The organism is Paraburkholderia oxyphila NBRC 105797 (genome assembly GCF_000685075.1).
In the GTDB taxonomy this organism is placed as follows: domain Bacteria; phylum Pseudomonadota; class Gammaproteobacteria; order Burkholderiales; family Burkholderiaceae; genus Paraburkholderia; species Paraburkholderia oxyphila.
In genome coordinates this window covers 1-57405 of sequence record NZ_BAYD01000049.1, presented here as the reverse complement: position 1 = coordinate 57405, position 57405 = coordinate 1, and the positions used below count along the sequence as shown (strand labels likewise).

The window sequence follows — 57405 nt, the reverse complement described above, 5'->3', positions numbered from 1 at the left end:
GATTCTCTCCTTGGGATGGATTCGTTCATCATAATTCATTTTTTGTGAACGGTTGCGGCGACTAATATGCTAAGGGTGGCGTTGTGCAGGGCGCTTCCGCTCATCGCCCACGTAGTTTCTCCTTGGCTTCTCATTTGGCCGCCGCCGACCATGACCGACATCGCTTCCCGCGCCGACGCCCCCCGCGCGCTTCCCGCTCATCCGGCCCATCTTCCGCACGCCGCGCGGCGTGCCGCGCTCGCCTGCATGGCGGTGCTGGCGGCGGCGCTCGGCATCGGGCGCTTCGCGTTCACGCCGCTCCTGCCGCTGATGCTGCACGGCGGCGCCCTGGATTTGCGTCATGGCGGCTGGCTGGCGTCGCTCAACTACGCGGGCTATTTCGTCGGCGCGGTGGGGTGCGTGGCGCTGCGTTTTGCGCCCGCGCGCATCGTGCGCGCCGGGCTCGCGGCGACCGCGCTGCTGACCGTGGCGATGGGGCTGACGCACGCGTTCTGGATCTGGGCCGTCGTGCGCTTCGTGGCGGGCGCGGTGAGCGCGGCGACCTTCGTGTTCGCGTCGCAGTGGGGCCTGCGGCGCCTCGCGCAACTGGGCGCCAACGAGTGGGGCGGCGTGATCTACACGGGGCCGGGAGTGGGCATCGTCGCGACGGGGCTGCTGGTGAGCGCGGCGGGCGGCCTTGGCGCGCAGGCGGGGTGGATTGGCTTCGGGCTGATTTGCGTGTTCATCGCGGCGCTCGTGTGGCCGGTATTCGGCGACGATGCGCGTGAAGCGGCGTCTCGCACGGAAGGGGCGGCACGGCAGGCGGCAGCCGCGGCGCAACCCGCGGTCACAACGATGGCCGCGTCGTCACCTGCAGCGCCGTCCGCGCCGAATACGCGCAATGCGCCATCTGCGCCGCCCGCTCAAATCACCGCGCCAGCATCGCCATCCCATGGCGCGCGCGCCGACGCCTTCTGGCTCGTCCTGCTCTATGGCGTGCCCGGCTTCGGCTACATCATCACGGCAACCTTCTTGCCGGTGATTGCGCGCCATGCGCTGCCGGGCTCCGTGTGGCCCGACCTGTTCTGGCCGATGTTCGGCATCGCGCTGATCGTGGGCGCGCTCTCGGCGGCACGCCTGCCGCTGCACTGGGACAACCGGCTCATGCTCGCCGCGTGCTACGTGCTGCAGGCGCTCGGGATCGCGCTCGGCATCGTCTGGCCGAACGCCGCGGGCTTCTCGCTGGGCAGCGTGCTGATCGGCCTGCCGTTCACGGCAATCACGCTCTTCGCCATGCGCGAGGCGCGCCTGCTGCGAGGCGAGCACGCCGCTGCGCTGATGGGCTATGCGACCGGCGCCTATGGCATCGGCCAGATCGCCGGGCCGCTCGTGGCCGCGCCGCTCGCGGCCTCGACAGGCTCGTTCTCGCCCTCGCTCTGGCTCGCCGCGCTGGCCTTGCTCGCGGGCGCGGCGGGGCTCGTGTGGCGCGCCGTGCGCTCGCGCGCTTAAGCAAGCCGTTTCTCGCCGTGGCGGCGCGTGCCCAGGACGCTCTGCACGCCTTTTGCGATGGCACACTAAAATAGCCCTTTCGTGCTGTTTTTTGCCATTGCACGCCGTTTGACGGACGACCCGCCGAACGGCAAGCCGCGCATCCTGCGACTCCTACCGACTCATGAGCGAATACCAGTTTTGTCCGCGTTGCGCCTCGCGCCTCGCCGAACGCGCCGATCCCGCGCACGAGGGTGGCCGCGTGCGCCTCGCGTGTCCCGACATCGCCTGCGGCTATGTCCATTGGAACAATCCGTTGCCCGTCGTGGCGGCGATCGTCGAGTATGAGGGCCGCATCCTGCTCGCTCGCAACGCGGCCTGGCCCGAAGGCATGTTCGCGCTCATCACCGGCTTCCTCGAAAACGGCGAAACGCCGGAGCAGGGCATCGCCCGCGAAGTGCACGAAGAGACCGGGTTGCACTCGCAGAGCGTCGAACTCGTGGGCGTCTACGAATTCATCCGCAAGAACGAACTCATCATCGCGTATCACGTGAAGGCGGCGGGCACGATTGCGCTCTCGCCGGAGCTGCTCGAATATCGGCTCGTCGAGCCCGCGGAGCTGCGTCCATGGCGCGCGGGCACGGGGCCGGCGCTCGGCGAATGGATGCGCCGGCGCGGCCTGCCGTTCGAATATGTCGAGCGGCCCGGGCAGTGAGCGTCTCGCTGGCGCTTCGCGCATCCTGAATGCGGTCGGTTCCTGACCGCCACCCTGAGTCTCGCCCCGAGGCTCGCCTATTCGATGAATCGACCCGCCCGATGAACCGACCCGTCGCCATTGCGCGCTCCGACTATCGCCATTTCCTGTCCATTACCACGCGCTGGATGGACAACGACGTCTACGGCCACGTCAACAACGTCGTCTACTACAGCTACTTCGACACCGTCGTGAACGAGTATCTGATTCGCGCCCAGGCCCTCGATATCGAGCACGGCGCAACCATCGGGCTCGTGGTCGAGACGCAGTGCAACTACTTCGCGCCGCTCGTGTTTCCCGAGCGCGTCGAGGCGGGGCTGCGCGTGGCAAGGCTCGGTGCGTCGAGCGTGCGCTACGAGGTCGGCCTCTTTCGCGAAGGCGAGTCCGCGCCCGCCGCGCAGGGGCACTTCGTGCACGTCTACGTCGAGCGCGCGACGCGCCGCCCCGTGAGCGCGCTGCCCGAGGCCTTGCGCGCCGCGCTCGCGCCGCTCGTGGTCGAGGGCGCCGGCGCGCCGCCGGTCTGAACGAGCGCGTTCCGCTTTCGCGCGCTCACCCGCTGCAACCCCCTAGGCGCCCACCGTGCAGGCTTTCGTGATCGACACGCTCAACGGCGCAAGCTACGGCCTGCTGCTGTTCATGCTGTCCGCCGGGCTCACGCTGATCTTCAGCATGCTCGGCGTGCTGAACTTCGCGCACGCGAGCTTCTACATGCTCGGCGCGTATCTGGGCGTCACGCTGGGCGGCACGCTCGGCTTCGGCTGGGCGCTCGTGCTCGCGCCGCTTGCCGCCGGCTTTGCGGGCGCGGCGTTCGAAGCCAAGCTCTTGCGTCGCACGCATGCGGCTCTCGCAGGCCGGCTCGGCAGCTCGGGCAATCCGCTCAATGCGCTGCTGCTGACGTTCGGCGCGGCCTGGGCGATCGGCGAGCTGGTCAAGCTCGTATGGGGACTCCAGCCGCTCGCGGCGCCCGTGCCCGCGTGGCTCGACGGCGCGCTGTTCCGGTTCGGCGGCGCGGCGTTCTCGCGCTATCGCGCCTTTGCGATGCTCGTGGCGTTGGCGATGCTCGGTGCGATCCACGTGGCGCTGCGCGTCTCGCAGACGGGCCTCGTGGTGCGCGCGGCGCTCACGCATCGAGGGGCGGTGGAGGCGCTCGGCCACGACGTGCCGCGCGTGCAGACGATGGTGTTTGCGCTCGGCACCGCGCTCGCCGTGCTGGCGGGCGTGGTCGCCGCGCCGCTCTTCGTGGTGGAGCCGGCGATGGCCGAATCGGTCGGTTCGATCGTATTCGTGGTGGTCGTGACGGGCGGCCTCGGGTCGCTTTCGGGCGCCTTCGTTGCCTCGCTCGCGGTGGGCCTGCTGCAGACCTTCGCGGTGTCGAGCGATGTGTCGCTGGGCGGCCTGGCCACCAGTCTTGGCGTGACGCTCGCGCCCGCGTGGCGTGCGCTCACGCTCGCGCAGATTGCGCCGCTGCTGCCGTATCTGCTGCTGGTCGCGATGCTCGCGGTGCGCCCGCAAGGGCTCTTCGGCCAACGCGGCGAGGACGCCTGACGCGCCATGAAAGCCGATAAATCTCGCGCACCGATCGACGCGGCTGGCCGTCAGCTTGAACCTCATGCGCCTCAGTCACGCGAGCTGATGCGTTGGTGCCGTTGGGCGGCATCGCGCTGGGCGCCCTGGCTCGGGCTGGTGGCGTTCCTCGGCCTGCCGCCGCTCGTTTCGGCGTGGCTCTCGCCCGCGGGCGTGCCGCAGGGCTGGCTGCTTGCGTGCCTGGCCCAGGCGGCCACGATGATCGTCTTCGCGCTCTCGTACAACCTCCTGCTCGGCGAGACCGGCCTGCTGTCGTTTGGCCACGCGGCGCCGGCCGGGCTGGGAGCTCTCGCGGCCGCGCAGCTCTTCAATCACTACGCGATCCCGCTGCCGCTTCTGCCGTTCGTGGGCGGCATGGCGGGGGCGGCGGTCGGCGGGCTCATTGCGCTCGTCGCCGCGCGCCGCGCGGGCACTGCGTTCGCCATGATCACGCTCGGGCTCGGCGAGCTCGTCGCCGCGGCCGCGTGGGCGTTGCCCGACTGGTTCGGCGGCGAGGCGGGCGTCGCCATCGACCGCACGAGCGGGCCGGCCATCGTGCCTGGGGCCGCCTGGACCTTCGGGCCGGATCGTCAGGCGTACTGGGTCATCGCCGCGTGGTGTCTCGTCGCGAGCGCCGCGATCTACGTGCTTGCGCGCGCGCCGTTCGTGCGCCTCGCCAACGCCGTGCGCGACAACCCGGTGCGCGCCGCGGCGCTGGGCGCATCGCCTGCGCGCGTGCGGGCCACGATGATCGTCCTTGCCGCGGGCTTTGCCGGCGTCGCGGGCACGCTCACGCTCATCAACGTGGAGCTGGCCGCGGCCGAAAGCGTCGGCATGATGCGCTCGGCCGCCGTGCTCATCGCGACCGTCACGGGCGGGACTGCGTCGTTCTTCGGGCCGGTGCTCGGCGCGCTGGTGTGGGTGGCGTTCAGCGTGGGCGTGGCGAGCGTCTCGCGTGCCTGGATGCTCTATGTGGGGCTCTTTTTCATCGCCGTGGTGCTGGCGGCGCCCGATGGGCTCGCGGGCCTGATGGCGCGTCAGCGCGCGGCGCTCGCGCGGCACGGCTGGCGGTGCTGCGGCACGTATTGGACGATGGCGGCGCTGGCGGCCTCGTGTGGCGCGTTCGCGCTCGTGCTCGCGGTCCAATGGGCCTACGCGCTGCGCTTCGGCGACGACGATCCCGGCGCATGGCTTGGCACGCTGTCGACTCGTGCGGCGGCGGGGCTCGCCGTGGCGATCATCGCGTTGTCGGCCCTGGCGGCCTGGACAGGACGGCGCGCGCGCCGAGCGGCGCGCGCGCTCGAGCGGCTGGATCGGCTGGAGCGCCTCGACCCGCGCAAGGAGGCAGCATGACGTCCGCGCTGCGGCTCATCGGCGTCGAGAAGCGCTTTGGCGCGACGGCCGTGCTGCGCGGCGTCGATCTCGACGTGCGCCCCGGTGAGCGCCATGCGTTGATCGGCCCCAACGGCGCGGGCAAGTCCACGCTGTTCAGCCTGATCGCGGGCGAGCGCCGCGCGAGCGCGGGCCGCATCGTGCTGCACGGCGAGGACGTCACGCGTCTCGCGAGCCCCGTGCTCGCAAGACGCGGCCTCGCGCGCAGCTTCCAGACCACGAGCGTGTTCGCGCGCCTCACGGTGCGCGAGAACTTGCGCTGCGCGGTGCTGGCTTCGCTAAGCGGCGGCGCGGGGCTGGCGGCGCGCTGGTTCGGCTCGGCGCGCGCCGACGCACGCGTGGGCGAATTGCTCGATGCCCTCGGCCTCGCGCACGCCGCAGCGCGCGAGGCGGCGGCGCTGAGCTACGCCGAGCAGCGCGCGCTCGACCTTGGCCTCGCGCTCGCGGGCGGCGCGCAAACGCTGCTGCTCGACGAGCCCACGGCCGGCATGAACCGCGCCGAAGCCGCGCGCGCCGTCGATCTGATTCGCGCGACCACCTCGGGCAAGACGGTGCTGCTGATCGAGCACGACATGGATGCGGTGTTCGGCCTTGCCGACCGCGTCTCGGTGCTGGTGCAGGGGCGCGTGATCGCCACCGGCACGCCAGAGGCGATACGCACCGATCCCGCCGTGCGCGACGCGTATCTAGGCGCGCATTTCGATGCGCGTTTCAACGCCCCAGGGCATATGAGGCGCTCGCCATGAGCGTGCTCCTCGAAATCGAAAATCTGCGCGCCTGGTATGGCGCGAGCCAGGTGCTGCATGGCGTCGATCTGCGTGTCGGTGCGGGGGAGGTTGTCGCGCTCGCGGGCCGCAACGGCTCGGGTCGCTCGACGCTCGCGAAGGCGCTGATGTCGATGGTGGAAGCCGACGGCGTACGCCGTTTCGCGGGTGCGGATCTCACGCCGCTGCGCACCTTCGAGATCGCGCGGCTGGGCTTGGGCTACGTGGCGGAGCAGCGCGACGTGTTCCCGACGTTGAGCGTCGACGAGAATTTGCGTCTCGGTCTCACAAAGCGCGGTTCAAGTGCACGAGCGGGCGCGCTGCGGGCTTCGCTGCGAGGTGCACTGCGCCGCGCCCCGCGCTTCACCATCGACGACGCCCACGCGCTTTTCCCGATCCTGCTCGAGCGCCGCAGCGCACGCGCGGGCGTGCTCTCGGGCGGCGAGCAGCAGATGCTCGCGCTGGCCCGCGCGCTCGTGGGCGATCCCGATCTGCTCTTCGTCGACGAGCCCGCTGAAGGGCTGTCCGCGCAGATGGCCGCGCGCGTGGGCGCGTGCCTGCGCGCGCTGCGCGAGCGTGGTGTCGCGCTGCTGCTCATCGAGCAGCGGCTCGAGCTGGCGCCGGGACTGGCGGACCGCGTCGCGGTGATGGGGCATGGGCGCATCGTGTTCGAGGGCACGCCGCAGGCGCTCGTGCAACGCGAAGACGTCGTGCGCGACTGGCTAGGCGTGGGCTGAGGCCTTCGGCGCGAGCGGTTTGGCGGCGCGCGAGAGCGCTGTCATCGGCCCGATGCGCGCGAGCGTCTCCCGTTGCGCAGCGTCGCGCACGAAGAGCGAGCCCGCGAAGCCGAGCGCGTTCACGGAGATGCCCTCGACGCGCTCTGCCTCGCGCGGCACCACCAGCATCCAGCGGCGCGTGACGAGCAGGTTGTAGGGCGCTGCTTGATGCGGCACGCCTTCGACTTCGACGGTTCCGATGCCGGCCGCGTGCAGCAGTGCCCGGTAGGTGTCGAGTGCGCGTTGGGCGTCGGGTTGTGCGTTGGTCAGTGCGTCCCGGTCTGCACTTTCGCCATCCGCGGTCCCAACCAGATCGAGCCACGCGAAGGCGTGCGCGAAAGGCAGCCCCGGCACGCGCACGGTAGCGACCGCCGCGGCAGCGGGCGCCGTGGTATCGGCAGCCACGGCATCGGCCGGCGCGGTATCGGCCGCGATGGTATCGGTAGCTGCGCCATCGGCTCCCGCGACATCGGCCCCCACGGCACCGGCCGGCGCTGCATCGGCAGCTGCGACATCGGCCCTCACGGCATCGGCTGGCGCCGCATCGAGCAGCGTCTCGACGGGCACCGCCGCCCCCGCCGCATCGAGCGGCAGCGGCACGGCCTGCAGATGCTTGTGCGGCTGGCTCGCGCCCGCTTCTGTCCCACCGTTGTAAAACCCCAGCGCGTCGAAGCCGTGCAGCACGACGAGCAGCGCCGCGAAGTCGGCATGATCGAGCAGCGCCTCCTGCGGCACGAAGCGGCGCGTGACGATCAGCAGGTGCTCGTCGAGCACGTTGTACTTGTTGAGCAGCGCGACATGCGTCGAAGAGAGTTCGCCCACGCACAGCTCGTCGTCGTAAGGCAGGAAGGGATTGCGCCGCGGCGTCTGCGACCCGCTGTGCGCTGGCGCATCCGTGCGCCGCGCCGCCTCCTTGCGCACGAGACTCGATACCTCGCGAACGGCAAAGCGCACACCGCCATCGTCGATGTGCGTGAGCGCGGTTTCGATCGGCTGCAGCGCGCCGCACTGCAAGGCCTCGCGCGTGCGCTGCGCGATCGCGTCGCGCAGCGTGCGGGCCGTGAGCACGGTCGCGGCCATCGGCTCAGGCCTTGTAGCCGATCGCGCGCAGCAGGTCGTGGCGCCAGCGCACGTCGTCTTCGGTCTCGATGCCGAGCGGCGGCTCGCCATCCACCACGCCAATAATGCCGCGCCCCTTGTCCGTTTCGGCAATCAGCACTTCGGTTGGATTGGCGGTCGCGCAAAAAATGCGGCACACCTCGGGCACGGCCTTCACGATGTTGAGCACGTTGATGGGGAAGAAGCCATCGCCGAGAAAGACGATGAAGCTGTGGCCCGCCGCGATGCGCAGCGCGTTGCTCGTGGCCATTTCGACGAGTGCGTCGTTCGTGCCCGAGCGGCGCACGAGACGCTTGCCCGAGGCCTCGCAGAACGCGAGGCCGAACTGGATGCCTGGCACCGCGCCGTAGAGCGCCTCGTGCAGGTCTTCGACCGATTTGATGAAATGGGTTTGCCCGAGTATGAAGTTGGTGGCTTCGGGCTTGACGATCTCTACCGTGGACAGTTGCATGGCGGACCTCGCGCGGGGCGTCTCGATGGCCGCCGCTCGACGACGAGGAGCGCGCGGCGTGGTTCAAGAAGACTAGTACGAAGTCGCGGCGCGTCCAAGGCGAGGCCCGCCGCGCGGGCCGCCGCAATGGAAAACGGCCGGCGCCACGCTGGGCAACCGGCCGTTGTTCATGCAAGGCGCACTATTGCGCGCTAGGTCAGGCGTGCCTCACCCGCTCAGGCTGTCTTTGCCGCGCGCTTGCCCTCGACGTCGGGCAGGAGCACGGTGAGGATGCCGATCAGCGGCAGGAACGAGCAGACCTTGTAGACGAAGGCGATGCTGGTAGCGTCCGCCAGTTGGCCGAGCACCGCCGCGCCGATGCCACCGAGGCCGAACGCGAAGCCGAAGAACAGGCCCGCCACCATACCTACCTTGCCGGGGATCAGCTCCTGCGCGTAGACGAGGATGGCCGAGAACGCCGAGGCGAGCACCACGCCGATGATCACGGTCAGCACGCTGGTCCAGAACAGATTGGCATAGGGCAGCAGCAGCGTGAACGGCGCGACGCCCAGAATCGATCCCCAGATCACGTACTTGCGGCCGATGCGGTCGCCCACTGGGCCGCCGATGATCGTGCCCGCCGCCACGGCCGCGAGGAACACGAACAGGTGCACCTGGGCGGCCTGCACGGGCAGGTGGAAGCGGTCGATCAGATAGAACGTGAAGTAGCTGTTGATGCTCGCGAGGTAGAAGTACTTCGAGAACACGAGCAGCACGAGAATGCCGATGGCGGTGGCCACGCGGCCGCGCGAGAGCGTGACGTGCGGGGCCTCGGCGCGCTTTTTCTTCATTGCCGGATGGGCCTTGTACCAGCGGCCGATCTGCGTGAGCACGAACATCGCGACGAGCGCCGCCACCGAGAACCACGCGATGCTGCGCTGGCCGTGCGGAATGACGATCACGGCGGCGAGCAGCGGCCCAAGCGAAGAGCCCGCGTTGCCGCCCACCTGGAACAGCGATTGCGCGAGGCCGTGGCGGCCGCCCGAGGCCATGCGCGCGACGCGCGAGGACTCCGGATGGAACACGGAGGAGCCGCAACCGACGAGCGCCGCCGCGACGAGCAGCACGGCGAAGCTCGGCGCCACCGACATCAGCAACAGGCCGCAGAGCGTGAAGCCCATGCCGACGGGCAGCGAGTACGGCAACGGACGCTTGTCGGTATAGACGCCGACGAGCGGCTGCAGCATCGAAGCCGTGATCTGGTAGGTGAGCGTAATGAGGCCGATCTGCGTGAACGACAGCGAGAAGTTGTCCTTGAGCATCGGATAGATGGCCAGGATCAACGACTGGATCATGTCGTTGAGCAGATGCGAAAAGCTGATCGCGCCGAGCACGGAGTACACGGTGCGCTGCACACCGGTGGAGGCCGGGGAGGCGGCGGACACAGACGGGGCGCCAGGCGCGGCGCGCTTGTCGAAGCTGGTTTCCATATTGTCGATAAGCAAAAAGGCTTCACGCGGGCGCCGCGACGAATGTTGGGTCCTTGAAAGCATCAAGAACCCGTTGCGGCGATGGCATGAAAAGGTCATGTATAGGAGTTATGAAGCGCAGTGTAATGTGTCTCGACTGAACAGTCCGGACATATTTTGTCGAGAATCTGCCAAGTGGGTGCCGTCGCGCGCGCCGAAGCTACGGGGCAGGACCACAACCAGCGCCCGCGCGCCGTTAAAGAATGCGCGGCGCCGTGCCGTTGACCGGGGTTGAGGCGTTGCGCATACGAGTCGATTGCGGGCGGATCGAGGGTGTATGCACACAGACACTGGAGACCGATAACGATGAGAGCAATGAAAGAGCCTGCCGGGCACACGAGTTTCGTGCAGGAGGAGTTTGGGGCGGTCGCCGGAGTAAACGGCGTGGTGGGCGGCGGGAAGCACAGCAAAGGCGCAAGGGGTTCGGCAGGTGCAGAGGGCAGGTCGCTCTCAGTGAAGACGATGCTGCGCGTCGCTTTCGCGGTGGTGCTGGTCGGCACGCTGGCCATCGGCGCCTTCTCGCTCACGCAGATCAGCCGCCTGAACGATTCCACCGAGTCGATCTACGAGCAGGGCCATATCGCCAGCCGCGCTGCGGAGGAAGTGCGTGGCCACGTGCTGCGCGCGAGCCGCGGGCAAAAAATGCTGCTCACCGCGACTACGGCGAAGGAGCGCGACGAGCTGGGTGAGGACATCGAGAAGGACCTCGCCGCGCTCGTGGTCCAGATGAAAGTGCTCGACCAATATTCATCGCAGTCGGCCGGCGACGCGCCGGGCGCCGCCGCGCTCGCGCAGCAAAAACAGTTCGCGGCGTTGGCGCAAACATGGAGCGGCCATCTGCGCGACTTCGTCACGCTCATGAAGGCGCAGCCGCTCGATCTTTCGCAGATGAGCTGGCAGGTCAGCATGCAGGACGTGTCGCTGCTCGTGGAGACGGGCAAGCTCGAGAAGCTCGTCGATCAGCTCGTCGCGCAGCGCGGGGCCGCCGCCAAGGCGACGATCGCGGCTTCGGCGTTCATCTACAAGTCGTCGTTTGTGATGATCGCCGCGGCGACGCTGGCGCTGTTCGTGCTGGCGTTCGTGGTGAGCGAATGGGTCGTGCGGCGCCTCGCGCACCAGCTCGGCGGCGAGCCCGCGCATGCGAAGGCCATTGCCGCGCGCATCGCCTCGGGCGATCTCGCGCAGCCGGTCGAGGTGCATGCGCGCGACGGGGCCAGCATGCTCGGTGCGCTGCGCGACATGCAGAACGGACTGTCGACGACGGTGGCCGAGATCGCCGCGAGCGCCGAGGCGATTGCCGCTGCATCGGGCCAGATTTCGACGGGCAATCTCGATCTCTCGCATCGCACGGAAGAACAGGCCGTCGCGCTCGAGCGCACCGCCAGCAGCATGGAGCAATTGACGTCCACCGTGCGCCTGAACGCGGAGAACGCGCAGCAGGCGAGTACGCTGGCCGGCAACGCCTCGCAGATCGCGCAGAAGGGCGGCGCCGTGGTCGGCCGCGTGGTGGCCACGATGAACGAGATCAACGACAGCGCGAAGAGCATCGCCGACATCATCGGCGTGATCGAAGGGATCGCGTTCCAGACCAATATTCTGGCGCTGAACGCGGCCGTCGAGGCCGCGCGCGCGGGCGAAGAGGGGCGCGGCTTCTCGGTGGTTGCGGGCGAGGTGCGCAATCTCGCGCAGCGCAGCGCCGCGGCGGCCAAGGAGATCAAGACGTTGATCTCTGCCTCGGTCACGCGCGTGGCGAACGGCTCCACGCTCGCCACCGACGCGGGTCAGACCATGGAAGAGGTCGTGAAGGCCGTGAAGCGCGTGAACGACATCATCGGCGAGATTTCGGCGGCATCGAGCGAGCAGCGCGCCGGCATCGAGGAGATCAGCCGGGCGGTCACGCAGATGGACGCGGGCACGCAGCAGAACGCGGCGCTGGTGGAAGAGGCCACGGCCGCGGCGCAATCGCTCGACGACCAGGCCAAGGTGCTCAAGCGCCTCGTGGGCAAGTTCCAGCTCGCTTGACGGTCAACCACGCTGCATGCAAAAACGCCGCGCTGCCTGATCGGGCAGCGCGGCGTTTTACGTGGTGCAAATTATTTAGCGCTACTTCGCGTCGCGTTCGATGATCCACTCGTGCGCCGGGTCGTTGTGGAAGTGCCACTCGCGCGTGGGGCCCGCCATCACGTTCAGGTAATAAGAGTCGTAGCCGTAGGGCACGACCACCGGATGATAGCCGCGCGGCACCATCACGACGTCGTGATCCTCTACGGCCATGGTCTCGTCGAGGTCGCGCAGGTCGGTGTAGACGCGCTGGAACGCGAAGCCCTGCTGTGGATTGAGCCGGTGGTAATAGGTCTCTTCCAGCGCGCTCTCATGCGGCAGGCGGTCGGCATCGTGCTTGTGCGGCGGATAGCTCGACGAATGGCCCGAAGGCGTGCGCACCTCCACCACGAGCAGCGACTCCGCCGGCTCGGTCTGCGGAAGAATATCGCAGACGTAGCGTGTATTCGCGCCTTTGCCGCGCGTGGAGCGTTTCATATGCGCGGGCTCGATGAGCCGCACGGGCAGCGTGCCAAGCGCTGGCGCGCTCGCCACGCCCAATTCGGCTTCGCGCGTGGCGCGCACCACCGCTTTCACACCGGGCGGCACGTAGAGCGCGTAGGGCGCGGCGTCCTCGAATACGCTGTCTCGCGAGCCGAGGCCCGAATAACGCTTGCCGCCGGCCACGATGTCCACGGCGCCCGAGAGCACGACGATGCAGCTCTCGCGGTCCGTTTCGTGTACGTAGACGACATCGTCGGCGTCCATGCGGTACGCGGCGAAGCCGACATAGCGCCAGCCCGCCGTGGCGGGCGTGACGCGCGCGATCGTCTGGCCTTCGCGCGCGGCCTTGACTAGCAGGCTCATGCTGCCTCCTTGCTGGCATTGCTTGATACGCTATCCGAATCGACGAGCGAGCGCAGCGTGCGATAGCCCTTCTGCGCGTACGCGTACGATGGCGCGATCACGGGGTCCTGCTCGGCCTCTACGACTAGCCAGCCGCGGTAGCCGTGCCGCTTCAGACGCGCGATGATCGCCGGAAAATCGACGGCGCCGTCGCCGGGCACCGTGAACGCGCCCGCGAGCACCGCGTCGAGAAAGCTCCAGTTGCGGTTGCGCGCGAGCTTCACCACGGCGGGGCGCACGTCCTTGCAGTGCACGTGGCATACGCGTGCGATGTGCTTGTCGAGCTCCACGACGGGGTCGCCGCCCGCGAACGTGATATGGCCCGCGTCGAACAGCAGGCCCACGGCGTCGCCCGTGCGCGCCATGAGCTTGTCGACGTCGGCCGGCGTTTCCACATAGGCGCCCATGTGATGGTGATAGGCGAGCCGCACGCCACGCGAGAGCGTATGGCGCGCGAACGCGTCCACGCGCGCGGCGTATTCGTCCCACTGCTGCTCGCTGAAAAAGCGTGGCCGCTGATAGAGCGGGCGCGGCGCGCCCTGGATCGAATCGGCCACTTCGCCGTACACCATCACGGTGGCGCCGTTCTGCGCGAGCAGGTCGAGATGCTTGTCCACGGCCGCGATCTCTTCAGCCACGCTGCGCCGCGCGAGCATGCCGGAGTACCAGCCGGACACGAGCGACAGGTCGTATTGCGCGAGCAATGCCTTGAGCGCCTGCGGCTCGCGCGGAAACTTGTTGCCGAGCTCGAAGCCTTCATAGCCGATCTCGCGCCCCTCGGTGAGCGCCTGGGAGAGCGGCGTCTCGCCTCCGAGCGAGGGCAAGTCGTCGTTCATCCACGATAGCGGATTGATGCCGATGCGTACTTCAAATGCACTCATGTGCGTTCCTCGATCTCTGCAAACGTGAGTCTCGTCATGCCTCGGTTGGGTCGGCCGCGTCACCGCCTTCGTTGCCGCTTTCATTTTCAGCGTCGGGCGCTGCCTTCGTCGCTGGCGGCGCGTCGGCACGACGCTCGCGTCGCCCGCGTTGCGCGAGATGCGCGTCATAGCGCTCGCGTGCCTCGCGCACGGTGGCGCGCGTCGAAACCTCGGGCACGGCCACCTCCCACCACCAGCCGCCGTCCTCGGTCGTGCGCGCCGGATCGGTGTCGATGCTGATGAGGTAGGTGCGCGACGCCGCGCGCGCGCGTTGCAGCGCGGATTCGAGCTCAGTGACGCTGGCGACGTGCTCGGCCTGCGCGCCCAGCGAGCGCGCGTGCGAGGCGAAGTCGATGCGCGGCGCGCCAAGCGGCCCTTGCGCGCAGTCCTCGAACAGGTTGTTGAACGGTGCGCCGCCGCAGGCCTGCTGGAGCCGGTTGATGCAGCCATAGCCGCGGTTGTCGAGCACGACGATGATGAGCTTCGCGCCGAGCATCACCGAGGTCGCGATCTCGCTGTTCATCATCAGGTAGCTGCCGTCGCCGACCATGACGATGACCTCGCGATCGGGCCGCGCGAGCTTCGCGCCGAGCCCGCCCGCGATCTCGTAGCCCATGCACGAGTAGCCGTATTCGACGTGATAGGCGCCCGGCTGGCCGGCGCGCCAGAGCTTGTGCAACTCGGCGGGCAGCGTGCCGGCCGCGCACACGACGATATCTTCGGTGTACGAACGGCTCGACGAGCGCTGCACGGCGCCGATCACGTCGGCGTCATAGGGCAGGCTGTGGCGTTCCTGCGGCGCGTGCGTCAGCGCTTCGACGCTCATGCGCCATTCGTCGGCCAGGTGACGTGCATGCGCGGTCCAGTTCGCGTCGGCACGCCAGTTGATCAGCTCGTCGCTCAGCGCCGCGAGCGCGAGCTTCGCGTCGGCCTCCACGGCGAGGCCGTTGTGCTTGAGCGCATCGAAGCCGTTTGCGTTCACGCCGATCACGTGCGCGTGCGCAAACAGCGAATTCGAGCCGGTCGTGAAGTCCTGCAGGCGCGTGCCCACCGCAAGAATGCAGTCGGCGTCACGCGCCAGTGCGTTCGCGGCGGGCGAGCCCGTCACGCCGATCGCGCCCACATTGAGCGGATCGTCCCACGCGAGGGCGCCTTTGCCGGCCTGGGTCTCCGCCACCGGAATGCCGCGCGCCGCGGCGAGCGCCTGCAACTGAGGCGCGGCGCGCGAGTAGAGCACACCGCCGCCCGCGACGATGAGCGGACGTTTCGCGCGATGCAGTTGCGCGAGCGCCGCGTCGATCTCGCTCTGCACGGGCGCGGCGGCGTGAAAGCTCACGAGGCGAGGCGTGAAGAAACTCGCGGGATAGTCCCACGCCATGGCCTGCACGTCCTGCGGCAGCGCGAGCGTGACCGGGCCGCACAGCGCGGCGTCGGTGAGCACGCGCAGCGCGCGCGGCAACGCGCTGAGCAATTGCGCGGGATGCACGATGCGGTCGAAGTAGCGCGACACGGGCTTGAGCGCGTCGTTGGCGGAGAGGCCGCCATCATGCGGATCTTCGATCTGCTGCAGTACCGGGTCGGGCTCGCGCGAGACGAAGATGTCGCCGGGCAGGAGCAGCAGCGGCAACCGGTTCACGTGCGCGAGCGCGGCGGCCGTCACGAGGTTGGTGGCGCCAGGGCCGATCGACGTGGTCACGGCCATCATGCGGCGGCGGAAATGCGCCTTCGCGTAGGCGATCGCGCTGTGCGCCATCGCTTGCTCGTTGTGCGCGCGCAGCGTGGGCAGTTCGTGGCGATAGTGATAGAGCGCCTCGCCGAGGCCCGCCACGTTGCCGTGCCCGAAGATCGCGAACACGCCGCCGAAGAGCGGCTCGGTGCGGCCCGAGCCGTCTTCGCAGGCCACGCGCTGAGCGGCGAGAAAGCGCACCAGTGCCTGCGCCGCGGTGAGGCGCACCGTGGCGGCGGGCGGGCTCGGTACGGCGTTCGGCTGTCCCTCGGTCGAGGCGCCGGAAATGGGAGCGATGCGCTGATTCATGCTGCTTTCTCCTCGCGTGTGGCGTGGCCATCGCGATGTGCCTGGCTCGGCGCCTGGCCGCGCGCCGCACGCCATGCCGCGATCAGCGTCTCGAAGGCGCGGCGCACGCGCGCGATCAATTCCTGGTCGTCGATTTCACCGGCGAGCCAGGCGAGGCTCGGCTCGTAGAAGATGGTGCGGCCCACCGTGAAGCCGCGGCACGTCTGCGAAGCCGCCGCCGCGCGAAATCCGCTCGTCAACTGCTCGATGGGCGCGGAGAGGCCGAGCAGCACCACGCCGCGGCAGTGCGGATCGCGCTCGGCGATCAGCGCGTCGATGTCGCGCCACTGCGCCGCGTCCATCGGCTCGAGCTTCCACCACTCGGGGTAGAGGCCGATGTTGTAGAGCCGCTTGAGCGCGCGATAGACGGTGTCGGGCGCGTTCGGCCGGCCGTCGAGCTTCGGCGGAATCACTTCGAGCAGCAGTTCGTGGCCGCTTGCCTGCACGGCGTCGTAGAGCGCGCGCAACTGCGCTTCCTGTTCGAGACGCTGCTCGATTGGCTCGTCGGGATGGAACTGCACGAGACACTTGACCGTGTGCCCGATGGGCCAGGCGGCGAGCGTCGTGCCGATCGAGCGGCCATGGTCGAACACGAGCGGCACCGAGCCCGGCAGCTCGACCGGGCGGCCGATCCACCAGTCGCGCCCGGTCGCGGCGTTGAGCGCGTCCTGGCCATAGCGATCGTCGATCAGCACACCGATGCAGCCTTGCAGGCCGAGTGCGCTTTCCGTCTGCGCCACGGCATCGACGAACAGGTTTTTCAGGTACGAGATGCGCGCTTCGCTGGCGCCGGTCTGCTGGGCGAGATCGAAGAACTGGTTGCGATGGTCGAACGCGAAGCCCAGCACCTCGTCGTAGTGCTTGCGCGCGGGTGTCACGCGGTGCAGGCGGGCGAGCGTGGCGTCGCGGTCGGGGCGGCGCATGCGCGCGGGGTCCGCGGCGGCTTCGCGCAGGAAATAGTCGAGTTCCGCGGGCGTGGGCATCGCGGGCGCGCAGCCGTGGCGCGAGACCACGAGCGCGCCGCACGCATTGGCCGCGCGCGCGCAGTCTTCGAGCGGCGCATCGCGCAGCCAGCCCGAAAGAAAGCCCGACGCGAACGCATCGCCCGCGCCGAGCACGTTGAGCACTTCGACCTCCACGCCGCGTTGCAGCGGCACGTCGTCGAGCGAGTCGGGCACCGCGCCTTCGACGATCTGGCAGCCGAGCGGCCCGCGCTTCACGAGCAGCGTGGCGGGCGTGACCTCGCGCACGCGCTTGAGCGCATCGACGAGCGTCTCTTTGCCGCCCGCGATGCGGAATTCTTCCTCGGTGCCGATCACGAGATCGAACAGCGGCAGGATGCGCTGCAGATGCTCGCTCACGCCAGCGCTCGCGATAAAGCGCGTCTCGCCGTCGGCCTTGCCGGTCAGCCCCCAGAGCACCGGGCGATAGTCGATGTCGAGCACGGTGCGCACGTTGTTGCGGCGCGCGTAGTCGAGCGCCTGAAGGCTCGCGCGGTTCACCTGTTCGGTCGAGAAGTGCGTGCCGGTGATGAGCAGCGCCTTGGACGAAGCAATGAACGCCTCGTCGAAGTCGCCCGCATCCACAGCCATGTCGGCGCAGTTCTCGCGATAGAAAATGAGCGGGAACGTGTCGCGGTCTTTCAGGCCGAGCAGCACGAGCGCCGTGAGCCGCTCGGGGTCGATGCGCACGTGACTCGTGTCGCAGCCTTCTTTCGTGAGCGTTTCGGTGAGAAAGCGCCCCATGTGGTCGTCGCCGACGCGCGTGAGCATGGCCGAGCTCAGGCCGAGTCGCGCGCAGCCAAACGCGATGTTCGCCGACGAGCCGCCGAGATACTTGGCGAAGGTGGAGACGTCTTCGAGCCGCGCGCCGACCTGCTGGGCGTAGAGATCGACGCCGAGCCGGCCGAGGCAGACGATATCGCGGCTGCGCCCGGGCGCGAAGCGTGAAGGGTGGGTGCGGGGGAGGGCCATGAGCATTCCTGTCGTATGCGGTCTCAGTTCGGTCACTATTCAGACTCAATCCGGAGTCGACGCGCGCCTCAAATGGTCGCGCCGTCGAGCTCGGCAATCATCTTCTGCATTTCCGCGCCGCCGGCCATCATGTCGAGCACCTCGTTCTTGCTGATGGTGTCCTTCGTGTACGTACCGAGCGAGCGGCCGCGATTGAGCAGCGTGAACGAGTCGCCAATCGGGTAGGCATGGTGCACGTTATGCGTGATGAAGATCACCGAGATGCCTTTCGCGCGGGCGCTATGGATCAACCTGAGCACGTTGAAGCTCTGCTTCACGCCGAGCGCGGCGGTTGGCTCGTCGAGAATCAGCACGCGCGCGCCAAAGTGAATCGCACGCGCGATCGCGAGGCACTGGCGCTCGCCACCCGACATCGTGCCGATGGCCTGATGCGGGTCGCGCACGTTGATGCCCATTTCCGCGAGACGCTCCTGGGCGATTTGCGCGCTCGACTCGAGATCCATGACGTTGAGAAAGCCGAACAATTTCTTCTGCGGCTCGCGCCCCATGAAGAAGTTGCGCGCCACCGAGAGCAGCGGCACCAGCGCGAGATCCTGGTAGACGGTCGCGATGCCGAGGTCGAGCGCGTCTCGCGGCGATTCGAAGCGCACGGGCTTGCCATCGACGAAATACTCGCCAGAGGTGGGCGCATGCACGCCGGCCAGCGTCTTGATCAGCGTGGACTTGCCCGCGCCGTTGTCGCCGAGCAGGCAGTGCACTTCGCCACGCTTCAGGCGCAGCGTGACGCCATTGAGCGCGATCACCTTGCCGAAGTACTTGCTGACGTTTTCCAGGGCGAGGATCGTGTCGCCGTTCTCGTTCTGGTCGACGGCGCCGTTTGCTGCACTGTTGAGTGATTCGGTCATGTCGGCCTCCGGCTTACGATTGCGCGACGCGGCGGCGCACATAGTGATTGAAGAGCACGGCGATCAGCAGCATCACGCCGAGGAAGACGCGGAACCAGTCCGAGTCGATGTTCGTATAGGTGATGCCGATCTGCACGACGCCGAAGATGAGCGCGCCGAACGCCGCGCCGATCACCGAGCCATAGCCGCCCGTGAGCAGCGTGCCGCCGATCACCGCGGCGATGATCGCCTCGAATTCCTTTTGCAGGCCGCGGTCCGCGGCGGCCGAGCCGATGTCGCACACTTGCAGCACGGCAAAGAGGCACGAGCAGAACGCGGTCAGCATGAAGAGCGAGATCTTGACGCGCTTGACCGGCACGCCCACATTCTTCGCGGCGTTGGCGTCGCCGCCCACGGCGAGGATCCAGTTGCCGTAGCGCGTCTTGGCGAGCGTGAACGCGCCGATGGCCACGAGCGCGAACCACCAGAGGATCACCTTCGGCACGCCCGGCACGAGCGGCTGGCCGTTGTCGAGCATCTTGCCGATGCCGATGTGCGCGAGCGCTACGAAGAGGTCCTTGAACGCCGTGCCGTGAAAGAGCAGGTTGGTTACGTAGTCGGCTTTCGCGACGTCGCCCACGCCCGAGACGATCGTGCGGTCGGCGAACATGATCGAGAGCGCGAGCGTGAGGCCGCGCAGGATGAACAGGAACGCGAGCGTGACAATGAACGAGGGCAGCCGCGTGCGCATCACGAGGTAGCCGTTCAGGGCGCCGAGCGCCGTGCAGCCCACGAACGCGAACAGGATGGACAGCGCGATGGGCCAGTGGAAGTACATGGTGGGGATGGCCACCATCATGCCGGCGAAGCCGATCATCGAGCCGATCGAGAGGTCGAACTCGCCGGCGATCATGAGCAGGCACGCACCCACGGCAAGGATGCCCAGGTAAGCGGCGACCTGCGACCAGTTCATCACGCCGTCGAGGTCGAACATGCCGGAGCCGCCCGCGCCGATCGCGAACACGGCGAACACGAGCACGGTGCCGGAAATCGCAGCAAATTCGGGGCGGCCGAGCAGATGCCCGAACCACGATTCGCGCCGCACGCGCTCGTCGTTGGCGCGTGGCCCCGCCGGCGACGGTTGGCCTTCGCGTGGGTCTTGCGCGCCGTCCGTTGCATGCGAGGGGAAGTGTTTGCCGGCTACACCCATGATGTCTCCAGAATAACCGGTGCGCGTGGGCCGCAAGCGGCGTGTCGTGCCCGGTAATTGATGCGCGGCGCGGTAGGCGTGAGGCGAGTCGGTGTCGCTCGAAGCGAGCCGTCGCCGCGCGTGGCTGACGAAAAGACGCTTTAAACGAGCGGGATCAGCGGTACTGACCCGCGTACTTCACAACCTTGTCGAGGTTCTCCTTGGTGATGAAGCCCGGACCCGAGCGGATGTTCTTCGGGCCGTAGGACGGCTGCAGCCCATAGGTTTCGAGGCGCTGCTTGAACTTCGGATTGGCTTCGAGGATCTGGCGGATCTTGGCCGGATCGGTCGTATGGTCTTTCTTCACGATCGCCAGCACGGCCACCGGGATATAGCCCTGCAGATACGGCTGCTGGTCGATGGCGAACTGGATCGTGCCCGCGCGGATTGCCTTGGCGATCTCGTCGGAGAAGTCGAAGGTGCAGAAGTAGATCTTGCCCGCGAGGCCCATCTGCTGGATCGCCTTGAGCGTGGCCGCGGCCGGCACCGGGCCGAGCGTGAGGATCGCACCGGTATTCGGATGGTTGCGCAGATACGCGCTCACCTTCGACTGGATCTCGGTCGGGTCCTGGCCCGAGTCGATCGTCGAGGTCTTGTAGTCCACGCCCAGCGCGTCCGCGAAGCCGCGGCAGCGTTCGAACGAGACGGCGTTGGTCGCGAAGTGATTCACGCAGAGGAACGACTTCACGCCGGCGGCCTTGGCCTTTTCGCCGGCCGCGTGGCCCGCCACGTACTCGGGCTGGCCCACGTGCATGATCGCGCCGAGTTGCGCGCTCTGTTCCTCGGTGCCGGAATTGATCGTGACGAGCGGGATCTTCTTTTCCGTGACCTTGCCGATGGAGTTCTTCAGCACGTCGTAGTCGGCGATGGTGACGATGACGCCGTCGTAGTTGCGCGCGGCGGCTTGCTCGATCAGGCGCGCCATGTCGGCGATATCGCCGTTGGGCGGATTGCGGTAGTCGGTTTCGACGTTGAAGTCCTCGTCCGCTTGCTTGATGGCGTTCTTGATGGTGTTCCACCACGAGTCCGAATCCGGCGCGTGGCTGATCAACACGAAGTGCGCGTCGGCGGCCTGCGCCGTCTGCGCGCCCAGCACGCTCAAGCCGCTCAGTCCCGCTGCCAGCGCGAGCGCCGCGGCCAACCTTCGGAGCATGGTCTTGCCCTTGCGTTGCGTCATAGTCTCCACCTTTCTCGGTCTGTCGTTCGTTCTTGGGGTGAGCGCGGCGCGCGTTATGACCTGCGATTTGCAGCGTGCGCATTGCGGCCCGCTTTGCTGCCTCGCTCATCGACAAGAGTAGGCGATCGTCTGGCGAGTTGCAACAAAAATTTCATTGCAAATAAAAATGGAAAATCTGTTCCAATTGCGTGCGGCGCTACCTATAATCGATTCCGTCGACGGCAGGCCTGGCAAGGGTTTGCGGCACTGCGGCAAGCATCAGGGAAAAACCATCATGGCGGATGAAACCAGCGACGCCGTAGCAGGCGTAGACGAATTGATGCAGCGCATCGCACACGAGTACGAGGCGCTGCCGCGGCAGTTGAAGAATGTCGCGACCTATATCGAGCAGAACCGTGCGAGCGTGATGATGGATCGCACCAGCGACATCGCCGCGAGCTGCGGGGTGCATCCGTCGGCGGTGGTGCGCTTCGCGCAGCGCTTCGGCTTTTCGGGCTTCTCCGATCTGCAGGCGGTGTTCCGCCAGGCCTACGCGGGGCAGGGGGCGTCGGCCACCAGCTATCAGCAGCGCATTCGCCAGCTGATCGAGGCGAAGGACGGCAACGCGAGCCCGGATCTCGGCGGCGCGGTGGCGCGCGAATTCATCGGCGCGTGCCGCAGCGGTCTGGACGAGCTCGAGGCCGGGCTCGACGACGCGCAGTTCGACGCCGCGGTGAAGATGCTCGAGCACGCGGACAACATCTACGTGATTGGCGTGCGCCGCTCGTTCGCGGTGGCGAGCTATATCGTCTACGCGCTCCAGCACACGAGAAAGCGCGTGCATCTGATCTCGGGTCTCGGCGGCATGTACCACGAGCAGATCCGCAGCGTGAAGAAGGGCGACGTGGTGATCGCCATCAGCTTCGCGCCTTACGGCAAGGAGACGCAGTACTGCCTGCGCGTCGCGCAGCAACACCAGGCGAAGACGCTCGTCATCACCGACAGCCAGCTCTCGCCGCTCGCGCGTCACGCCGATGCGCAGCTCTATGTGAAGGAGGGGAGCGCGTTCGCGTTCCGCTCGCTGACCAGCACGTTTTGCCTGTGCCAGGCGCTGTTCGTCGCGCTCGCGTACCGGCTCGAACTCAACGTGGAAGAATCGACCGACCCTGGAGGATACGATGACTGAAGCAAGGACGCTGAACGTGGCGGTATTCGGCGCGGGCCGCATCGGCCGCATTCATGCGGCGAACCTCGCGCGCCAGCCCGGCGTGCGTCTGAAGTATGTGATCGACGTGAACCGCGAGGCCGCTGCCGCGCTCGCGGCGCAGCACGGCGCGCAGGTGGCCGACGTGGACGGCGCGTTCGGCGACGCCTCGATCGATGCGACGGTGATCTGCTCGTCCACCGATACGCACTCCGAACTGATCCTGAAATCGGCGGCAGCAGGCAAGCCTATCTTCTGCGAGAAGCCCGTCGATCTCGCCATCGAACGCGCGCGCGAGTGCGCTCAAGCTGTCGCGCGCGCGGGCGTGGTGGCCATGATCGGCTTTCAGCGCCGCTACGATCCCACCTTTGCCGCGCTCAAGGCGCGCCTCGACGCGGGCGAGATCGGCACGCCCGAGATGCTGATCGTGACGAGCCGCGATCCGGGGGCGCCGCCGGTCGAATACATCAAGCACTCGGGCGGCATCTTCAAGGACATGCTGATCCACGACTTCGACATCTTCCGCTGGATTCTCGACGACGAAGCCGAGACCGTGCACGCCACGGGCAGCTGCCTCTCCGATCCGGCCATCGCCGATGCGGGCGACATCGACTCGACTGCCGTGACGATTCGCACGAAGCGCGGCCGCCTTTGCCAGATCAACACGGCGCGCCGCGCGGCCTATGGCTACGACCAGCGCTTCGAGATTCTCGGCAGCGACGGCATGCTCCAGGCGGGCAACATGAAGCCCACGGAAGTGGTGGCGTGGACCAAGCACGCGGTGGCGCAGGACGTTCCCGAGGCCTTCTTCCTCGAGCGCTACCGGGCGGCGTACGCGCGCGAGATGGCGCATTTTTATGAGGCTGTGACGCAGGGCACGCCGGTGCGCACGAGCGTGGCCGACGGCCTCAAGGCGCTCGAACTTGCGGAAGCGGCGGCGCTCTCGTGGCGCGAAGGCCGTGTGGTCAAGCTCGGGGGATGATCCGGTCGCGCAGGTGAAGATCGTGGTGGCGTCGCGCCCGAAGCGGCGCTTTTCAAATAGGCAGGATACCGAAGGAAGCACTGAGGAGACGGACAATGCAGGCGAATGAACGTGCCCGGCCGTTGCGCGTGGGCGTGGCGGGACTTGGGCGGCTCGGCCGGCGGCATGCGGGCAATCTCGCGTATCGCGTGCCGGGAGCGACGCTGGCGGCGGCATGCAGCCCGCTCGAAGACGACCTCGCATGGGCGCGCGGTGCGCTGCCCGAGGCGCGGCTGTACCGCGACTACGCCGAACTGCTCGCTGACACGTCGGTGGACGCCGTCTGGCTCGTGACGCCTTCGGCGCTGCACGCGCAGCAGATCGTCGATGCATTGCGCGCGGGCAAGCACGTGTTCTGCGAGAAGCCGCTCTCGCTCGACGTGGCCGAATGCGAGCGCGTGGTCGACGAGGCGCGCCGCTTTCCGGACCAACAGGTGACGATCGGCTTCATGCGCCGTTTCGACCCGAGCTATCACGACGCGTTTGCGCAGGTGCGCGCGGGCGCGATCGGCCGGCCGTTTCTCGTGCGTTCGCAAACCTGCGATCTCAACGACCCCGATGGCTTCTTCGTGCGCTTCGCGCCGGGCTCGGGCGGCATCTTTCTCGACTGCACCGTGCACGACATCGACGTCGCGCGCTGGCTCCTCGGCAAGCCGCGCGCCACGCGCGTCTTTGCGGCGGGCGCGGTCGCGCTGCACGAGGGCCTGCGCGAGTATGGCGACGTCGACAACGGCGTCGCGATCTGCGAGTTCGAAGGCGGCAAGCTCGCGATGTTCTATGCGTCGCGCACCATGGCGCATGGCAACGATACGTCGAGCGAGGTCATCGGCACGGCCGGCGCGCTCGCGATCGGCCGTCTGCCGCGCGCGAACCGCGTGGAGATCTACGACGCGCACGGCGTGCGCAGCGTCTGCACGCCGACCTTCTTCGACCGCTTCGAGGAGGCCTTCCTCATCGAGGCGCAGGCGTTCGTCGCGGCGGTGCGGGCGCGCCGTGGCGGCGAGGCGTGCGCGGCGGAGCACGCGCAGCAAGGCGCGACGCTGGAGGATGCGCTGGAGGCCACGCGAATCGGCTTCGCGCTGCGCGAGTCGTTGCGCACGGGGCAGGCGGTGACGCTCTGAGGCGCGGCGCGTCGCCGGAGCGCAGCGGGCGAACGAGGCAGGTACAAAGCGGGTACGAAGCGGCTACAAGGCGGCCGCAAAGAGGGCGCAAGCGTCCTTGTATGCGGCTGCGGTAAAATCGCTGCTATCCGTGACGTACCCAGCGCTGCCCGAGAGCGGCGGCGCGCCAACGAAGGATCCAACCCGATGCAAATTCAGGTTCACAAGGAAGTGGATGCGCGCGGGCTGAACTGCCCGCTGCCGATCCTGCGCGCCAAGAAGGCGCTCGCCGACATGGAAAGCGGCCAGATTCTCAAGGTTCTCGCGACCGATCCCGGCTCGCAGCGCGATTTCGCCGCCTTCGCCAAGCAGACCGGCAACGAGATCGTCGAAAGCTCGCAGCAGGACAAGACCTTCGTGTTTCTGATGCGCCGCCGCTGAAACGGCCCGCGCCGCGCTTTAGCGCAACGCATAAAAAATGGCCCGCGATCGTGAGATTGCGGGCCATTTTCATTGCCAGTGTGGGATACCGGCATGCGGCCAGTGGCCCCCGCGAGAGGGCGCGTGGCCGAAGGGGCGCTTAGCCGGGGGCGCCTAGCCTTCCAGCTCCGGCTTGCGCGTACGCAGATACTCCGCGAAGTCCTCGGCCACTTCCGGGTGGCGCAGCGCGAACTCCACGGTCGCCTTCAGGTAGCCGAGCTTGCTGCCGCAGTCGAAGCGCGTGCCGTGATACTTGTACGCGAGGACCTGCTCGTCGGCGAGCAGCGACTGGATCGCGTCGGTGAGCTGAAGCTCGCCGCCCGCGCCCGGCTTGATCGACTTCAGATGCTCGAAAATGCGCGGCTTGAGCACGTAGCGGCCCACCACGCCAAGGTTCGACGGCGCGACTTCGGGGGCCGGCTTCTCGACGATGCCCGAGAGCTTGACGATCGCGTCTTCCCATTCCTTGCCGTCGACGATGCCGTACGAGCGCGTCTCCGAGGGCGGAATCTCTTCCACGCCGAGCACCGAGCTGTGGTAGTGGTCGAACACCTCGACCATCTGCTTCATGACCGGCGGCGTGCCGTAGAGCAGGTCGTCCGCCAGGATCACGGCGAACGGGTTGTCGCCCACGAGCTTTTCCGCGCACAGCACGGCGTGACCGAGGCCCAGCGCTTCGGGCTGGCGCACATAGAAGCAGTCGACGTTGTTCGGCTTGATGCTGCGCACCAGCTCGAGCAGCTTGGCCTTGCCGCGGGCCTCGAGCTCGGCCTCGATCTCATAGGACTTGTCGAAGTGGTCTTCGATCGCGCGTTTGCTGCGGCCCGTCACGAAGATCATTTCGGTAATGCCAGCCGCGACGGCCTCCTCGACCGCGTACTGGATCAGCGGCTTGTCCACGACCGGCAGCATTTCCTTCGGGCTGGCCTTGGTGGCCGGAAGGAAGCGCGTGCCGAGGCCCGCCACCGGGAATACCGCTTTAGTCACTTTTAGCATGTCTATGGTCCTGGTTCTGATGGGCTCAGGCGCCGCGCGCGCCGCCACAGCCCACCTTGGCCGATTCAGACAGGCAGCCGCGCGAGTTGCGCGGTCAGCTTGCCCAGTGTTGCCTGGAATTCTGCCAGCCTCTTCTGCTCCTGCTCAACTACCGCCGGCGGGGCTTTTGCAACAAAACTGTCATTTCCCAGCTTGGCATTGCACTTCGTCACTTCATTCGTCAGTCGCGCGATTTCCTTCGAGAGACGCTCGCGCTCGGCTGCCACGTCGATCTCCACCTTCAGCACGAGCTTGTCTGTCCCGACGATAGCAACCGGCGCGCCCGCCGAGGCGGCGTCGAGCGTCGCTTCGTCGGCGATGATCTGGACCTCCGAGAGCTTCGCCAGCGCCTGCGCATAGGGCGCGAACGAGGCGAGCCGTTCGGCGTTGCCCGTCGCCAGCAGCGGCACCTTCGTGGCGGGCGAGAGGCTCATCTCGCCACGCAGGTTGCGGCAGGCGTCGATCACGGCCTTCAGGTCGGCGGCCCATTGCTCGGCGGCTTCGTCAATCTTCTTCGGCTCGGCCAGCGGGTAGGGCTGCATCATGATCGATGCCTCGCCTTCCGCCGCGCCTTGCGGGTACGCGTCGGTGAGCGGCGCCACCTTCTGCCACAGCGCTTCGGTGATGAACGGAATCACCGGGTGCGCGAGGCGCAGCACCGTCTCCAGCACGCGCAGCAGCGTGCGGCGCGTGGCGCGCTGCTGCTCGGGCGTACCGGTCTGGATCTGCACCTTCGCCAGTTCCAGATACCAGTCACAGTATTCGTCCCAGACGAACTTGTATATGGCGTTGGCCACGTTGTCGAAGCGATAGTCGGCGAAGCCCTTCGCGACCTCGGCTTCCACGCGCTGCAACAGCGAGACGATCCAGCGGTCGGCCTGCGAGAAGTCGGTGTAGCCGCCCGGGCCGCAATCGCCCGGCTGGCAGTCGCCTGGCTTCGAGAAGCCGCAGTCGTGGCCTTCGCAGTTCATCAGCACGAAGCGCGTGGCGTTCCAGAGCTTGTTGCAGAAGTTGCGATAGCCCTCGCAGCGCGCGAGGTCGAAGTTCACGTTGCGCCCGAGCGTGGCCATCGAGGCCATCGTGAAGCGCAGCGCGTCGGTGCCGAAGGCGGGAATGCCGTTCGGGAACTCCTTGCGCGTCTTCTTCTCGATGGTCGCGGCCTGCTTGGGATTCATGAGGCCCGTGGTGCGCTTGGCAACGAGCGCCTCGAGGTCGATGCCGTCGACGATGTCGATCGGGTCGAGCGTATTGCCCTTGCTCTTGGACATCTTCTGGCCTTCGGCGTCGCGCACGAGGCCGTGCACGTAGACCGTGTCGAAGGGCACCTTGCCGGTGAAGTGCGTGGTCATCATGACCATGCGCGCCACCCAGAAGAAGATGATGTCGAAGCCCGTCACCAGCACCGAGGAGGGCAGGAAGGCCTTCAGCTCCGGCGTCTCTTCGGGCCAGCCGAGCGACGAGAACGGCACGAGCGCCGACGAGAACCACGTGTCGAGCACGTCCTCGTCGCGCTTGAGCGCGCCCGTGTAGCCCTTGGCATTGGCCTGGGCGCGCGCCTCTTCCTCGTTCTTTGCAACGAAGATCTCGCCGTTTTCGCCGTACCACGCCGGGATCTGGTGGCCCCACCAGAGCTGGCGCGAGATGCACCAGTCCTGGATGTTCTCGAGCCACTGATAGTAGGTCGTGGTCCAGTTCTCCGGCACGAACTTGATCTGGCCGCTGCGCACCACGTCGAGCGAGGTTTCGGTGATCGACTTGCCGGGGTTGAAAGTGCCCTCGGGTGCGGGCTTCGTCATCGCCACGAACCATTGGTCCGTGAGCATCGGCTCAATCACCACGCCCGTGCGGTCGCCGCGCGGCACCATCAGCTTGTGCGGCTGCACCGAGTCGAGCAGGCCGAGCGCCTCGAAATCGGCGACCACCTGCTTGCGCGCCTCGAAGCGGTCGAGGCCGCGGTATTTTTCAGGTGCGTTGTCGTTGATCTTCGCGTCGAGCGTGAGGATCTCGATCATCGGCAGGCCGTGGCGCAGGCCCACCTGATAGTCGTTGAAGTCGTGCGCGGGCGTGACCTTCACGACGCCCGTGCCAAACTCGCGGTCCACGTATTCGTCGGCGATCACCGGGATTTCGCGGTCGGTGAGCGGCAGCTTGACCATCTTGCCGATCAGGTGCGCATAGCGCTCGTCTTCCGGGTGCACCATCACGGCCGTGTCGCCGAGCATGGTTTCCGGGCGCGTCGTGGCGACGGTCAGCGTGGCCGAGCCGTCCGCGAGCGGATAGCGCAGGTGCCACAGGTTGCCGCTTTCCTCTTCGCTCGCCACTTCGAGGTCCGAAACGGCGGTGAGCAGCACCGGATCCCAGTTCACGAGGCGCTTGCCGCGATAGATCAGGCCCTGTTCGTAGAGGCGCACGAACACGTCGCGCACGGCGGCCGACATCTTGTCGTCCATCGTGAAGTACTCGCGCGACCAGTCGATCGAGGCGCCCAGACGCCGCACCTGGCCCGTGATGGTCGAGCCCGACTGCTGCTTCCATTCCCACACGCGCTCGACGAACTTCTCGCGGCCGAGGTCGTGGCGCGAGATCTTTTGCGCGTCGAGCTGGCGCTCGACCACGATCTGCGTGGCGATGCCCGCGTGGTCCGTGCCCGGCACCCACAGGGTGTTCTCGCCGAGCATGCGGTGGTAGCGCGCGAGGCCGTCCATGATCGTCTGGTTGAACGCGTGGCCCATGTGCAGCGTGCCGGTGACGTTCGGCGGCGGCAACTGGATCGAGAAGTTGGCGCGGCCGGGCGTGAAGGTCGCGGCGGCGTAGCCGCGGCGCTCCCATTCGGGGCCCCAGTGGGCTTCGATCGTCTGCGGCTCGAAGCTTTTCGCTAGCGTGCTGTCGCTCATGGGTGGAATCTGCCGAAAAAAGATGCTGAAAACTTTCGATTATAAGGGGAAGCGCCGTCAAGTCAGGACGCCCGGCCGTCTATGGCCGGCATGGCCTTTATAATGACGGTCTACTTCGAAGCCCGCCGCGCCTGTGGCCTTGCTGTGTCCTTGCTTGCGGCCTTCTTGCGCCCCTCATTTCATGCCCGAACTGCTCGCCAACCTGAACCCCGAACAACACGCCGCCGTCACGTTGCCGAACGAACCGGCGCTCATTCTGGCCGGGGCCGGCAGCGGCAAGACGCGCGTGCTGATCACGCGCATTGCGTGGCTCATCCAGCAGGGCCTCGCCTCGCCGATGACGATCCTCGCCGTGACCTTCACGAACAAGGCCGCGCGCGAAATGATGAGCCGCCTTCAGGCGATGATGCCGATCGACACGCGCGGCATGTGGATCGGCACCTTCCACGGCCTGTGCAACCGCATGCTGCGCGCGCATTACCGCGACGCCGGCCTGCCGCAGACCTTCCAGATCCTCGACACGGCCGACCAGCTCTCGGCCATCAAGCGCCTGATGAAGGGCCTGAACATCGACGACGAGAAGTACCCGCCGAAGAACCTGCAGTACTTCATCAACAACGCGAAGGAGCAGGGCCTGCGGCCGAAGGACGTCGACGTCACGGACAACTTCAACCGCAAGTTCGTCGAGCTCTACGAAGCCTACGACCAGCAGTGCCAGCGCGAAGGCGTGGTCGACTTCGCCGAGCTGCTGCTGCGCTGCTACGAGCTGCTCGCGTACAACCCGCCGCTGCGCGCGCACTATCAGGCGCGCTTTCGCGACATCCTCGTCGACGAGTTCCAGGACACCAACAAGCTCCAGTACGCGTGGCTCAAGCTGCTCGCGGGTCCGGGCAACGCGATCTTCGCCGTGGGCGACGACGACCAGTCGATCTACGCGTTCCGCGGCGCGAACGTCGGCAACATGCGCGACTTCGAAGAGGAATTCCGCGTCAAGCATCTGATCAAGCTCGAGCAGAACTACCGCTCGCACGGCCATATTCTCGATGCCGCGAACTACCTGATCGCGCATAACTCGCGCCGCCTCGGCAAGAACCTGCGCACCGACGCGGGTCACGGCGAGCCGGTGCGCGTCTACGAGGCCGCCACGGACTCGCAGGAGGCGGGCTGGATCGTCGAGGAAGTCCGCGCGCTGATCAATCAGGGCCTCGCGCGCAACGAGATCGCGGTGCTCTACCGCAGTAACGCGCAGTCGCGCACGATCGAGCACACGCTCGTGAACGCGGGCGTACCGTACAAGGTGTATGGCGGCCTGCGCTTCTTCGAGCGCCAGGAAGTGAAGCACGCGCTCGCGTATCTGCGCCTGATCGACAATCCGAACGATGACACCGCGTTCGCGCGGGTCGTGAACTTCCCGACCCGCGGCATCGGGGCGCGCTCGATCGAGCAGCTCGCCGATGCGGCGCGCCTCTACAACTGCTCGATGGCGGCGGCCATTCCCTACGTCACGGGCAAGGCCGGTACGAGCCTCGGTTCGTTCGCGAACCTCATCGCGAAGATGCGCGCCGAAACCGCGCAGATGAGCCTGCCCGAAACCGTCGAGTACACGGTGCGCATGAGCGGCCTGGCCGAGTTCTATCAGAACGAGCGCGAGGGCCAGGACCGTCTGGAGAACTTGCAGGAACTCGTGACCGCGGCCACCGCGTTCGTGAGCGAGGAAGGCTACGGCATGGACACGCCCGCGCGCTCGATTCCGCTGCGCCCGGGCGCGAGCAAGGCGCCGGAGATCGTGGCGCAGGACGGCGAGATCGAAGTGCTGGACGCGCCCGCGATCACGGATCCCGCGCAGAACCCCGACCTCATGACGCCGCTCGCAGGCTTCCTCTCGCACGCGTCGCTCGAGGCGGGCGACAACCAGGCGCAGGCGGGCCAGGACGCCGTGCAGCTGATGACCGTGCACGCGGCGAAGGGCCTCGAATTCACGGCGGTGTTCATCACCGGTCTCGAAGAGGGGCTGTTCCCGCACGAGAACAGCGCGATGGAGGCCGATGGCCTCGAAGAAGAGCGCCGCCTGATGTACGTGGCGATCACGCGCGCGAAGGAGCGGCTCTATATCTCGTTTGCGCAAAGCCGCTTGCTGCACGGCCAGACGCGCTACAACGTGCGCTCGCGCTTCTTCGACGAGCTGCCGCAGGAATCGCTCAAGTGGCTCACGCCCAAAGTCGAGGCGGGCTCGCGCTGGGGCGGCCGCTCCGACAACGCCGGCTGGGGCCGCGACTGGTTCGCGCGTCCGGGCGGGGGCGAGGGCAACGGCGGCGGTGGCCGCCGCGAGCGCGACGCCTATATCGCGGACAAGAGCCCCGCGCCCGCGTTCGCCAACGAGCAGCGCGCGGCCGAGACGGGCTTCCGCGTGGGCCAGGCCGTGTTCCACACGAAGTTCGGCGAAGGCACGATCACGGCGCTCGAAGGCAGCGGCACCGACGCCAAGGCGCAGGTGCGCTTCAAGCGCCACGGCGAGAAGTGGCTCGCACTGGCCGTGGCGAAGCTGCAGGCGGTGGAGTGAACGCCGCCAGGCCCGCAGGCCACGGCGCAACGCGTTGATGTAACTCATCGGCGCCTCCCACGTAATTCATCGACGCAATTCGGCAAGACTTCGAAGCCATGAACCCATCATCCTCTCAGCCCGGCGCCGCCGGCCAAACCGCGGCGCGTCCGCTTGGCGTGCTCGCCGCGCTTCCCCAGGAACTCGGCGACCTGATCGCCGCGATGCAGGCCGAATCGGGTGTGGTGACGCGCACGCTCGGGCGGCGCGACTATCACATCGGCACGGTGCACGGCGTGCCCTGCGTGGTGACGCTCGCGCGCGTCGGCAAGGTGGCTGCGGCGGCCACGGTCAGCGCGCTGATCCACGTATTCGACGTGCAAGCGGTGGTGTTCACGGGCGTCGCGGGCGGTGTGGGACCGGACGTGCATGTCGGCGACGTGGTGGTGGGCGAGACGCTGCTCCAGCACGACATGAACGCCGAGCCGCTGTTCCCGCGCCACGAGATCCCGCTGCTCGCGCGCTCGCGCTTCGACGCCGACCGTGCGCTGGCCGCCGCGCTGGCCGTTGCGTGCGAACGCTTCATCGAGGAAGAGGGCACGGCGCTGGCGGAGCGCTTCAGCGCCGCGCTGCCGCGCTTCGAAACCGCACTGCCGCGCGTGCATCGCGGGCTCGTGATCAGCGGCGACCAGTTCGTGGCGAGCGCCGCGGCCGTGGGCGACCTGCGCGCGGCCTTGCCCGACGCGCTCGCCGTGGAGATGGAAGGCGCCGCGCTTGCCCAGGTCTGCTACGAGTACGAGGTGCCGTGCGCCGTCGTGCGCACCATCTCCGATACCGCCGACGAGCACGCGAGCACGTCGTTCTCGTCGTTCCTCACCGAGATTGCCGGGACCTATTCGACGGGCATTCTGCGGCGCTTTCTCGCGTCCTGGACGCCAGCGCAGCGTTGAGCGGCGCCGGTCTGTCCGGCCCGCAGTCGAGCGGCGGGGAATAGACAGTCAAGCGGCAAGCAACCCGCGGGCACGGGTTAACAATGACTGTGAAACTATTTATATCTAAAGTAATCTGGCGCGAGCCGTTCGACCGCAAAGCCGTTCAACCGCCCTTGACCGACTGCGCCCGAAAGCCCGTGCCCACGCCTTGAGACGCCTCGAGGCGTCTGGAGATGCCCGGGCGGGAAGGCGCCGTGCCTGCCCATGTCCGATGCCCGCTCCATCCCCGCGCGCACGACGCGCGCCGTCCTGCTCGTCTGCGGCTTGTCCGTCCTCTTCGAAGGCTACGACGTCGGCAGCCTCGGCGCGGTGCTGCCCGCGCTCGCCGCCGACCGCCACTGGAGCCTCACGCCGATGCAGCTCGGCGCGCTCGGCAGCTACGCGCTCGCGGGCATGTTCTTCGGCGGCATGGCGATCGGTACGCTCGGCGACTTGCTCGGGCGGCGGCGCATGCTGCTCGGCTGCGTGGCGCTGTTTTCGCTCACGATGGCCGGTGCCGCCCTCGCGCCCACGCCGTTCTGGTTCGGCCTGTGCCGCTTCCTCGGCGGCCTTGGACTCGGCGGCGTGATTCCGGTGGCCGCCGCGCTCACCATTGAGTATTCGCCGCCGGCGCGGCGCAGCTTCAACTACGGGATGATGTATTCGGGCTACTCGCTCGGCATCCTGTGCGCGGCGCTCGTGGCCATGGCGCTGTTGCCCGCATGGGGCTGGCGCGGCGTGATGGCGGTGGGCGCGCTGCCGCTCCTCGCGCTGGTGCCGATGGCGCGCGTATCGCCCGAGTCGCTCGACTATCTGGTTGCGCGCGGGCGCGTCGATGAGGCGAGGGCGCTCGCCGCCCGGCTCGGTGTGACGGGCGAACTCACCGCGGCGCAGGGCTCCGGGTCCCACAAACGGGCCAGCCTGCGCGACGTCGTGACGGCGATCTTCGCGCGGCGGCGCCTGCGTGCGACGGCCTGCTTCTGGATCGCGCTGTTCTGCGGCATGTTGCTGGTCTACGGCCTCAACACCTGGCTGCCGATGATCATGCGCAAGCAGGGCTACGCCCTCGGCTCGAGCCTCGCCTTCCTGTTCGTGTTCAGCCTGACTTCCGCGTGCGGCGGCGTGCTGCTCGGCAAGCTCGCCGACCGCTTCGGCGTGCGCGCAACGGTCGTGCTGGCCTATGGGATCGGCGCGCTCGCGATCGCCGCGCTGATGACGCGCCACGCGCTCTTCGTGAGCTATGCGCTCGTGGCGTTCGCGGGCATCGGCAGCATCTCTGCTTCGCTGATCCTCACCGGGCATCTGACGCACTTCTATCCGGCGCATGCGCGCGGCGCGGCCACGGGCTGGGCGCTGTCCTTCGCGCGGTTCGGGGCGATGTGCGGGCCGCTGATGGGCGGCTATATCGCGAGCGTCGGCGCGGCCTGGTCGTGGAATTTCGTGGCCTTCGCAGTGACGGGGCTCGTGGCGGCGCTGGCGGTCGCGGCATTGCCGTCGCGTGCGCGCGTCGAGGCGGGCATTGAGGCGGCCGAGGGCGGCGAGGCGGTGGAGGCGCACGCCGGCGCGCGAGACGCCGCCGATCGCGGCGCCCAGCTTTCCTGAAGGCGCCGCGCCTGCCCGTGAGCTGCCCGCCTGAGACGCGTCGGCCAGTCAGCCGACAGGCGTCGGCGCGTCAGGCCTTGCCGGCCAGCGCCACCGCCTCGCGGATCTGCTGCAGCGCCGTCGCGTCCTCGATGGTCGGCAGCTCGCCCGGATCGCGCCCTTCGGCGAGCGCGGCGATCGCGCGGCGCAGCAGCTTGCCCGAGCGCGTCTTTGGCAGCATCGAGACGAAGTGCACGCGCGCGGGCCGCCCGATCGCGCCGAGCTGGCGGTCCACGGTGGCCGCGATCGCGGCGGCGAGCTGGTCCGCCGCGGCGGGGTCCGCGGCCGCGGCCGCGTCGCGCAGCACCACGAAGGCGAGCGCGGCCTGACCCTTCACCGCGTCGTTCACGCCCACCACGGCCACTTCGGCGACGGCCGCGTGCGACGAGATCGCCTCTTCGATCTCGCGCGTGCCGAGCCGGTGGCCCGCCACGTTGATGACGTCGTCGGTGCGGCCGAGGATCGTCACGTAGCCGTTCTCGTCCTGCACGCCCCAGTCGAAGGTCGAATAGACCTGGTGGTCCGGCACGCTCTCCCAGTACGTCTTCACGAAGCGCGCATCGTCGCCCCAGACGGTCTGCATACAGCCCGGCGGCAACGGGTACGAGAGCGTGATCACGCCTTTCTCGCCGTGCGCGCACGGCTCGCCCGTATGCTCGTTGCGCAGCACGAGATCGTAGCCGTAGCACGGCACGCCAGGCGAGCCGACCTTCTGCGGCAGCGCTTCCACCCCGCGCTGGATCGCGAGCATCGGCCAGCCGGTCTCGGTCTGCCAGTAGTTGTCGACGACAGGCTTGCCGAGCGCGTCCCCGATCCAGACGGCCGTGGGCTCGTCGAGCGGCTCGCCCGCGAGAAAGAGCGTGCGCAGGCTCGAGAGGTCGGCCGCGCGCAGCAGCGCCGGGTCCTGCTTCTTGAGCACGCGGATCGCCGTGGGTGCGGTGAACATGAGATTGATGCGGTGCTGCTCGACGAGGCGCCACCAGATGCCGCCATCGGGCCGGATGGGTGTGCCTTCGTACATCACCGTGGTCATGCCCGCGATGAGCGGCGCATAGATGATGTAGCTGTGGCCCACGACCCAGCCGATATCCGATGCCGTGAACATGGTGTCGCCGGCGCGGCCCTCGAAGATGTAGTCCATCGAGGCGGCGAGCGCGACGGCGTAGCCGCCCACGTCGCGCTGCACGCCCTTGGGCTTGCCGGTCGTGCCCGAGGTGTAGAGGATGTACGAGGGTTCGTTCGATTCGAGCCATTCGCAGGGCACTTGCGCGTTGTAATGCTGCTCGCGCAACGGTTCGTAGTCGACCAGATACGGTGCGTTCAGGCGCTCGGGCGCGAGCTGGCGGTCGATCAGCAGCACGCGCGGCGGCGCATGTTCGGCGCGCGCCATGGCTTCGTCGACGAGCGGCGTGTAGTCGATCACCTTGCCGCCGCGCGCGCCGGCGTCGGCGCTCACGAGCAGCGCGGGCCTGGCGTCGTCGATGCGCGCGGCGAGGCTGGGCGCCGCGAACCCGCCGAACACGACCGAATGAATCGCGCCCAGGCGCGCGCAGGCGAGCACCGCGAACACGGCTTCGGGAATCATCGGCAGGTAGATCAGCACGCGATCGCCGCGCTTCACGCCGAGCGAGCGCATCACCGCGGCCATGCGGTTCACTTCGGCGTGCAGATCGGCATAGGTGTAGCGCCGCTCGATGCCGGTTTCGGTCGACACGTAGACGAGCGCGTTCTGCTGGGCGCGGGTGGCGAGGTGCCGGTCGACGGCGTTGAAGCACAGGTTCGTGCGCCCGCCCGTGAACCAGCGCGCGAAGGGCGGATTCGAGCGGTCGAGCACCTCGGCGAACGGCGTCTCCCAATGGATGCGCGCGGCTTCGCGGCGCCAGAAGTCTTCAGGTCGATCGATCGACTCGCGGTGGAACTCGCGGTAACGGCGCATGACGTCCATCCTCCCGTGCGGTGTCGCGGGCTTCTGCGCGTTGGGCAGGCCCCGCGTGGCGGCCGGATCCGGCTCTGAAGGGTCGAGGATAGTGCAGTGCAACGGGCGCGGGCAACGCGGGTTCACCACTATGCGCCGGCGCGTCTGCGGGACGGGCGTATCGAGCGCACAGGGTGCACCAGGTGAATCAACGGCGCGGGATGTCCGTGTGCGACCCGGAGCGCAGCGGCGCTTCGAGGCCGGCATCGTGCTGCGCGAGCGGACGCGGCTGCGCATGCCAGCGCCGCAGCCATCGGCACGCGATCGCGACCGCGGGGTCGAGCTGCGCGCTCACCGCGGCGCCGAGGCCCGTGCCGTAATCGTCGCGCGCGAGCGGCTGCACGCCGATCAGCACCAGTTCGCGCGGATAGTGGCCTTTGAGCTGCGCGCAGGCGAGCGCGTCGGCGAAATCCATCTGATGCAGATTCACGGGGCGCGTATGCAGATGCTGTGCGGCATCGTCGCCTTCGCGCACGCATAGCGTGCCGGGCGCGCGTCCGAAGTCGGCCGAGTTGAAGACGAGCATGCGTTGCGCCGATTCCACGAGCGGCAGCAGCGCGAGTCCCTGCGTGCCGCCCGCCACGAACTCCACATGCGACGCACACTGCCAGCCGGCTTTGAGCCGCTCGATTGCGCGCATGCCGAACCCGTCGTCGCCCCATTGCACGTTGCCGATTCCCAGCACGACGATGCGCGGCAGCGCGGGCGTGCGCGCGGCGGCCTGGGTCGGCGCTGCAAGGGAGCGCGCGAAGATAAACGGGACGTGTTCGTAGAGAAAGCTCACGCGAATCACTTTGCGAAAGAGACAAAACTCAGAATACTCTTAGGTGACGCGCATTTTTGTGTTGAGGTATGTCAAGGTAGTAGGAATTTGTCCAGGCGCCGCGAGAAGTTTTGCAGGTTCAAGAGATTCGCCGTCAGGCGATGCCTGGTATATGGTTAAAAGTCTCGAGCAATGTTGAGACGCACCAATAAAAAAGAGCGCCACCAGGGCGCTCTTTTTCAGTCACGTTTGCCTTTTAGCCAGTCATCGGAGGTTCAATCAGTAGTCCCGCCTCCGACCGGCTTCATGGACACCATGGACCTCATGATCCTCATGCGCCCGGCTTCACGACCACGGTGCAGGTCGTGCCCGCCGAGAGGATCATGCCGTCCGGCACCTTGTCGATATGGATGCGCACCGGCACGCGCTGCGCGAGCCGCACCCAGTTGAAGGTGGGGTTCACGTCGGCGAGCAGTTCGCGGCTTTGCGGATTGTCGCGGTCGTAGATGCCGCGCGAGATGCTTTCCACATGGCCTTCGAGCGTGCCGCCGCTCATCAGCTTGATGTCGGCCTTGTTGCCGACTTTCACGCGCGGCAGCTTGGTTTCCTCGAAGTAGCCGTAGACCCAGAACGAGTGGCTGTCCACCACCGCGAGCTTGGCCTGGCCGGCCGTTGCATAGTCGCCCTGGAACACCTGCAGGTTGGTGATGTAGCCGTCCACCGGCGAGATCACGCGGGTGCGCTCGAGATTCAGCTTCGCGGCGTCGAGCGCGGCTTGCGCCTGCTCGTACTGCGCCTGCGCCGAATTGGCGGTGTGCGAGGCGTTTTCGCGGTTTTCCTGCGAGACGACCTCGCTGTCGAGGTCGGCGCGGCGGCGCGCGTCATCCTGGCGCATGGTCAGCTCGGCCTTGCGCGCGGCCACGGCCGCTTGTGCCTGCTCCACGGCGATCTGGTAGTGCGACGGGTCGATCTGCATCAGCAGGTCGCCCTTGTGCACGAACTGGTTGTCCTTCACGGGCAGCTCGACCACGGCGCCCGAGACGTCGGGCGCGATGTTGACCACTTCGGCGCGCACGCGGCCGTCGCGGGTCCACGGCTCGTCCATGTAGTGCACCCACAGGACGCGGCCGACCAGGATGGCGACGACGAAGATGATGGCCGTCGCGATAAAGCCAATGATGTTTCGGATAGTCATGATGCGTTTGAATCCGGTTCAGCGTTTTTCAGCGCTATGTCAGCGTGTTTCAGCGGTATACGGCGAGCCCCAGCACGCAGCACACGACCACGAGCAGGCTCACGCGAAAGAGGGAGGGGTGCCACACGATCCGGTAGAGGCCGGTTCGGGCCAGCACGGAATCGAGCACCCAGGTGAGCGCCGCGCCCAGGATGAAGAGCAGGACGATCGCCGGAATGTAGGCATCGAGAAACGCAACGTCACGCGGCATGATTCACTCCTTGCGTGTTGTCGGGAGGGTTGTCCGCAGCATGGCCCGCGCGCGGGTCCACGTACGCGGCGAACGGTGATTGCGGGTCGATCAGCGCGGTGCGGATGAAATGCAGATGGCTCAGGATGCGCTGCAGCCGATGCCGCGTTTCGCGCGGCGCGTCGTCGCGCACGATCTGTTCGAGCACGCGCTGGCAGGCCGCGATGGCCGCGCGGGTCGCGGCGAGCGCGGTGGCGTGGCGGTGCGCGTCGGGGCGCGCGAACAGCGCGCTCACGGCCTTGAGCGTCGCCGTGGTGGCGTCGCGCCATGCGGTGTTCGCCGCGAGCGGGTCCGTCGTGCCCGCATGCGAGGCGGTTGGTGCCGATTCTGCCGATACCGCGGCCAGTTCCTCGCGCAGATCGATCGCGGCATTGCCGATCTCGAGCGTCGCGAACATCCAGCGCAGCGTGTCCTGGCGCAAGACCTGATCGTTGCCGGCGAGCGCGTGCAACTGGAACACGAGGTCGCGCGCGCCGCTCTCGAAGCGGTTGCGCAGGCCCGCGAGGCCGGTGAGGCGAGCGCGGCATGCGTGCACGGCCTGGCCGCGCAGACTCGCGAGCAGGCGCTTGCGCAGCCACGGCGCGGACGGTGGCAGGATCGCGCCGAACGCGAGCGCCGTGACGATCATCGAGAGCACGAGCGCGAGTGCATCGTTCATGAAGCTGATCGGGTTGTACTGCACGACGTTGTCCGGGCCTGCGAGAAAGCACAGGAAGATGCAGTAGCCCACGCCGTAGCCCGCGTACGCGGGGCGCGTCGTGAGGAACACGCCGAACGCCAGCGCCGGCGCGAGCGCGACGCACAGCAGCGGGAAGCCGTCGATGTGCGGGAACACGCCGAACGTGAGGATCATGCCGACGAGCGTCGCGAGCGCCGTGCCGCCCGCCATCTGGGCCGCCATGCGTGCGGGCTGCGGCGAGGAGGAGGCGAGCGCGCAGGTGGCCGCGGCGGTGAGCACGAGTGTCGTGCCGCTCGGCCACGCAGTGGCGATCCAGAACGCACCGAGCAGGCCGATGACGATCGCCGCGCGCAGGCCCGATACGCCGGCTGCGATCAGGTCGGTCTTCGGCACGTAGCGCGCGACCCACTTCTCGCGCGCATGCGTGTCGACGGCGAGCGAGGCGTAGGTCGCCGTGTACTCGTTCATATCCGCCACGAAGCGGTAAAGGAGCTCGGTGGCCGTGTCGAAGTCGAGCAGACGCGCGGCGCGGATGTCCGCGTCTTTGCCTTGCCTGTCGAGATCGGCTTCGAGCTGCACGCGCGTCTCGCGCACGCGCTTGGGCAGCGTTGCGCGATAGTCCTCGAGTTGCTTCGACACATGTACTGCATCGGCCGCGGTGAGCACGGGCTCGCCTGCCTTGTCGAAGAGCGGCGCGATCTCCCGGAAGTACGGTTCGAGCGCGTCGACCGTGACCGTCGAGCCTTGGTCGCGCAGGCGGTTCATCAACTGGTGCAGCGCGTGAAAGCGTGTCGATGCGGCCATGAACTCGGTGTTCAGGCGCGCGACACGCCCCGAGCGCATGCGCGAGTCGGGCGTCTCGAACACGGCGTTGCTGCGGCTCGCCTCGAGGCCGACGATATCGACCACGAAGCGCGCGTTGGTCGCTTCGATCTGCGAACGATCGACGCGGCCGCCGAGCGCCGCCGACACGTAGTCGACGAACGACGAGAAGCGGCGGCGCACGGTCGAGCGCAGCGCCTCGCCGGTGAATTGCGGAAACGCCACGGCGCTCACGAAGCCCGAGGCGAGGATGCCGATCGAGATCTCGGCCACGCGCGTCATGGCCGACATGAAGGCGCCGTCGGGGTTCTGCGAGGCCGGAATGCCGATCAGCGCGGCCGTATAGCCCGCGAGCACGAAGCCGTACGAACGGAAGTTGCGGTTGCGCGCGGCGCCCGCCGTGCAGATGCCGACCCACAGCGCCGTGCTGGCGATGAAGAGCTCGGGCTGCTGGGCGAACAGGCCGATCAGCGCGAGCATGACCACGAGGCCGACCAGCGTGCCGCAAAGCCGGTAGAAGCTCTTCGCGAACACCGGGCCGCTTTGCGGCTGCATCACGATGAACACGGTCGTCATGGCCGTGCGCGGCCCGGGCAGATCGAGCTTCATCGCGACGCCGAGCGCGAGCAGGGCGGCGGCGATCGTCTTGATGAGATAGATCCAGACGAGGCCGTCGGTGCGAGCCCAGTCGGCGAATGCCTGGAGGATGCGCTGGGTGCCCGGTTGCGCCGGGGAGGGAGAGGATGCTTGCATCTTCGCGTGCCTCAGTGCGCGCTGGCCGCGGTGTTGGCCGGGGCGCCTGTGCCGGCCGCGGTGTGATCCGCGCCAGCTTGCGACGCGTTGGCCGTCCTGGCGGCGCTGGTTGCATCCGCATCCACATCAGGCAGCTTCGGCGCGAGCAGCGCAGCGGGCATCAGCGGCACGTCGCGTGTCTTCTTGCCGTGCGCGGGCAGTTGCTCGGCTTGCGTCGGTCCCGCCGTTGCAGGATCGGCCGCTGGGTCAATCAAGCCGCCGCCCAGCGCAGCCACGAGCGTGGCATGCGCGGCCAGCCGCTCGGCCTGGATATGCGCGACACCTTCCTGCGCACGCAGGAGCTGGGTCTGCGCAATCAGCACGTTGACGTAGTCGCTGAGCCCGCGCCGGAAGCCAGCCTCGGAGAGGTCGTAGTTGCGCTGCGCGGCCGCGACCGAGCGATGCGCGTCGTCCTCCTGCGTGGCGAGCGAGCGCATGCGTACGACCTGGTCGGCGATCTCCTTGAGCGCGGTCACGAGCGTCTGGTTGTACTGCTCGACCGCGATGTCGTAAGCGGCCGATTGCGCGCCGAGCTGCGCGCGCAGGCGCCCGCCGTCGAAGATCGGCAGCGAGAGGGCGGGGCCGCCCGCGTAGCTGCCGCTCATCGACTTGAGGAACTGGAACAGCGGGCCGCCTGCCGCATAGCCGCCCATCGAGACGAGCAGATTGATGTTCGGGTAGAAGTCGGCCTTCGCGACGTCGATGCCGCGCGCCTGCGCGGCGACGGTCCAGCGCGCCGCGACCACGTCGGGGCGATGGCCGATCAGCTCGGCCGGCAGCGCCGAGGGCAGGCCCGCAGGCGCGCCGAGCGAGAGCGCCGGGCGCTGGATCGACTCGCCCGCGCCGGGGCCCTTGCCCGCAAGCGCGGCGAGCTGGTTCTTGCCGAGCGCGATGGCTTCCTCGAGCGCGTCGATCTGGCGCTCGTATTCGGGCAGCGGCGTTTCGGCCTGGCTCACTTCGAGCTGCGTGCCGATGCCGCCCGCGAGACGCTTTTGCGCGAGCGTCAGAATCTTCTGCTGCTCGGCGAGCGTCTGCTTGGCGATATCGAGCAGCGCGTAGTTCATCGAGAGATCGATGTACGCGCGCGTCACGTTCACTTCGAGCTCGAGCTGCGCGGCGCGCGCGTCGGCGGCACTCGCGTGCGCCATGTCGAGCGCGCGCTCGGCATTGTTCTTGTCCTGGCCCCAGAGATCGAGGTGGTACGACAGGCCGAGCGTGGCCGTGTTGTTCCAGGTGTTCGCGCCGGCGAGCGGGCCCGGTCCGTAATAGACGTTGTCGGCCCATTGCTGGCGCTGCACGGACATGCTGCCGTTGATCTGGGGCAGGAGCCCCGCTTGCGCCACCCCGGCCATCGAACGCGCTTCACGCACGCGCGCCTGCGCGGCCGCGAGCGACGGGTTGTCCGCGATCGAGGCTTCGATCCAGGCGTTCAGCTGCGGGTCGTTGTAGCTCTTCCACCAGTCGCTGACGGGCCATTGGGCGTCCGTGTCGGCGGCGCGGATGGCCGAGCCGGCGTCGAGTTCGGACGCGTCCGTGTGCTTCGCTTGCGGTGCGATTCCCCCGGTACTGGCGCAGCCCGCGATTATCAACGAGAACGTAAGAACCGTGAGTGCGGCTAGTCCTTTCGGTACCGGAGACTGCACGATTTACTCCTTTTCCATGCGTAGATTGACGTACGACATTATATTTTTTGCCCGATTGGCGAATAACCGGTAAGGATGCAAGGCATTCTTACGCGATATGAGATAATCGACTTTGCGAAATGTGTAACAATTCGTCCGTCAGTCAGAGGATGGTTATGGATACGCTTCAGAACATGCGGGTATTCGTGCGGGTGGTCGAGGCCGGCAGCTTCACCGGCGCCGCCCAGTACCTGAATACGACGACGGCTTACGCGTCGCGCGCGGTCTCCGATCTGGAGGCCCACTTGCGTACTCGGCTCCTGAATCGCACGACGCGCCGCATCGCGCTCACCGAGGCCGGCGAGCGCTATCTGCAGCGTTGCGAGCAGATCCTGGCCTATGTGGACCAGGCGGAGGCCGAAGCCGGCGATGCGCATGCGCGTCCCTCCGGCAAGCTCAAGGTCCATGCCATGACGAGCTTCGGCCAGCACTATGTGGTGCCGGCGGTGGGGCAGTATCAGCAGCGCTATCCGGACGTGCACGTGGACCTCACGCTCGCCCAGCGCATGCCGGACCTGCTCGACGAGGGTTACGACGTTGCGCTCGTGCTGGCCACCGATCTGCCGGATTCGGGCTTCGTCTCGCAGCGTCTGACGAGCGCGTTCAGCATCGCGTGCGCGTCACCGTCCTACCTCGAGCGTCACGGCGTGCCGCAGACGCCGCGCGATCTCGCGAATCATCGCTGCCTGCAGATGGTGACGCCGGTGTTTCCGGCGTCACAGTGGGATTTCACGGGGCCAGGCGGCGACGAAACGATCGACCTTGGCGCCGCCACGTTCCAGGTGAATGTGGCCGAAGCGCTGGCAGTGGCGGTGCGCGAGGGGATGGGCGTCGGGCTGCTGCCGATCTATTCGGCCATCAGCGGGCTGCGCAGCGGCGAGCTCGTATGGATCCTGCCCGAGTACAAGTCGCAGGAGATGAATGTCTACGCGATGTATCCGTCGCGCCAGTATCTCGACGCGAAGATCCGCACGTGGGTCGAGCTGCTGCGCGAAAAGCTGCCCGCGACGCTGGCGGAAGATCAGGCCGAGTTGCGCCAGTTCGCGCGGACCTGACCGACGGCGCATGCAAGGCTGGCAGTGCGCTGTGACAGCCTGTTACAGCTTCGGGTTATGGCAACACTTCCTTACGCACGCCAGCGCGGCGGCTTGGTAAGGTAGCGGAACTGAAACGTCAATCCGCCAGAACCCGAGGTTTTCCATGGATACGCATCTGATGTTCGGCATCGCCGTGATGATGGGCCTGATCGGCATCGCCGCGTCACGCGACTTGCTGCGCATGCGCCGCGCCCAGCTTCAGCCCGTCACCCTGCGCGCACAGCGCGCCGCCGACCGCTCCCGCGGCCAGCGCTGATCGTCCGCCGATCGTCTTCTTGAGCGGGCGCTGTCTCCGGCCGTGCCCGCTGCGCCTGCCAGGCCCGTTGCCACCGGGCGGCGCGGCGCTCAGATTTCCACTACCTTGTCCCACGCGAAGGCCGGATTCTCCGGCTGGCCGGTGCGCCGGTCGCGATAGCCGCGCGGGTTGCACACCACGCGCGTGCCGTCCACCGTGTAGTCGAAGCACGTATGCGTGTGGCCGTGCACCCAGAGCGCGGCGGGCGGGCCCAGCAGCGCGCCCAGATCGCTCACGAATCCCGCCGACACCAGATCTTCCGCGTAGCGCGCCGCGAGGCTCAGCCGATGCGGCGCATGATGCGTGACGACGACCGTCTTGCCGGCAAACGGCTTGGCCAGCTCCGCTTCGAGCCATGCCCGTGCCTGCGCGTACAGGGCGATCGAGTCCGCGGGCGTGAAGTCGCGCGCGGCGGCCTCGGGGCTCGCGGGCCACGAGACCTGAATCAGCCCGCGAAAGTCGAGCATCACGCGCTTCGCGGCCTCGATCGCTGCGTCGCGTGTCGCATCGTCGGCGCCGAAGAGCGTGAAATCGGCCCACAGCGTCGTGCCGAGCACCCGAAAGCGGCCCGCCGGATCAACATAAGTCCCGTTGTTCAGGTAGTGCACGTTGTCGAGCGTCGCGGCGGCGTCGCGCATGGCCGCTTCGAGCGCGCCGAGTTCGCCGTCGTAGTACTCGTGATTGCCCGGCACATAGATCACGGGCACCTGCGGATCGAACGTTTCCGCCGCCCAGCGCAAGCCGAGCCCGTGATTGTGGATGTCGCCCGCAAGCACGACGAGGTCTGCCTGCGCGTGCGGGATCGTGTCCGGCTCGTCGTATTCCAGATGCAGGTCGGATAGCACGCGGACCTTCACTTCGCCTCCTTGCGCGCTCAGCGCAACACTTTGCCCGGATTCATCAGATTCAGCGGATCGAGCGCGGTCTTGACCGCACGCATCAGCGCGAGCTCGACTTCGCTCTTGTAGTGCGCGCTCTCGTCGACCTTCAACTGGCCGAGGCCGTGCTCCGCGCTGATCGTGCCGCGGTGGCGCGCGACGCTGTCGTAGACGATGCGGTTCAGGGTTTTTTCGTTTTCCGCGAGAAAAGCCTGCGAATCGCCGCCCTCGGGCGCCTGCACGTTGTAGTGCAGATTGCCGTCGCCGAGATGGCCGAACGTGACCATGCGGGCGCCCGGCACCGCGCGCGCGATCTCGGCGTCGGTTTCCTCGATGAAATGGCCGATGCGCGAGATCGGCACGCCGATGTCGTGCTTGATGTTCAACCCTTCCTGCGCCTGCGCGAGCGGAATGTGCTCGCGGATGTTCCAGAACGCCTGCGACTGCGCGAGGCTTTCCGCGACGACGGCGTCCTCCACGAGTCCTTCTTCGAGCGCTGTTTCCATGAGGCGCTCGAAGAGGGCGCGGCCGTGCTCCTCGCTCTCGTTATCGGACAGCTCGAGCAGCACGACTTGCGCGTGGCGCTGCTGGAATGGGTAGCGCAGCTGCGGGAAATGCCGGCCGACCAGTTGCATGCAGAAGTCCGACATCAGCTCGAAGCCGGTGAGGAGCGGTCCCGCGAAGCGCTGCGCGAGCGCGAGGAAGTCAAGCGCGGCGTGGGCCGACGCGAGCCCCGCGAGCGCCGTGACGCGCGCGGCCGGTTGCGGGTGCAGCTTCATGACGGCGGCAGTGATGATGCCGAGCGTGCCTTCGGCGCCAATGAACAGATCGCGCAGATCGTAGCCCGTGTTGTCCTTGCGCAGGCCGCGCAGGCCGTCCCAGAGTTCGCCCTGCGGCGTCACAACTTCGAGGCCGAGGCATAGCTCGCGCGTGTTGCCGTAGCGCAGCACGCCGGTGCCGCCCGCGTTGGTCGAGAGATTGCCGCCGATCGTGCAACTGCCTTCGGCGGCGAGCGAGAGCGGGAACAGACGCCCGGCTTCGGCGGCGCGCGCCTGGATTTCGGCGAGGATCACGCCCGCTTCGACAGTGATCGTGTTGTTGTGCGCATCGATCTCGCGCACGCGGGTGAGGCGGCGCAGGCTGAGCACGGCCTCGCGGCCGCTCGTGTCGGGCGTCGCGCCGCCCGCGAGGCCGGTGTTGCCGCCCTGCGGCACGAGCGCGACGCGATGCTCGCGCGCGAGCTTCACGATGGCGGCGACTTCTTCGGCACTCGCGGGACACAGCACGGCGCACGCGGCGCCCTGGTAGCGCTTGCGCCAGTCGGCAAGGTAGGGGGCGGTGTCGTGGGCGTCGGTCAGCACGTGCTGCGCGCCGATGGCGGCGGCGCAGGCGTCGAGGAACAGTTGCGGGGCGAGTGCGGTGCTTGCGGTCATGGCGGCTGAGGTGTCTCCGGGGCGAGGCGGCGGGGCGAGAGCGTGCCTGCGCTCGGCAGCCGGGACACGGATATCGTTTGTGGCTAAAGAGTTAGTTTGACACGCCGGGTGACCGGGTGGGGGAGACGCGGGCAGGGGCTGCGGGTGGGCGCGGGCGGGTTTGCGACTGGTTGCCGATTCGAGCCGGCTCGATTTGCCGGATCGAGCGGCGGACCCTGAGTCGAACCTGCATTCGGGCCGCGCGGCGGAGCCTGAGTCAGGCCGGCATTCGGACCGCGCGGCGCCCGTATCTACATGCTCATGCGCCTTCGCGCTTCGCGCGCCGTGCGGCGCGCTTGAAGGGCGCGACATAGGCAAGCGCGCATCCGAAGAACCCGAGCGCCAGGGCGACTTCGACCCAGCCGAGCAGGTTGCCGGGCGCGGGGTCGGTCATGCCGCGCACGATGCCTTCGGCAAAGTAGAGCAGCACCAGCATCGACGCCCATTGCAGCGTGTAGAGGCGGCGCCGCAGCACGCCGGGCAGCGCGGCGGCAAGCGGCAGCGCCTTGAGGATCAGCGCGCTGCCGCCGGGACGCAGCGGCGCGAGCCGCCATTCCCACGCGATGCACAGGAGCGTGAGCGCGGCGAGCGTGACGAACGCACCCAATGCGGCAGGGCGGCGCCCTGCGAGGTCGGCTGGCATGCGCGCCGGCGAAGTTGACGTCGGCATGGGCGACTCGGTCGCGTCGCGCGGGCCGCCAGTCACGGCCGCTCGCCTTGCGAAAGCGCCAGCGAGGCACGCGCGAGCCGCACCCCGAGCGCCACGGCGAGCGCTTTTTCGTCGGCGGTGAGGCCATGGCTGCGGCCGTCGGCGCGCGCGTGGTGCGACGCGCCGTAGGGCGTGCCGCCGCTTTGCGTCGAGGTGAGCGCGCTTTCGGTGTACGGAATGCCCACGAGCAGCATGCCGTGATGCAGGAGCGGCAGCATCATCGAGAGCAGCGTGCTTTCCTGGCCGCCATGCAGGCTGCCGGTGGACGTGAAGACGCAAGCGGGCTTGCCGGCGAGCGCGCCCGAGAGCCATTGCGGCGTGGTGCCGTCGAGGAAGTATTTGAGTGGCGCGGCCATGTTGCCGAAGCGCGTGGGCGAGCCGAGCGCGAGGCCGGCGCACTCCTCGAGATCGCGCAACTCCACGTAGGGCGGGCCGTCGTCGGGAATGTCGGGCGCGCTGGACTCGCAGACCGTGGATACGGGCGGCACCGTGCGCACGCGCGCTTCGGCGCCAGGCACGCTGTCGATGCCCTGGGCGATGGCGCGCGCGAGTTCGCGGGTGGCGCCATGGCGGCTGTAGTAGAGCACAAGAATCGGTTTCATCGGGCCTCGTCGGTGGACGGGATATTATAGGGGTTGGGTTCGCCGCCAGTTTTCCGCGAGTTTTCCAGGAAATGGGGGCGCCGTCTGGAGAGCGCAGGCCAATGGACGTGTTGTCGACATTACGGATCGATCTGGATATCGTGAAGCGGCTCGCGCGCTTCGCGGCGCGGCGCAGCCGCGAAGACCGCATTCCGCAGGTGGCGGGCAGCCTCACGTTCACGACCTTGCTCTCGCTCGTGCCGCTCGCCACGGTCGCGTTCGCGCTGTTCACCGCGTTCCCCATCTTCGCGTCGTTCCAGAACTCGCTGCAGGGCTTTCTCGCCGACCACCTGATGCCGGCGCAGATCAACAGCCAGATCTTCATGTACCTCAACCAGTTCGCGTCGAAGGCCAAGGGCCTCACGACGATGGGCATGATCGTGCTGTTCGTCACCTCGGTCATGACCATGATGACGGTCGAGTCGGCTTTCAACGTGATCTGGCGCGTGCGCAAGGCGCGTCCGCTCGCGCAGCGCGTGCTGGTGTACTGGGCCATTCTCACGCTCGGGCCGATCCTGATCGGCGTGAGCCTCTCGATCTCGTCGTATCTGTTCACGCGCTCGGCCGCGCTGGCCACCGAGCAGCATGTGTCGATGCTGTTCGACTGGCTGCTCATCAGCGCTTCGGTGCCGCTCACGGCGCTCGCGTTCACGATGCTCTACGTCTATCTGCCGAACTGCCGCGTGGAGTGGCGCGACGCCGTGGTGGGCGGCGTGGCGGCGGCCGTCGCGTTCGAGCTGGCCAAGCGGGGCTTTGGCCTGTACGTGCGGCGCATCCCCACGTATACGGCGGTGTACGGCGCGTTCGCGGCGGCGCCGATGTTCCTGTTGTGGATGTATCTGAGCTGGTTCATCACGCTCGTGGGCGCGATGATCACGTCGGCGTTGCCCGAGATCCGCACCGGGCGCTTCAACCGGCCGCGCTTTCCGGGCAGCGATCTGCTGGACGCGCTCGAGTTGCTCGCGGGGCTCGCGGATGCGCGCGATGCGGGCCAGCCGGGCAGCACCGCCGAGCAGCTCGCGCAACTGCTGCGGCGCGACCTCTCGACCGTCACGCGGATCGTGGCGGATCTGGAAGAGGACGAACTGATCGGGCGGCTGGAAAAGGACGGCGAGAAGCCGCACTACGTGCTCGTCGCGAATCCCGCACGCATCTCGGTCGAGCGCATTTACGCGCGCTTCGTGATCGATCGCAAGGAGCTGGCGTATCAACTGAAATCGAGCGATATCGACGCGGCCACGCTGCTCGGCTCGCTCGAAAACGACAAACTGTCGATCTCGCTCGCCTCGCTGCTGGCGGCGCGGCGCGAGCGGGTTCGCCTTGCTCAGGCGGGTGGCGAGTCGCCGGCGCTGCCACACCCGGCGGCTTGAGGGGAATCGGGCGCCGCCCGTGATCCAACCGGGCGGCGGCCATTGGACACAACGATCGGCTAGATCGTGATCTTTCCGCGGCAGATATCCGAGAACATGACCCAGTCGCCCATCAGGCTGTAGATGGGATGGCGGAAGGTGGCCGGGTGGTTCTTCTCGAACGCGAAATGGCCGATCCAGGCAAACCCATAGCCGCATAGCACGGCGGCGGGCAGCCAGAGCCAGTCGCCTGTGGCGATCGCCATGGCGACACAGCCGATCACACCGAGCGAGCCGATGAAATGCAGCCGCCGCGACATGAGGTTGCTGTGCTCGCTCAGATAGAACGGATAGAACTGCGCGAAATTCGCGAAGTGCTCGGTATGGATGGGGTGACTCATGGTCTCCTCCTTCGCGCATCGAATCCTGCCGCGCAAGGGTCGCTCATGGCCACATTCTCCGGCGATCCGAACGACCGTGCAACCTTGGCCGACACGACTGCGGGGACAACCGCGTTGCCGCTAGCCCGGCCGCCGGCCCGCCCCATCGGACCAACCCGCCGGCTTGGCCGCGGCATCCGGTACTGCCGCGCGCGGCTCATGCGGGCCGGCCCTGGAACAGTCCGGTCAGTCGTTCCCCACAATCCGCGGCCCATGCTGCACCGCAAAACCATAGAGCGCGTCGAGCGTTGCGTCGGGCTGCTCCGCCATCAGCGCGTGCCCTGCGTCCAGCGTCACCGTATCGACGGTGACTCCCGCGTGCGCGAGCGCCTTCGCGAGCGCGCCGGCTGCGCGCGGCGGGGTCATCATGTCGCGCTGGCCGACAATCAGGCGCACCGGGCAGCGCACCTTGGCCGCGCTCGCGAGGCCGTCCGCGTAGCCATTGCAGGCCGCGAAGTCGGTGTGAAAGAGCTGCGGCTCGCCTGACGCCGCGACGCGCTCCATCAGCCGCTGGTTCATGCCGCGCAGCCAGAAGCCGGGGCCGGGGCTCGAAGGCTTGGCCGCGAGCGTCGAATGCGACCAGGCGTTCACGAGCGCAATGGCTTCCGGCTCGCGCTCGCGCGCGGCCTCGAGCAGCGCGGAGGAGACGACCATCGGAATGGCGGTGGCGAGCAGCGCGACGGCCGCGGCGCGCTCGGGGTGGCGCGCGGCGAATTCGAGCGCCACGAGCGAGCCCATGCTGTGCCCGGCGACGAACGCCTCGTCGACCTCGAGCGCCGCAAGCAAGGCGTCGAGCCAGTCGGCGAGCGCGCCGATGCTCGTGAGCGCCGGCCCCGCGCTGCGCATATGGCCCGGCAAGTCGACGGCCAGCACGCTGAAGCCGTGATGCGCGAAGTAGCGCGATTGCAGCGCCCAGACGCTGTGATCGTGCTGCGCCCCGTGGACGAACACGGCCACCGGCCGGGCCGGATCGAATGGGCGGCCGCCCGTGTAGGCGTAGACGGATTGGCCTGCGACGTCGACGATCATGACGCCTCCTTGCCCGCTGCGGCTTTGGCGGCGGGGGCCGCTTTCTGCGACGCCTTGAGCGCGCGCTTGAGATCGTCGATCAAATCGTCGGGGTCTTCGAGGCCGATCGACAGGCGGATCGTGCCCGCGCCAATGCCCGCCGCGGCGAGCGCGGCCTCGTCCATGCGGAAGTGCGTGGTGGAAGCGGGGTGGATCACGAGCGAGCGCGCGTCGCCCACGTTCGCCAGATGCGAGAAGAGCGAAAGCGACTCGATGAAGCGCTTGCCGGCCTCACGCCCTCCAGCCAGATCGAAGCTGAACACGGCGCCCGCGCCGCGCGGCAGCAGGCGCCTGGCGAGTGCGTGATCGGGATGCTGCGGCAACTCGGGATACGCCACCGACTGCACGGCGTCGTGCGCATCGAGAAATTCGACGATGCGCCGCGTGTTCGCCACGTGCCGCTCCATGCGCAGCGGCAGCGTCTCGATGCCTTGCAGCAGTTGCCACGCGGCCTGCGGATGCAGGCACGCGCCGAAGTCGCGCAGGCCTTCGCGGCGCGCGCGCAGCAGGAACGGCGCGACGCTGCTTTCCTCGCTGAAGACCATGCCGTGAAAGCCCGCATAGGGCTCGGTGAATTCGGGAAACCGGCCCGAGGCTTCGAAGTCGAAGGTGCCGCCGTCCACCAGCACGCCGCCGATGGTCGTGCCGTGGCCGCCCAGGAATTTCGTGGCCGAGTGGTAGACGAAATCGGCGCCGTGCTCGAACGGGCGCAGCAGATAGGGCGTCGTGAAGGTCGAGTCGACGAGCAGCGGGACGCGGTGCTCATGAGCGATCTGCGCGACGCCGGCGATATCGAGCACATCGAGCCCCGGATTGCCCAGCGTCTCGCCGAACAGCAGGCGCGTGTTGGGGCGCAGCGCCGCGCGCCAGGCGTCCAGGTCGCCTGGCTTCACGAAGGTCGTTTCGATGCCGAAGCGGCGCAGCGTGTAGTCGAGCAGGTTGTGCGAGCCGCCGTAGAGCGCCGTGGAGGCCACGATATGCGCGCCTGCGCCCATCAGCGTGGCGATGGCCAGATGCAGCGCCGCCTGGCCGCTCGCGGTGCCGATCGCGCCCGCGCCGCCTTCGAGCGCGGCCACGCGCTCCTCGAACACGGCGACCGTGGGGTTCGAGATGCGCGAGTACACATGGCCCGCGCGTTCCATGTTGAAGAGCGCCGCCGCATGGTCGGTGTCGCGAAACGAGAACGACGTGGTCTGATAAATCGGCGTCGCACGGGCACCGGTGACGGGGTCGGGCGCGGCGCCGGCATGCAGCGCGAGCGTGTCGAAGCGTGGGTCGGACATCGTGGCAGCACAGCCGGCGCGAACCGGCGTCGGGTGAAAGGTGCAGGCATCGTAACATCGGCCCGTGCGCGCCGGGGACGTATCGCGGGGGCGGGCGGCGGGGGGCTCCGGCTTGCCGGCCGCGCCGCGCGCGCGCTCGGGAGCGTCGCTTGCTGGCCACAAGACATAGGGCAAATGGCCGGCAAGACGCCGCTCGTTTTGCGAAAAAGCCGGTGTTTGAGCGCTGGAGCAGGCCGTTTCTGGCCAGATTCGCGCCTTTCGGCCCGCTTTGGCGCGTCTTTCCTTTTGCAGGCCTTTCCGATAGCATCGAAAAGAGGCAGGAATTCTTTTCAGCATCTCCCCCAACGATTGGCGCCAGCGCCGACAACATTTTTTGCATGGGATGAGGCCCGGCGCTTCACTACCGGGTCCATCGGCACAGGAGACACATCATGCGTGTGAGCGACATTCTCAAAGTCAAGGGCAATACGCTCTACACCGTTACGCCCGAGACGTCGCTGCATGACGCGGTGAACACCATGGCCGAGCACGATATCGGCTCGCTCGTGGTCATGGAGTATGGCGATCTCGTCGGCATGCTCACGTTCCGCGAGATCATTCTCACGCTGCGCACGAATGGCGGCAGCGTCGGCACCACCACGATCCGCAAGGTCATGGACGACCACCCCATTACCTGCACGCCCGAAACCGAGGTCGACGAAGTGCGCCGCATGATGCTCGAGCATCACGTGCGCTATCTGCCCGTCATGGAAAGCCGCTCGCTGATGGGCGTGATCTCGTTCTACGACGTCGCGAAGGCGGTGGTGGAGGCACAGGGCTTCGAGAACAAGCTGCTCAAGGCCTATATTCGCGACTGGCCCGAAGAGGAGCAACATTCGGGGCGCTGATCCCGGTGCCGCGCGCGCGATCACGCGCGACGTGCACAGCGAGGCGAACCCGCACAAACCCGCTTGAAAAGCGCGCGTCAAGCGCGCTTTTTCACGTCTGGCTTCCAATTCCTACAGCATAAATCCGACTCGATGAGCGAAAGTCCGATGCCCGTCGCGCAGCGCGCGGCCCGTGAAGCGAGCAACCATGGCTCGCAGTTCGCGCTGCTGCGCCAGCGCCGCTTCGCGCCGTTCTTCTGGACGCAGTTCCTCGGTGCGATGAACGACAACGTCTTCAAGATCGGCTTCACGTCGCTCGTGACCTATCAGGCGGCGCGCTTTTCGGGCGTCGATCCGAAGACGGTGGCGTTCCTGATCTCGGCCATCTTCATCGTGCCGTTCGTGCTCTTCTCCGCTACGTCGGGACAGATCGCCGACAAGTTCGACAAGGCCGTGCTCACGCGCTGGGTCAAGACCTTCGAGATCGCGGTGATGCTGATCGGCGCCGCGGGCTTCTGGATGCACAGCGCGCCGCTGCTCTATCTCTGCACCTTCCTGATGGGCGTGCATTCCACCGTGTTCGGGCCCATCAAGTACGCGTACCTGCCGCAAAAACTCGCGGAAGACGAGCTCGTCGGCGGCAACGGGCTCGTGGAGATGGGCACCTTCGTGGCGATCCTGATCGGGACGATCGTGGGCGGCATCGCGGCCGGCATCGGCGCGTCCGATGCCGCTTCCGCCCAGGCCCTGGCCGGGCCGCCGGTGGGCGCGTGGTGGCTCGGCGGGATGTGCATCGGCATCGCGCTGGTCGGCCGCGTGGCCAGCGCGTTCGTGCCACCCTGCGCGCCGCCGCAGCCGGACCTGCAGATCAACTGGAATCCGTTTTCCGAGACCTGGCGCAACCTGCGCCTCGCGCATGGCAACCGCACCGTATTCCTGAGCCTGCTCGGGATTTCGTGGCTGTGGTTCGTCGGCGCGACCTTTCTGGCCTCGTTCTTCAACTTCGCGAAGGACGTGCTGTCGGCCAATCCCGACGTCGTGACCTTGCTGCTCGCCATGTTCTCGCTCGGCATTGGCTTCGGCTCGCTGCTGTGCGAGAAGTTGTCGCGGCGGCGCATCGAGATCGGCCTCGTGCCGCTCGGCTCGATCGGCATGAGCGTGTTCGGCATCGACCTGTTCTTCGCGAGCCATGCGTTGCCCACGGCGCCGCATCTGCTCTCGGTGGGCGAGTTCGTGCGCATGCCCGCGCACTGGCGCGTGCTCGCCGATCTGTTCCTGCTCGCGATGTTCGGCGGCCTCTACAGCGTGCCGCTCTACGCGCTGATCCAGAGCCGCAGCGCGCCCAGCCACCGCGCGCGCATCATCGCCGCGAACAACATTCTCAACTCGCTGTTCATGATCGTCTCGGCGCTCATGGCGATGGCGCTGACGGCCGCGGGCGTCGGCATTCCAGGCATCTTTCTCACGACCGCGCTGCTCAACATCGTCGTGGCCGCGTACATCTACACGCTCGTGCCCGAGTTCCTGCTGCGCTTCGTGGCGTGGGTGCTCGTGCATACCGTCTATCGCGTGCGGCTCGTCCATGCCGAGCGCATTCCGGCCGAGGGCGCGGCGGTGCTGGTCTGCAATCACGTGAGCTATGTCGATGCCGTGGTCATCATGGCCGAGAGCCCGCGGCCGATCCGCTTCGTGATGGATCACCAGATCTTCCGCTCGCCGCTGCTCGGCTGGCTGTTCCGGCACGCCAAGGCCATCCCGATCGCGCCCGCGCACGAGAATGCGGCGATGCTCACGGCGGCCTACGACACGTGCGCTCAAGCGCTCGCCGAGGGTGATCTCGTTTGCATCTTTCCCGAAGGCAAGCTGACGAAAACCGGCGACATGAATCCGTTCCGTCACGGCGTGACGGAGATCCTCAAGCGCCACCCCGCGCCGGTCGTGCCGATGGCGCTGCGCGGGCTGTGGGGCAGCGTGTTCTCGCGGCATGCGGCGTCGGGGCAGGAGCGGCCGGTGCGGCGCGGGCTGACGAGCCGGCTCACGCTGGCGGTGGGCGAGCCGGTGGCGCCCGGCGAGGTAACGCCCGAGGTCCTGCAGCGCACGGTGGCCGAGTTGCGCGGCGCGCGGCGCTGAGCGAAGCGGGTAGCGCCCGCTCGCTCGCAGAAGCGGCTCAGGGGTGGCGGAAAGCCGGTGCAAACGTCGCGCAAGTGCGGCACATGCACGGCACACAGGCCGGTACACGGGCGGCACAAACGTGAGACATGCGCGCCCGGCGATGCGCCGAGCCGCGTGCCGCGCATAGTCTAGCCGGGCGGGCCGCCGCGCGGGCTGGCATAATGCTGGATTCCCCGATTCACTTTGGACGACCGCCATGTCCGGCAACACGCTCGGTACGCTTTTCACCGTCACCACCTTCGGCGAATCCCACGGCCCGGCCATCGGCTGTGTCATCGACGGCTGCCCGCCCGGCATGGCGCTCACCGAAGTCGACATCCAGATCGACCTGGACCGCCGCCGTCCTGGCACCTCGCGCCACGTCACGCAACGCCAGGAAGAGGACAAGGTCGAGATTCTTTCGGGCGTGTTCGAGGGCGTGACGACGGGCACGCCCATCGCGCTCCTGATCCGCAACACCGACCAGCGCAGCAAGGACTACGGCAACATCGCCGAGACCTTCCGCCCGGGTCACGCCGATTACACCTACTGGCAGAAGTACGGCATCCGCGACTATCGCGGCGGCGGCCGCTCGTCGGCGCGCCTGACGGCGCCCACGGTCGCGGCGGGTGCCGTCGCGAAGAAGTGGCTGCGCGAGCGCTTTGGCGTGGAAGTGCGCGGCTGCATGAGCGCGCTCGGCGAGATCGATGTGCCGTTCGTCGACTGGAAGCACGTGCCCGAAAACCCGTTCTTCGCCCCGAACGCGGATGTCGTGCCGCAGCTCGAGGCCTATATGGACGCCTTGCGCAAGGACGGCGACTCGATCGGCGCGCGCATCGACGTGGTGGCGAGCGGCGTGCCGGTGGGCTGGGGCGAGCCGCTGTTCGACCGCCTCGACGCCGACATCGCGCACGCCATGATGGGCATCAATGCCGTGAAGGGCGTCGAGATCGGCGCGGGCTTCGCCAGCGTGGCGCAGCGCGGCTCGGAGCACGGCGACGAGCTCATGCCCGGTGGCTTTCACAGTAACCACGCGGGCGGCGTGCTCGGCGGCATTTCGACGGGGCAGGACATCACCGTGTCGATCGCCATCAAGCCGACGTCGAGCATCCGCACGCCGCGCCGCTCGATCGACAAGACGGGCGAGTCGGCCACGGTCGAGACCTTTGGCCGCCACGACCCATGCGTGGGCATCCGCGCGACGCCCATCGCCGAGGCGATGCTCGCGCTCGTGCTGATCGACCATGCGTTGCGTCATCGCGCGCAAAACGGCGATGTCGTCGTGACGACGCCGAAGATCCCGGCCAGCGACGCCTGATTGCCGCGCGGGAGGCAACCCCTGCCGCGCACGCATGAAACGAAAAAACCGCTCCGGGGAGCGGTTTTTTTGTTGATTTCCGGGCTTACATGTTCGGATAGTTCGGCCCGCCGCCACCTTCGGGCGTGACCCACACGATGTTCTGCGTCGGGTCCTTGATGTCGCAGGTCTTGCAGTGCACGCAGTTCTGCGCGTTGATCTGCAGGCGGTCGCTGCCGTCGTCGTTCTTCACGAATTCGTAGACGGCGGCCGGGCAGAAGCGCCCCTCAGGGCCTGCATAGGTGCGCAGATTCACGTTCACCGGTACGCTTGCGTCCTTCAGCGTCAGATGCGCGGGCTGGTTCTCTTCGTGATTCGTGTTGGAGATGAACACGGAAGAGAGACGGTCGAACGTGAGCTTGCCGTCGGGCTTCGGATACTCGATCGGCTTGCACTGTGAGGCCGGACGCAGCATCTCGTGGTCGCGATGCTGGTGATGCAGCGTCCACGGCACGTTGCCGCCCAGCAGCTTCTGCTCGATGCCCACCATCAGCGTGCCCAGATACAGGCCCTTGCTCATCCACTGCTTGAAGTTGCGCGCCTTGTAGAGCTCCGTGTAGAGCCACGACTGCTTGAACGCTTCCGGGTAGGCCGTCAGTTCATCGCTCTGGCGGCCTGCCTGCACCGCATCGAACGCGGCTTCCGCCGCGAGCATGCCAGTCTTGATCGCCGCGTGGCTGCCCTTGATGCGTGCCGCGTTCAGGAAGCCCGCGTCGTCGCCCACCAGCGCGCCGCCCGGGAACACGAGCTTCGGCAGCGACATCAGTCCGCCCGCCGTCATCGCGCGCGCGCCATACGAAACCCGCTTGCCGCCTTCCAGATACTTGCGGATCGCCGGGTGCGTCTTGTAGCGCTGGAATTCCTCGAAGGGCGAGAGATAGGGGTTCTGATATGCGAGACCGACGACAAAGCCCACCATCACCTGGTTGTTGTCGATGTGGTAGAGGAACGAGCCGCCGTAGGTGTCCTTCTCGAGCGGCCAGCCTGCCGTGTGGATCACCAGACCCGGCTTGTGCTTTGCAGGGTCGATCTCCCACAGTTCCTTGATGCCGATGCCGTAGACCTGCGGGTCGGCATCCTTGCCCAGCTTGAGCTTTTCGTTGAGCTGACGGCCCAGGTGCCCGCGGCAACCTTCGGCAAACAGCGTGTACTTGGCATGCAGCTCCATGCCGAGCTGGAAGTTCTCCGTGGGCTCGCCATCCTTGCCGACACCCATGTTGCCGGTCGCCACGCCCTTGACCGAGCCATCATCGTTGTAGAGCACTTCGGCAGCCGGGAAGCCCGGGAAGATTTCCACGCCCAGCGCTTCGGCCTGCTGGCCCAGCCAGCGCGTGACATTCGCGAGGCTGATCACGTAGTTACCGTGATTCTTGAAGTTGTCCGGCAGCGCCCAGTTGGGCACGGCCTTCGCGCCGTTTTCCGTCAGGAAAAGGAATTGATCTTCGGTCACAGGCACGTTCAGCGGCGCGCCTTGCTCCTTCCAGTCGGGAATGAGCTCGTCGATGGCGCGCGGGTCCATGACCGCGCCCGAGAGGATATGCGCTCCGATCTCCGAGCCTTTCTCCAGCACGCATACGCCGATCTCGACGCCTTTCTCTGCTGCCAGCTGCTTCAGGCGGATCGCCGCGGACAGGCCCGCCGGGCCGCCGCCTACGATCACCACGTCGTATTCCATCGACTCGCGTGGGCCGTATTGCTCCAAAAGACTTGCGGGGGTCATT

At 67.6% G+C, this 57405-nt stretch carries 47 protein-coding genes; 21 read left to right on the top strand and 26 right to left on the bottom strand.

Annotated elements, in window-relative coordinates:
- Positions 1-150: 150 nt before the first annotated feature.
- From BO1_RS27175 to BO1_RS27145, 7 genes are all read left to right on the top strand, one after another.
- Complete coding sequence (locus BO1_RS27175) at positions 151-1488, top strand: YbfB/YjiJ family MFS transporter (RefSeq protein ID WP_028220260.1); 1338 nt, start codon at positions 151-153, stop codon at positions 1486-1488.
- 163 nt (positions 1489-1651) lie between these two features.
- Positions 1652-2182, top strand: a complete 531-nt coding sequence (locus tag BO1_RS27170) for an NUDIX domain-containing protein (protein ID WP_028220259.1) — start codon at positions 1652-1654, stop codon at positions 2180-2182.
- Between the two features lie 101 nt (positions 2183-2283).
- Positions 2284-2745 carry an acyl-CoA thioesterase gene (locus tag BO1_RS27165; RefSeq protein WP_028220258.1) on the top strand — a complete coding sequence of 154 codons (462 nt, stop codon included), beginning with the start codon at positions 2284-2286 and terminating at the stop codon, positions 2743-2745.
- Positions 2746-2800: 55 nt separating this feature from the next.
- The gene (locus BO1_RS27160) at positions 2801-3766 is read left to right on the top strand and encodes a branched-chain amino acid ABC transporter permease (RefSeq protein WP_028220257.1); all 966 of its coding nucleotides are present in this window, start codon (positions 2801-2803) and stop codon (positions 3764-3766) included.
- A gap of 6 nt (positions 3767-3772) precedes the next feature.
- Positions 3773-5137 (top strand): branched-chain amino acid ABC transporter permease, encoded by a 1365-nt coding sequence (locus tag BO1_RS52860; RefSeq protein WP_407670007.1) that lies wholly within the window; start codon positions 3773-3775, stop codon positions 5135-5137.
- Complete coding sequence (locus tag BO1_RS27150; protein WP_028220256.1) at positions 5134-5922, top strand: ABC transporter ATP-binding protein; 789 nt, start codon at positions 5134-5136, stop codon at positions 5920-5922. The genes BO1_RS52860 and BO1_RS27150 overlap by 4 nt, the downstream gene beginning before the upstream one ends.
- Entirely contained in the window at positions 5919-6677 is a 759-nt protein-coding gene (locus BO1_RS27145) for an ABC transporter ATP-binding protein (RefSeq protein ID WP_028220255.1), read from the top strand. Before BO1_RS27150 ends, BO1_RS27145 begins: the two co-directional genes overlap by 4 nt.
- Here the strand turns inward: BO1_RS27145 and BO1_RS27140 are convergent.
- From BO1_RS27140 to BO1_RS27130, 3 genes are all read right to left on the bottom strand, one after another.
- Positions 6663-7796, bottom strand: a complete 1134-nt coding sequence (locus BO1_RS27140; protein WP_028220254.1) for an ATP adenylyltransferase family protein — start codon at positions 7794-7796, stop codon at positions 6663-6665. The two genes, BO1_RS27145 and BO1_RS27140, sit on opposite strands and share 15 nt — an antisense overlap.
- A gap of 4 nt (positions 7797-7800) precedes the next feature.
- Entirely contained in the window at positions 7801-8286 is a 486-nt protein-coding gene (locus BO1_RS27135) for an adenosine-specific kinase (RefSeq protein WP_028220253.1), read from the bottom strand.
- Between the two features lie 215 nt (positions 8287-8501).
- Positions 8502-9755 (bottom strand): MFS transporter, encoded by a 1254-nt coding sequence (locus BO1_RS27130; protein WP_028220252.1) that lies wholly within the window; start codon positions 9753-9755, stop codon positions 8502-8504.
- 501 nt (positions 9756-10256) lie between these two features.
- Between BO1_RS27130 and BO1_RS27125 the strand changes: the two genes are divergently transcribed.
- Complete coding sequence (locus BO1_RS27125; RefSeq protein ID WP_156992415.1) at positions 10257-11816, top strand: methyl-accepting chemotaxis protein; 1560 nt, start codon at positions 10257-10259, stop codon at positions 11814-11816.
- An 81-nt stretch (positions 11817-11897) separates the two neighbouring features.
- Here the strand turns inward: BO1_RS27125 and iolB are convergent, their stop codons facing one another.
- The 7 genes from iolB to BO1_RS27090 all read right to left on the bottom strand — a co-directional run bounded on the left by iolB (position 11898) and on the right by BO1_RS27090 (position 21017).
- Positions 11898-12701, bottom strand: a complete 804-nt coding sequence (gene iolB, locus BO1_RS27120; RefSeq protein ID WP_028220250.1) for a 5-deoxy-glucuronate isomerase — start codon at positions 12699-12701, stop codon at positions 11898-11900.
- Complete coding sequence (gene iolE / locus BO1_RS27115; protein ID WP_028220249.1) at positions 12698-13621, bottom strand: myo-inosose-2 dehydratase; 924 nt, start codon at positions 13619-13621, stop codon at positions 12698-12700. Before iolE ends, iolB begins: the two co-directional genes overlap by 4 nt.
- A 34-nt stretch (positions 13622-13655) precedes the next feature.
- Positions 13656-15695 (bottom strand): 3D-(3,5/4)-trihydroxycyclohexane-1,2-dione acylhydrolase (decyclizing), encoded by a 2040-nt coding sequence (iolD, locus tag BO1_RS52855; protein ID WP_084688210.1) that lies wholly within the window; start codon positions 15693-15695, stop codon positions 13656-13658.
- Entirely contained in the window at positions 15692-17707 is a 2016-nt protein-coding gene (locus BO1_RS27105; protein ID WP_028220248.1) for a bifunctional 5-dehydro-2-deoxygluconokinase/5-dehydro-2-deoxyphosphogluconate aldolase, read from the bottom strand. The genes iolD and BO1_RS27105 overlap by 4 nt, the downstream gene beginning before the upstream one ends.
- Positions 17708-17775: 68 nt before the next feature.
- On the bottom strand, positions 17776-18612 hold the full coding sequence (locus BO1_RS27100; protein WP_043286679.1) for an ATP-binding cassette domain-containing protein: 837 nt from the start codon (positions 18610-18612) through the stop codon (positions 17776-17778).
- A gap of 13 nt (positions 18613-18625) precedes the next feature.
- Positions 18626-19801: an ABC transporter permease gene (locus BO1_RS27095; protein WP_028220246.1), complete on the bottom strand. Its 1176-nt coding sequence runs from the start codon at positions 19799-19801 to the stop codon at positions 18626-18628.
- 154 nt (positions 19802-19955) lie between these two features.
- On the bottom strand, positions 19956-21017 hold the full coding sequence (locus tag BO1_RS27090; protein ID WP_028220245.1) for a sugar ABC transporter substrate-binding protein: 1062 nt from the start codon (positions 21015-21017) through the stop codon (positions 19956-19958).
- Positions 21018-21291: 274 nt separating this feature from the next.
- On the opposite strand from BO1_RS27090, the gene BO1_RS27085 reads away from it, so the two are divergent.
- The 4 genes from BO1_RS27085 (at position 21292) to BO1_RS27070 (ending at position 24762) form a co-directional block, all read left to right on the top strand.
- Positions 21292-22182, top strand: coding sequence for a MurR/RpiR family transcriptional regulator (locus tag BO1_RS27085; RefSeq protein WP_028220244.1), 891 nt, complete (start codon positions 21292-21294; stop codon positions 22180-22182).
- Positions 22175-23182, top strand: coding sequence for an inositol 2-dehydrogenase (gene iolG / locus BO1_RS27080; protein ID WP_028220243.1), 1008 nt, complete (start codon positions 22175-22177; stop codon positions 23180-23182). The genes BO1_RS27085 and iolG overlap by 8 nt, the downstream gene beginning before the upstream one ends.
- Positions 23183-23277: 95 nt before the next feature.
- Positions 23278-24342 (top strand): Gfo/Idh/MocA family oxidoreductase, encoded by a 1065-nt coding sequence (locus BO1_RS27075; RefSeq protein WP_028220242.1) that lies wholly within the window; start codon positions 23278-23280, stop codon positions 24340-24342.
- A 192-nt stretch (positions 24343-24534) separates the two neighbouring features.
- On the top strand, positions 24535-24762 hold the full coding sequence (locus tag BO1_RS27070) for a sulfurtransferase TusA family protein (protein ID WP_028208042.1): 228 nt from the start codon (positions 24535-24537) through the stop codon (positions 24760-24762).
- 153 nt (positions 24763-24915) lie between these two features.
- On the opposite strand, the gene galU is transcribed toward BO1_RS27070, so the two are convergent.
- Complete coding sequence (gene galU / locus BO1_RS27065) at positions 24916-25797, bottom strand: UTP--glucose-1-phosphate uridylyltransferase GalU (RefSeq protein ID WP_028220241.1); 882 nt, start codon at positions 25795-25797, stop codon at positions 24916-24918.
- A 65-nt stretch (positions 25798-25862) separates the two neighbouring features.
- Positions 25863-28730, bottom strand: a complete 2868-nt coding sequence (locus BO1_RS27060; protein WP_028220240.1) for a valine--tRNA ligase — start codon at positions 28728-28730, stop codon at positions 25863-25865.
- 181 nt (positions 28731-28911) lie between these two features.
- Here BO1_RS27060 and BO1_RS27055 point away from each other — a divergent pair, with 181 nt between their 5' ends.
- The 3 genes from BO1_RS27055 to BO1_RS52850 all read left to right on the top strand — a co-directional run bounded on the left by BO1_RS27055 (position 28912) and on the right by BO1_RS52850 (position 33842).
- Entirely contained in the window at positions 28912-31290 is a 2379-nt protein-coding gene (locus tag BO1_RS27055) for a UvrD-helicase domain-containing protein (protein WP_028220239.1), read from the top strand.
- A gap of 98 nt (positions 31291-31388) precedes the next feature.
- Positions 31389-32219 carry a 5'-methylthioadenosine/adenosylhomocysteine nucleosidase gene (locus BO1_RS27050; protein ID WP_028220238.1) on the top strand — a complete coding sequence of 277 codons (831 nt, stop codon included), beginning with the start codon at positions 31389-31391 and terminating at the stop codon, positions 32217-32219.
- Between the two features lie 246 nt (positions 32220-32465).
- Complete coding sequence (locus tag BO1_RS52850) at positions 32466-33842, top strand: MFS transporter (RefSeq protein ID WP_043286653.1); 1377 nt, start codon at positions 32466-32468, stop codon at positions 33840-33842.
- Positions 33843-33912: 70 nt separating this feature from the next.
- On the opposite strand, the gene BO1_RS27040 is transcribed toward BO1_RS52850, so the two are convergent.
- The 6 genes from BO1_RS27040 to BO1_RS27015 all read right to left on the bottom strand — a co-directional run bounded on the left by BO1_RS27040 (position 33913) and on the right by BO1_RS27015 (position 42039).
- Complete coding sequence (locus BO1_RS27040; protein ID WP_028220237.1) at positions 33913-35817, bottom strand: propionate--CoA ligase; 1905 nt, start codon at positions 35815-35817, stop codon at positions 33913-33915.
- A gap of 187 nt (positions 35818-36004) precedes the next feature.
- Positions 36005-36640, bottom strand: a complete 636-nt coding sequence (locus BO1_RS52845) for a HyaD/HybD family hydrogenase maturation endopeptidase (protein WP_245643909.1) — start codon at positions 36638-36640, stop codon at positions 36005-36007.
- Between the two features lie 310 nt (positions 36641-36950).
- The gene (locus BO1_RS27030) at positions 36951-37814 is read right to left on the bottom strand and encodes an efflux RND transporter periplasmic adaptor subunit (RefSeq protein WP_028220236.1); all 864 of its coding nucleotides are present in this window, start codon (positions 37812-37814) and stop codon (positions 36951-36953) included.
- A gap of 49 nt (positions 37815-37863) precedes the next feature.
- Positions 37864-38067: a DUF1656 domain-containing protein gene (locus tag BO1_RS27025; RefSeq protein ID WP_028220235.1), complete on the bottom strand. Its 204-nt coding sequence runs from the start codon at positions 38065-38067 to the stop codon at positions 37864-37866.
- Positions 38054-40357: an FUSC family protein gene (locus BO1_RS27020; protein WP_028220234.1), complete on the bottom strand. Its 2304-nt coding sequence runs from the start codon at positions 40355-40357 to the stop codon at positions 38054-38056. Before BO1_RS27020 ends, BO1_RS27025 begins: the two co-directional genes overlap by 14 nt.
- Positions 40358-40368: 11 nt before the next feature.
- Positions 40369-42039: an efflux transporter outer membrane subunit gene (locus BO1_RS27015; RefSeq protein ID WP_028220233.1), complete on the bottom strand. Its 1671-nt coding sequence runs from the start codon at positions 42037-42039 to the stop codon at positions 40369-40371.
- A gap of 155 nt (positions 42040-42194) precedes the next feature.
- On the opposite strand from BO1_RS27015, the gene BO1_RS27010 reads away from it, so the two are divergent.
- The gene (locus tag BO1_RS27010; protein ID WP_028220232.1) at positions 42195-43133 is read left to right on the top strand and encodes a LysR family transcriptional regulator; all 939 of its coding nucleotides are present in this window, start codon (positions 42195-42197) and stop codon (positions 43131-43133) included.
- 145 nt (positions 43134-43278) lie between these two features.
- Entirely contained in the window at positions 43279-43431 is a 153-nt protein-coding gene (locus tag BO1_RS60295) for a hypothetical protein (RefSeq protein ID WP_167338393.1), read from the top strand.
- 89 nt (positions 43432-43520) lie between these two features.
- Here BO1_RS60295 and BO1_RS27000 read toward each other — a convergent pair whose 3' ends face one another.
- The 4 genes from BO1_RS27000 to wrbA form a co-directional block, all read right to left on the bottom strand.
- Positions 43521-44327 (bottom strand): metallophosphoesterase, encoded by an 807-nt coding sequence (locus tag BO1_RS27000; RefSeq protein ID WP_028220231.1) that lies wholly within the window; start codon positions 44325-44327, stop codon positions 43521-43523.
- Between the two features lie 17 nt (positions 44328-44344).
- A complete protein-coding gene (locus BO1_RS26995) occupies positions 44345-45781 on the bottom strand; it encodes an FAD-binding oxidoreductase (protein WP_028220230.1) in 1437 nt (478 codons plus the stop codon).
- 298 nt (positions 45782-46079) lie between these two features.
- Positions 46080-46463: a DUF2069 domain-containing protein gene (locus BO1_RS26990; RefSeq protein ID WP_028220229.1), complete on the bottom strand. Its 384-nt coding sequence runs from the start codon at positions 46461-46463 to the stop codon at positions 46080-46082.
- Positions 46464-46522: 59 nt separating this feature from the next.
- Positions 46523-47131 (bottom strand): NAD(P)H:quinone oxidoreductase, encoded by a 609-nt coding sequence (gene wrbA, locus BO1_RS26985; RefSeq protein WP_028220228.1) that lies wholly within the window; start codon positions 47129-47131, stop codon positions 46523-46525.
- Between the two features lie 101 nt (positions 47132-47232).
- On the opposite strand from wrbA, the gene BO1_RS26980 reads away from it, so the two are divergent.
- The gene (locus tag BO1_RS26980) at positions 47233-48540 is read left to right on the top strand and encodes a YihY family inner membrane protein (protein WP_174490611.1); all 1308 of its coding nucleotides are present in this window, start codon (positions 47233-47235) and stop codon (positions 48538-48540) included.
- 59 nt (positions 48541-48599) lie between these two features.
- Here the strand turns inward: BO1_RS26980 and BO1_RS26975 are convergent, their stop codons facing one another.
- The 3 genes from BO1_RS26975 to BO1_RS26965 all read right to left on the bottom strand — a co-directional run bounded on the left by BO1_RS26975 (position 48600) and on the right by BO1_RS26965 (position 51310).
- The gene (locus BO1_RS26975) at positions 48600-48920 is read right to left on the bottom strand and encodes an Mpo1-like protein (RefSeq protein WP_028220226.1); all 321 of its coding nucleotides are present in this window, start codon (positions 48918-48920) and stop codon (positions 48600-48602) included.
- A 225-nt stretch (positions 48921-49145) separates the two neighbouring features.
- Positions 49146-49988 carry an alpha/beta fold hydrolase gene (locus BO1_RS26970; protein WP_028220225.1) on the bottom strand — a complete coding sequence of 281 codons (843 nt, stop codon included), beginning with the start codon at positions 49986-49988 and terminating at the stop codon, positions 49146-49148.
- A complete protein-coding gene (locus tag BO1_RS26965) occupies positions 49985-51310 on the bottom strand; it encodes an O-acetylhomoserine aminocarboxypropyltransferase (protein WP_028220224.1) in 1326 nt (441 codons plus the stop codon). Before BO1_RS26965 ends, BO1_RS26970 begins: the two co-directional genes overlap by 4 nt.
- 431 nt (positions 51311-51741) lie before the next feature.
- Here BO1_RS26965 and BO1_RS26960 point away from each other — a divergent pair, with 431 nt between their 5' ends.
- From BO1_RS26960 to aroC, 3 genes are all read left to right on the top strand, one after another.
- Positions 51742-52197 carry a CBS domain-containing protein gene (locus BO1_RS26960; RefSeq protein ID WP_028220223.1) on the top strand — a complete coding sequence of 152 codons (456 nt, stop codon included), beginning with the start codon at positions 51742-51744 and terminating at the stop codon, positions 52195-52197.
- Between the two features lie 132 nt (positions 52198-52329).
- A complete protein-coding gene (locus BO1_RS26955; RefSeq protein WP_028220222.1) occupies positions 52330-54306 on the top strand; it encodes an MFS transporter in 1977 nt (658 codons plus the stop codon).
- A gap of 238 nt (positions 54307-54544) precedes the next feature.
- Positions 54545-55645 (top strand): chorismate synthase, encoded by a 1101-nt coding sequence (gene aroC / locus BO1_RS26950; protein ID WP_028220221.1) that lies wholly within the window; start codon positions 54545-54547, stop codon positions 55643-55645.
- Between the two features lie 85 nt (positions 55646-55730).
- Here the strand turns inward: aroC and BO1_RS26945 are convergent, their stop codons facing one another.
- Positions 55731-57404, bottom strand: coding sequence for an electron transfer flavoprotein-ubiquinone oxidoreductase (locus tag BO1_RS26945; RefSeq protein ID WP_028220220.1), 1674 nt, complete (start codon positions 57402-57404; stop codon positions 55731-55733).
- Position 57405: the final 1 nt, after the last annotated feature.

What these genes read in the sequence shown, in the direction of transcription:
- BO1_RS27175 (WP_028220260.1), top strand. Translation starts at nt 151, where the DNA reads ATGACCGACATCGCTTCCCGCGCCGACGCCCCCCGCGCGCTTCCCGCT.
- BO1_RS27170 (WP_028220259.1), top strand. Translation starts at nt 1,652, where the DNA reads ATGAGCGAATACCAGTTTTGTCCGCGTTGCGCCTCGCGCCTCGCCGAA.
- BO1_RS27165 (WP_028220258.1), top strand. Translation starts at nt 2,284, where the DNA reads ATGAACCGACCCGTCGCCATTGCGCGCTCCGACTATCGCCATTTCCTG.
- BO1_RS52860 (WP_407670007.1), top strand. Translation starts at nt 3,773, where the DNA reads ATGAAAGCCGATAAATCTCGCGCACCGATCGACGCGGCTGGCCGTCAG.
- BO1_RS27150 (WP_028220256.1), top strand. Translation starts at nt 5,134, where the DNA reads ATGACGTCCGCGCTGCGGCTCATCGGCGTCGAGAAGCGCTTTGGCGCG.
- BO1_RS27145 (WP_028220255.1), top strand. Translation starts at nt 5,919, where the DNA reads ATGAGCGTGCTCCTCGAAATCGAAAATCTGCGCGCCTGGTATGGCGCG.
- BO1_RS27140 (WP_028220254.1), bottom strand. Translation starts at nt 7,796, where the DNA reads ATGGCCGCGACCGTGCTCACGGCCCGCACGCTGCGCGACGCGATCGCG.
- BO1_RS27135 (WP_028220253.1), bottom strand. Translation starts at nt 8,286, where the DNA reads ATGCAACTGTCCACGGTAGAGATCGTCAAGCCCGAAGCCACCAACTTC.
- BO1_RS27130 (WP_028220252.1), bottom strand. Translation starts at nt 9,755, where the DNA reads ATGGAAACCAGCTTCGACAAGCGCGCCGCGCCTGGCGCCCCGTCTGTG.
- BO1_RS27125 (WP_156992415.1), top strand. Translation starts at nt 10,257, where the DNA reads ATGCTGCGCGTCGCTTTCGCGGTGGTGCTGGTCGGCACGCTGGCCATC.
- iolB (WP_028220250.1), bottom strand. Translation starts at nt 12,701, where the DNA reads ATGAGCCTGCTAGTCAAGGCCGCGCGCGAAGGCCAGACGATCGCGCGC.
- iolE (WP_028220249.1), bottom strand. Translation starts at nt 13,621, where the DNA reads ATGAGTGCATTTGAAGTACGCATCGGCATCAATCCGCTATCGTGGATG.
- iolD (WP_084688210.1), bottom strand. Translation starts at nt 15,695, where the DNA reads ATGAATCAGCGCATCGCTCCCATTTCCGGCGCCTCGACCGAGGGACAG.
- BO1_RS27105 (WP_028220248.1), bottom strand. Translation starts at nt 17,707, where the DNA reads ATGGCCCTCCCCCGCACCCACCCTTCACGCTTCGCGCCCGGGCGCAGC.
- BO1_RS27100 (WP_043286679.1), bottom strand. Translation starts at nt 18,612, where the DNA reads ATGACCGAATCACTCAACAGTGCAGCAAACGGCGCCGTCGACCAGAAC.
- BO1_RS27095 (WP_028220246.1), bottom strand. Translation starts at nt 19,801, where the DNA reads ATGGGTGTAGCCGGCAAACACTTCCCCTCGCATGCAACGGACGGCGCG.
- BO1_RS27090 (WP_028220245.1), bottom strand. Translation starts at nt 21,017, where the DNA reads ATGACGCAACGCAAGGGCAAGACCATGCTCCGAAGGTTGGCCGCGGCG.
- BO1_RS27085 (WP_028220244.1), top strand. Translation starts at nt 21,292, where the DNA reads ATGGCGGATGAAACCAGCGACGCCGTAGCAGGCGTAGACGAATTGATG.
- iolG (WP_028220243.1), top strand. Translation starts at nt 22,175, where the DNA reads ATGACTGAAGCAAGGACGCTGAACGTGGCGGTATTCGGCGCGGGCCGC.
- BO1_RS27075 (WP_028220242.1), top strand. Translation starts at nt 23,278, where the DNA reads ATGCAGGCGAATGAACGTGCCCGGCCGTTGCGCGTGGGCGTGGCGGGA.
- galU (WP_028220241.1), bottom strand. Translation starts at nt 25,797, where the DNA reads ATGCTAAAAGTGACTAAAGCGGTATTCCCGGTGGCGGGCCTCGGCACG.
- BO1_RS27060 (WP_028220240.1), bottom strand. Translation starts at nt 28,730, where the DNA reads ATGAGCGACAGCACGCTAGCGAAAAGCTTCGAGCCGCAGACGATCGAA.
- BO1_RS27055 (WP_028220239.1), top strand. Translation starts at nt 28,912, where the DNA reads ATGCCCGAACTGCTCGCCAACCTGAACCCCGAACAACACGCCGCCGTC.
- BO1_RS27050 (WP_028220238.1), top strand. Translation starts at nt 31,389, where the DNA reads ATGAACCCATCATCCTCTCAGCCCGGCGCCGCCGGCCAAACCGCGGCG.
- BO1_RS52850 (WP_043286653.1), top strand. Translation starts at nt 32,466, where the DNA reads ATGTCCGATGCCCGCTCCATCCCCGCGCGCACGACGCGCGCCGTCCTG.
- BO1_RS27040 (WP_028220237.1), bottom strand. Translation starts at nt 35,817, where the DNA reads ATGCGCCGTTACCGCGAGTTCCACCGCGAGTCGATCGATCGACCTGAA.
- BO1_RS27030 (WP_028220236.1), bottom strand. Translation starts at nt 37,814, where the DNA reads ATGACTATCCGAAACATCATTGGCTTTATCGCGACGGCCATCATCTTC.
- BO1_RS27020 (WP_028220234.1), bottom strand. Translation starts at nt 40,357, where the DNA reads ATGCAAGCATCCTCTCCCTCCCCGGCGCAACCGGGCACCCAGCGCATC.
- BO1_RS27010 (WP_028220232.1), top strand. Translation starts at nt 42,195, where the DNA reads ATGGATACGCTTCAGAACATGCGGGTATTCGTGCGGGTGGTCGAGGCC.
- BO1_RS60295 (WP_167338393.1), top strand. Translation starts at nt 43,279, where the DNA reads ATGGATACGCATCTGATGTTCGGCATCGCCGTGATGATGGGCCTGATC.
- BO1_RS26995 (WP_028220230.1), bottom strand. Translation starts at nt 45,781, where the DNA reads ATGACCGCAAGCACCGCACTCGCCCCGCAACTGTTCCTCGACGCCTGC.
- BO1_RS26990 (WP_028220229.1), bottom strand. Translation starts at nt 46,463, where the DNA reads ATGCCAGCCGACCTCGCAGGGCGCCGCCCTGCCGCATTGGGTGCGTTC.
- wrbA (WP_028220228.1), bottom strand. Translation starts at nt 47,131, where the DNA reads ATGAAACCGATTCTTGTGCTCTACTACAGCCGCCATGGCGCCACCCGC.
- BO1_RS26980 (WP_174490611.1), top strand. Translation starts at nt 47,233, where the DNA reads ATGGACGTGTTGTCGACATTACGGATCGATCTGGATATCGTGAAGCGG.
- BO1_RS26975 (WP_028220226.1), bottom strand. Translation starts at nt 48,920, where the DNA reads ATGAGTCACCCCATCCATACCGAGCACTTCGCGAATTTCGCGCAGTTC.
- BO1_RS26970 (WP_028220225.1), bottom strand. Translation starts at nt 49,988, where the DNA reads ATGATCGTCGACGTCGCAGGCCAATCCGTCTACGCCTACACGGGCGGC.
- BO1_RS26965 (WP_028220224.1), bottom strand. Translation starts at nt 51,310, where the DNA reads ATGTCCGACCCACGCTTCGACACGCTCGCGCTGCATGCCGGCGCCGCG.
- BO1_RS26960 (WP_028220223.1), top strand. Translation starts at nt 51,742, where the DNA reads ATGCGTGTGAGCGACATTCTCAAAGTCAAGGGCAATACGCTCTACACC.
- BO1_RS26955 (WP_028220222.1), top strand. Translation starts at nt 52,330, where the DNA reads ATGAGCGAAAGTCCGATGCCCGTCGCGCAGCGCGCGGCCCGTGAAGCG.
- aroC (WP_028220221.1), top strand. Translation starts at nt 54,545, where the DNA reads ATGTCCGGCAACACGCTCGGTACGCTTTTCACCGTCACCACCTTCGGC.
- BO1_RS26945 (WP_028220220.1), bottom strand. Translation starts at nt 57,404, where the DNA reads ATGACCCCCGCAAGTCTTTTGGAGCAATACGGCCCACGCGAGTCGATG.